The sequence below is a fragment of the Avrilella dinanensis genome (assembly GCF_002807015.1).
Classification (GTDB): Bacteria; Bacteroidota; Bacteroidia; order Flavobacteriales; family Flavobacteriaceae; genus Flavobacterium; species Flavobacterium dinanensis.
Genome location: NZ_NIPO01000001.1, coordinates 1,208,437 through 1,264,198, shown reverse-complemented (window position 1 = coordinate 1,264,198; position 55,762 = coordinate 1,208,437). Strand labels below are relative to the sequence as shown.

Sequence of the window (55,762 nt, the reverse complement as noted above, 5' to 3'; positions counted from 1 at the left end):
GCAGGCAGGAACATCTCATTTTTTAGGGCAAAATTTTGCTAAAGCTTTTGATGTAAAATATACCAATAAAGAAGGGAAACAAGAATATGTTTGGGCTACTTCGTGGGGGGTATCTACCCGTTTGATGGGGGCGTTGATTATGACGCATTCTGACGACAGTGGATTGGTACTTCCGCCAAAATTGGCACCAATACAAGTTGTGATTGTGCCTATTTTCAAAACCGAAGAAGAAAAAGCGAACATCGACCGATTTGTGAATCAACTGTCTGATGAATTGCAGGATATGAATATTTCTGTGAGATATGATGATAGGGATACACATCGTCCCGGATTCAAGTTTGCTGAATGGGAATTGAAAGGTGTGCCTGTGCGAATTACAGCTGGAGCGAGAGATATGCAGAATAATACCGTAGAGTTGGCTCGCCGCGATACGCAGACCAAAGAAACGGTTGAACAAAATGGATTAGCAAAGCGTATTCAGGATTTGTTGCATGAAATTCAGCAAAGTATTTACCAAAAAGCGTTTGCTTACCGAGAAAACCACATCACAGAAGTAAACAGCTTTGATGAATTCAAGGAAGTGTTGGAAACCAAAGGCGGATTTGTCTCTGCTCATTGGGACGGAACAGCCGAAACCGAAGAAAAAATCCAGGAACTAACCAAAGCTACCATTCGTTGTATCCCGTTGGATAACAAAGAAGAACAAGGCGTTTGTGTCTTTACTGGTAAGCCATCGGCCCAGAGAGTGTTGTTTGCTAAGGCTTATTGATAATTATAAAACCGGCGAAAGCCGGTTTATTTGGATATTATTATTGCACCAATTACTACCTCGTCGTCAGACATTAATTTTAAGTTTCTATAAGGGGAAATACGTTTTAGAGATAATTTTTCTTCTTTATAATTGGCTATACTAAAAGTAACTAAAGTTTCTTTGTCCAAATCTTTATCAAAAGTCAAACTATATTTACCATTTTTATCGGTATAAGTTTTTATATCCGTGTTTTCAATAGTGATTAATACATCAGAAATAGGGTCGCCAAAATCTATATCCGTTACCCTGCCTGTGATTGTTACTGTTTGTTCAAGGCTGGACAATGTTTTTTCATCATTATTGCTTTTGGTCTGTTCAATATTGTTTTCATTCGTTTGTGCTTGAACAGGTTCGGTAATTCCTAATAATGCACCAAGTCCGATAGTCCAAATCCACCGATTTCGAGAATGAATTTTAGGAAGAAAAAGTTCTTGTGAATTGATACTGTCAATTTGTGATTGTTTGATTCTTCCGCAAACATTTTGATTCTGTTGCAGATAATCTGAAATTTGCCGATTATTTAATTGGGTAAAATCAATAATCTGCTTTTCGCAAGTCTGGCAAAATCTGCAATTGCCGGTCTTGGGCATATTATTCCAATTTTCGCTACAAGCAAAAGTGACTTTTATCTTAGAACCCATGTTTATTCTAGTTTCGGAACCACTAATATAGAAAAAAGATTATAATTTTACGAAGATTGGTTGTTTTAATATTTAGTTTTACAATTCTGTTGAGTTGAAGTTGAGAGTGAAGTGATTCATTGTATGTCTGCTATCGTAAGTAAAGGGAAAAATTGATAAAAAAAGTTGCAGATTCAAATATTATATTTATTTTTGCAACCGAAAATGCAAATAAGCATTTCAAGGTCCGTTCGTCTAGGGGTTAGGACGCCAGGTTTTCATCCTGGTAACAGGGGTTCGATTCCCCTACGGACTACAAAAGGTTGTGTTTTACCTTAAAAAACAATGGTCCGTTCGTCTAGGGGTTAGGACGCCAGGTTTTCATCCTGGTAACAGGGGTTCGATTCCCCTACGGACTACAAGAGGTTGTATTTTACCTAAAAAAAAACAATGGTCCGTTCGTCTAGGGGTTAGGACGCCAGGTTTTCATCCTGGTAACAGGGGTTCGATTCCCCTACGGACTACAAAAAAGCACTCATTATTTGAGTGCTTTTTTGTTTTAAGTTATTGTTGGTTAGGTGCTTATGTCTGTAATTTCTTGATAGCTACACCAAGGCAGTCCCGATTATTTCCCGAAAAACAAGGTTTAGTTTAAATTCAGATAAAACAAAACAGATTCTGAGGGTATGAGAAAANCAGGGAAGTATTTTATGGTCCGTTCGTCTAGGGGTTAGGACGCCAGGTTTTCATCCTGGTAACAGGGGTTCGATTCCCCTACGGACTACAAGAGGTTGTATTTTACCTAAAAAAAAACAATGGTCCGTTCGTCTAGGGGTTAGGACGCCAGGTTTTCATCCTGGTAACAGGGGTTCGATTCCCCTACGGACTACAATTAGTTGTAAATAAGTTTTATAAAATAATGTGCCTGTGTCTCGGTCGTTATTTTATTAGTTAAAACCAAAGTGATTGTTTTTCAATTGTGGGAGGTTTTTCTTTTTTAACTAATAGTTTTATAATAATTATTACAATTAAAAAAAAGTATTTAAAATGGCAAATCATCAGTCAGCAAAAAAAAGAATCAGAAGTAGCGAGAAAAAAAGAGTTCTGAACAAATACCAACACAAAACAACACGTAACGCTATCAAAGCTTTGCGTGGTACTGAAGACCAGAAAGAGGCTCAGGAAAGATTGGTTTCTGTAACATCTATGATTGACAAATTGGCAAAGAAAAACATTATTCACAAGAATAAAGCAGCCAATTTGAAATCTAAATTAGCTAAACACGTTGCGTCTTTATCGTAAGACCTTCGAAAATTATAATCAGAATGAAAGCTCTCATACCTTTTATGAGGGCTTTTTGTGTTAAAAAATTACCAAACAATATATGAGTTCTATCAGAAACATCGCAATCATTGCACACGTTGACCACGGTAAAACAACTATGGTGGACAAAATCATGTATCATTGTCAGCTTTTTCGCGATAACGAAAACAAAGGCGACCTTATCTTAGATAATAATGATATAGAAAGAGAACGAGGAATAACCATTGTGTCTAAAAACGTATCCGTAGAATACAAAGGCACAAAAATTAATATCATAGATACCCCGGGTCACGCCGACTTCGGAGGCGAAGTAGAGCGGGTATTAAATATGGCAGATGGTGTTTTGCTTATTGTCGATGCTTTTGAAGGACCGATGCCACAAACACGTTTTGTGTTGCAAAAAGCCATTGAATTAGGGCTAAAACCTTGTGTTGTCATCAACAAAGTGGATAAAGAAAACTGCACGCCGGAGGAGGTGCATGATAAAGTTTTCGATCTGATGTTTGAATTAGGAGCAGAAGAATGGCAGTTGGACTTCCCGGCGGTTTACGGTTCAGCGAAAAACAACTGGATGTCCACCGATTGGAAACAACCGACAGACTCTATGGAGCCGTTACTGGAAATGGTTTTAGAACATATCCCAGCAGCAAAACAACTGGAAGGAACACCGCAAATGTTGATTACTTCATTGGATTTCTCTACCTACACCGGTCGTATTGCTATCGGAAGGTTACACAGAGGAATATTAAAAGAAGGTATGAATATTTCCTTGATAAAAAGAGAAGGGAATACGGTAAAATCCAGAATCAAAGATTTATATGTTTTTGAAGGTTTGGGCAAAAAGAAAGTAACCGAAGTGCACGCAGGAGATATTTGTGCTGTTACCGGAATCGAAGGTTTTGAAATCGGAGATTGTATTGCAGATTTCGAAAATCCTGAAGGCTTGGAAACCATCAAAATTGATGAGCCGACGATGAGTATGTTATTTACGATTAACGATTCGCCGTTTTTCGGTAAAGAAGGTAAATTCGTGACTTCTCGACACATCAAAGAAAGATTGGAAAAAGAATTGGAGAAAAACCTTGCATTGCGTGTGCAGGAAACCGGTTCGGCAGATAAATTTATGGTTTTCGGACGCGGTGTATTGCATTTATCAGTACTAATCGAAACCATGAGACGAGAAGGTTATGAATTACAAATCGGTCAGCCACAGGTTATTATCAAAGAAATTGACGGAGTGAAATGTGAGCCGGTAGAAGAATTGACCATTGATATTCCGGAAAATCTTTCGGGTAAAGCTGTAGAATATGTTACCTTGAGAAAAGGCGAAATGTTGTCTATGGAACCGAGAGGCGAACGCATGATTATCGTTTTCAATATTCCGTCGAGAGGAATTATCGGTCTGAGAAACCAATTATTGACAGCAACTGCCGGAGAAGCAATAATGACACACCGGTTTATTGAATATCAACCATATAAAGGCGAAATTGCAGGACGTAACAACGGTTCATTGATTTCAATGGAAAACGGAAAAGCGATTCCTTATTCGATTGATAAATTACAGGAAAGAGGACGTTTCTTTGTTGATCCGAATGAGGAAGTGTATGAAGGTCAGGTTATTGGAGAAAATTCTCGTTCAGATGATATGACCGTGAATGTAACCAAAACCAAAAAACTGACCAACGTTCGTTCGTCTGGTGCCGACGACAAGGCAAAAATTACGCCGGCAATTAAATTTTCACTCGAAGAAGCGTTGGAATATATTCAGAAAGATGAGTATGTGGAAGTAACGCCAAAATCTATTCGTCTGAGAAAGATTTTCCTGAAAGAACACGAGCGTAAAAGAAATAAATAAGATTTGATAATCGCCTATATTATTGTAATTTTGTGGTTTAACAAAGCGAATGAAGTATGTTTGATAATTTAAGTGATAAGTTAGATAAAGCTTTCCATATCCTGAAAGGGCATGGTAAGATAACAGAAGTAAATGTAGCGGAAACACTCAAAGAAATCCGCAGAGCTTTGCTCGATGCCGATGTTAACTATAAAATCGCCAAAGATTTTACCAATCAGGTAAAAGAAAAAGCCTTAGGACAAGAGGTGCTAACCTCATTGCAACCCGGTCAGCTGATGACCAAAATCATGAAAGATGAGCTGACAGAGCTGATGGGAGGAGATGCCGTAGGCATCAACCTTTCCGGTAATCCGGCAGTTATTCTGATGTCGGGTTTGCAAGGTTCGGGTAAAACGACTTTTTCCGGAAAATTGGCTAACTTCTTAAAAACTAAAAAGAACAAAAAAGTGTTACTCGTTGCTGCCGATATTTATCGTCCTGCGGCGATTGACCAGTTGCACGTTGTCGGAGAACAGATAGATGTGGAGGTATATGCCGAGCGTGAAAATAAAAACGCGGTTGAAATTGCCCAAAATGCCGTTCAGCATGCCAAAAGTAATGGTTTTCATGTAGTCATCATCGATACCGCCGGACGTTTAGCGATTGACGAACAGATGATGAACGAAATCGCAAATGTTCATGCTGCTGTTCAGCCACAGGAAACATTGTTTGTGGTTGATGCCATGACCGGACAAGATGCGGTAAACACAGCTAAAGCCTTTAACGACCGTCTGGATTTTGATGGTGTGGTATTGACCAAATTAGACGGAGATACCAGAGGTGGAGCTGCCATTTCGATTAAATCGGTAGTAAACAAACCGATTAAATTTATCGGTACTGGTGAGAAAATGGACGCGATTGATGTTTTCCACCCCGACCGTATGGCGGATCGTATTTTGGGAATGGGAGATGTTATTTCCTTGGTAGAGAGAGCTCAGGAACAATACGACGAAGAGGAAGCCAGAAAAATCCAGAAGAAAATTGCCAAAAATCAATTTGGCTTCGACGATTTCCTTAACCAAATTCAGCAAATCAAAAAAATGGGGTCAATGAAAGACCTTGTCGGTATGATTCCGGGTGTAGGAAAAGCACTCAAAGATGTTGAAATAGAAGACGATGCTTTCAAACATATCGAAGCGATGATTCATTCCATGACACCAGACGAACGGGCAAGACCATCAGTGTTGAACGCTCAGCGTAAACAGCGTATTGCCAAAGGTTCGGGGACAACTATTCAGCAAGTAAACCAACTGTTGAAACAATTTGACCAAATGAGCAAAATGATGAAAATGATGCAAGGTGCCAAAGGAAAAAATATGATGAGAATGATGAGTCAGATGAAAGGAATGGGTATAAAATAAATCCGGATTCTCTAATTATAATTGTTTAAAGAGTTGGTCTGAGTACGAAAACTGAAAAAATATTGAATAATTTGAAATTTTGAACGTGAAATTCCAACTTTGGTTGTAGAGGTAACAACTTTAAACAAAAAAACTTGAAACAAATTCATTATTAAGACAACAACGATGCAATTATTAGACGGAAAAAAAGTTTCGGAAGAAATTAAAAATGAAATTGCTGCCGAAGTAGCAAAAATAAAAGACCGTGGAGAAAAAGTTCCTCATCTGGCGGCAGTATTGGTCGGCAGTAACGGAGCGAGTTTGACGTATGTGGGCAGTAAAGTAAAAACCTGTGAGAAAATTGGGTTTGATTCTACTCTGGTTGCTTTGCCGGAAGAAACTACCGAAGAAGAATTGCTGGCAAAAATCAATGAGTTGAACAACAATGATGATATTGATGGGTTTATCGTTCAGTTGCCTTTACCGAAACATATTGATGAACAAAAAATCCTTAATGCGGTTGACCCGGACAAAGATGTAGATGGTTTCCACCCCGAGAATTTCGGACGTATGGCGTTGGAGTTGGAATCATTTATTCCGGCGACTCCTTTCGGAATTTTACAATTGTTGGAACGTAATCAGATAGAAACCAAAGGTAAAGAGGTTGTTGTAATCGGAAGGTCGAATATCGTTGGTAAACCAATGAGTTTACTGATGAGTCGTAAGGCTTATCCCGGTAATGCAACCGTAACACTAACTCATTCTGCCACACAAAATATTGAGGAAATCACTCGGAGGGCAGATATTATCATTACAGCTCTTGGTGTTCCTGAATTTCTGAAAGCTGATATGATTAAAGACGGAGCAGTGATTGTCGATGTAGGAATTACAAGGGTTGCTGATGCCAATCACCCAAAAGGTTACGTGATTAAAGGCGATGTGAAGTTTGATGAAGTAGCCCCGAAATCATCATGGATAACACCGGTTCCGGGTGGAGTTGGACCAATGACCATCGCTATGTTGATGAAAAACACTTTGTTGGCTCGGGAAAGAAAAGCAAATAAATAGAAATTTTTTAAAAAGATAAAAAGTCATTCCTTGGAATGGCTTTTTTAATGATATGCGTTAATATGAAAGCAGATAAAAATAAGCCTAATCCTATTATTGAAGTGCCGAAATATGTCAGAACATCGGCAAAGGCAATGTCTTTTGTGTCAGACAGATGGGCAGTTCGTTTTGCCTATAAATTATTTGTTACCCCAGCTCGTTTCCCTATGCCGGCACGAGAAAAAGGCATGGATACATTCTCAGTGAAATACCCGATGGTTTTGCCGGAATCGCACAAAAATATTTTGGTGTATGAATATGGCGAAGGACAGAAAACTGCTTTGCTGGTACATGGGTGGAGCGGGAGAGGAACCCAGCTTTTTTCTATAGCCAATTTGCTGAAAAAATCAGGTTACAAAGTGATTAGTTTTGATGCTCCCGGGCATGGAAAATCAAGCAAAAACAAAACACATTTGCTGGAATTTATGGAAGCGGTAACCTTGCTTGATGATAAATACCACGGATTTGATGTCATTGTCGGACATTCGCTGGGGGCAGTAGCCACGTTGAATTGCCTTGCCAGAGGAGTACGTGCGAAGAAAGCAGTAGCCGTCAGCGGTGGGAACAATATGGTGGACGTTCTCGAAGATTTTGTGAAAAAGTTGGGGTTGAAAGAGAAAATATCCCCAAAGCTACAACGTTATTTTGAAAAGAAACTCCATAACAAAATGGAAGATTATCATGTAGCCGAACAAGCCAGAAAAATAGATATTCCGGTATTGCTTATTCATGATAAAAACGACCCGGACGTGCCGTATCAGTCAAGTGTGGACATTCATAAGGCTATGTCAGAATCAACACTTTTCCTTACGGAAAAATTAGGTCATCGTAAAATACTGGGGGATAAAAATGTGTTGGAAGAAATAGAACGATTTTTAACTCACGATAATTTTTAAAATAAAATTTCAGTAAAAATACATCAAAGATTAATAGCAGGCAAAACGATTGTAAATAAAGGCATTACAATCGTTTTTTGATTTCTTGGTAACGAGGTAAAAAGCAGGAAAAAGCAACGATGGACAAAAGTAAGGTTACTAAAACGTTACTTTTAAATATCAGAAGTAATTTTTTTAAAATACTGTACTTCAGCTTTCTGCATAGTTTTTCATATTGTTCCGTGGCTCACATAAGTTTAATTTTATCATTAAGAATTGTGAGTATGGAAACGACAAAAAAATCAACATTTAAGGTTCTTTTCTACCTTAAAAAGAATGCCCCAAAGAAAAACGGAAAAGTTGCGGTTATGTGTAGAATTACCGTAAACGGAAAACAATCTGCATTCAGTACCAAGCTGGATATTTCCGCAACAAACTGGGATTTGAAGTATGGCAGGGTTTTAGGAAAAAGCCGAGAAGCCCAAGAAACAAACAGCAACCTTGACAAAATCCGTTCAGGTATTGAGGAATGCTATTCCAAAGTCCTAAAGAATGAGGGGACGGTAAACAGTACTAAACTTAAAAATGCCTTTCTCGGTATGGAAAGCGGAGAACTTACCTTTTTCAAATTCTATGAACAGTTCCTATTGGACTATGAGAAAAAGGTTAATAGTGGACTTCGGGTAAATGGTACACGCAGTAAATACAAAACACTTTTAAAGCACCTGCGTAATTTTGCACTGACAAAGTACGGATATTCTGAGTTATCATTCAACGATCTTACATCTGATTTTGTACAGGACTTTGATTATTACCTGCGTGACGACCAAAGCTTGACACACAACACCATTTGGTTGTATATGATTGGATTTACCACGCTTTGCCGCTTAGCAATGAGCAGAAAGCATCTTACTTTCAATCCATTCAGCGAGTATAAGAACACTAAAAAGGACAAAGACAGAGGTTATCTGCTACGGAATGAATTAGAACAACTTGTAACGTTCAACTGCGATAAAAAGAAAGACGAATTGGTTAAAGACCTGTTTGTTTTCAGTTGCTTTACAGGTCTTTCCTATTCAGATATGAAAGGACTTAGAAACAGCAATATTCAGGATTTCTTTGATGGCAACCAATGGATTATCATACGTAGGAAAAAGACAGCCACATCGTCAAACGTGATGCTGTTGGATATTCCTAAAATGATTATTGAGAAATATGCGGGATTTTCAAAGGATGGAAAGGTATTCCCTGTACCATCAAACACAGTCTGCAATGACAGCCTAAAGAGAATATCCCAACAGATTGACTGTCTAAAAGAAAAGAGAGTAACCTTCCATTTGGCACGTCATACATTTGCTACCTTGTTTTTGAGTGAGGGTGTTCCGCTGGAAAGTTTAAGCAAGATGTTAGGGCATAAGAACATGGCTACCACACAGATTTATGCCAAGATACTCAACGAGAAAGTCGGAAAGGATATGCAGAAGGTTTCCCATAAATTCAAGGGTATGGAACGGTCTTTCATTACTCAACTTTAATATAATATTCTTCAGATGATAGATTTGGAAGTTCCATCATCTTAATAAATAATTATATTTCATTATATTCGTATTTCATCCATATTGTAATACTTAAATCATAAATTCAGAATAATGCTATAATGATTACGAAGTTCAAATCAATCAATAACCTTGCTGTTTTCCAAAATTTCAATTGGGACACAGCTATTCGCGACGATGGAAATAATATAGTTTTATTTAAACCAATCAACATTTTATACGGACGTAACTATTCTGGTAAAACAACTCTTTCAAGAATAGTAAGAGCATTAGAAATAGGCAACATTTCTGATAAATACGAAAATCCACAATTTGAAGTAAGCATTCAAGACATTGCAGATACAACGCAAAATAATCTAACGGCACACGGAAAGAAAATCAGAGTGTTTAACGAAGATTTTGTAAAAGACAACCTTCGTTTCATTGTGAATTCGGATGAAAGTATTACCCCATTTGCAATAATTGGAGGTAATGCCACCATTGAAGAAGAAATACAAACATTAAAACATGATTTAGGTAGCAACGAAGAAGCAAACGAAACTGGATTTTATCTTGAACTTAAAAACGCTACAACAATTGCAAACACAGCATTACAAGCGTATCAAACAGAGAACAGTAGTTTGAGCCAACAACTAAACCATAAAGCAACTAACAACCCTAACGGAATAAAATACAAATCTGAAAAGTTTGGTGACCAAAATTATAACATCAATAAACTTCAAAATGATATTTCCACTGTTTTAGAAACTTCGTTTCTACCATTAACAGATACCGAAATAACAGAAAAACAAAATTTACTGAATGAGAGAACAAATGCAGATATTCCCACAATTGTAAAACCAAATTTAGATTTAAACACGCTTAATACAAAAGCGAAAGAACTTGTTACGAAATCAATCAGCAGTTCTAACAAAATCGAGCAACTTTTGAAAGATGCTATTCTTAATCGTTGGGTTAAAGATGGACGACAAATACACAAAGATAAACTTGAACAATGTGCTTTTTGTGGCAATGATATTTCAGAGAATCGTTGGAACGAACTGGACAGCCATTTTGACGAAGAATCTGAGAAATTAGAAATAGAAATCAATGTGTTAATTTCTCAAGTTGAAAATTCAATTCGCGATATTGATTCACAACTTCAAATCGACAAAAGTGCTTTTTATTCAAAATTTCATTCGGATTTAGATAGATTAATTTCACTAAAACAAAACATCGTTGATAAAATCAAAATAGAATTAAATCGCATTATTACAAGCCTTAAAGAACGAAAAGATGACCTTTTAAATACTAAAGAATATATTGATATTATTGATAATAGTAAGAGAATTCAATGGTGTTGGGAAATTTTTGAAAAATATAAAAATGAAGCAAACGGGTATAGTAATTCCTTGGGCAGCGAACAAACAGAAGCAAAAAAACTTTTGAGATTACGTGAAGTCTCCGATTTTGTAACAACAATTCAATATTCGAATGCAACCGCAAGAATACAGACATTGAAAGAAACTTCTGAAAACGAAACACAGGGCAAGCAAGCTGTAGAAGAGAAAATTAGACAACAGATTACCCAGATTGAAGATAAAGAACGCCTGATGAAAGATGAAGAAAAAGGAGCGTTGAAAGTAAATGAATATCTAAACAATTTCTTCGGGCATGATTTTCTAACATTACAAGCCTTAGGAGATGCAGATGTTTCAGGCGGTAAAAAAATACGATTTGAAATAGTAAGAAACGGAAAGAAATCACACCACCTAAGCGAAGGTGAATGTAGTTTGATTGCATTTTGTTACTTTATGGCAAAACTTGAAGATGTTGATACCAAAGGAAGCAAACCAATCATTTGGATTGATGATCCAATTTCAAGTTTAGATAGCAATCACATTTTTTTCGTTTATTCTCTTATTAATGCTGAAATTATTGCCAAACAAGAGTTTGAACAAATATTCATTTCTACACACAACCTTGATTTTCTAAAATACTTGAAACGTTTGCCGAGTGCTTTAAATAAAAACCAGAGTGCATACTTCTTGATTACACGAGAAAAAGAAAGCAGTAAAATCAAAATAATGCCACGTTATTTAAAGGATTATGTAACTGAATTTAATTTTTTGTTTCATCAAATTTATTTGTGTTCAACAGCCAATGCTGACGATGAAATCCAACATAACTTATTTTACAACTTCGGAAACAATACACGAAAGTTTTTAGAAGCATTTCTTTATTACAAGTATCCAAATGCAGTCGAAAAAGACGATAAACTAATAAGATTTTTTGGAGGGAATAGACAAGCTTCAAGCTTAACAGACAGAATAAATAATGAATTTTCACATTTAGAAGCATTGTTTGAAAAAGGTATGACCCCCATTGATATACCTGAAATGAAAAAAACTGCAACATTCATTTTAGATAAAATCAAAGAAAAAGACAGTGAACAATATGAAGCTTTACTTTTAAGCATTGGAGTCGAAGTTCTTGCTGAATCAGAAACGCCTCAATCATAAATATTACAGCCCATTGTTTTTAAGCAGTGGGCTGTTTCTTTAATTGACCGATACGGATTATAGTTTCAAAGCATTTATTTAAAATCGGCTAACGCTGATAGTTATTTTCCAATACTTTCACAATATCACTTTCACGAAAAAGGATTTTCCTTTCGAGTTTGATAAAAGGTATCAGTCCGTCATCTCTGTACTGTTGCAACGTCCGTTTGCTGATGTGTAACATCTCGCAGACCTGTTCGCCTGAAAGATAAATTTCCCCTTGCAATAATGGGTGGAAATATTCCCTGATATACAGCAGTTCATTTTTGATGCCTACCACAGCTTCGAGCAGAGCAAGCATATCCTCGTTTGAATTTCCAATCTGTTTCATTTCTTTTGCTTTTTTAATGGTCGCTCTCCCTGCATCAGTAACTCCACTTCGGATAATCTGAAATACGTCTTCCGATTGATTTGCGTTGCCCCAAGAATGCCTTTTGCCCTGTACGTCTGCAATGTTCTTTTGCTGATATTGAGCAGTTGGCAGGCTTCCTGTTGGTCGAGCCATTTTGTTGCCTGTTGCAAGGCTTTGTAAGGTGCAGTTATTTCCGAAATCAAATTGGAAACTTCCTTTACTTCTCTGTGCAGTGCCTTTAAAATCTGAATGTCTAAAACTGTTATTTCCATATCAACATCATTTAAACCTCGAAAATAAAAGCTATTGATATAGGTCATTCTAATGTTGTATCCATTGGCGTTGAGTGGCGGTGTTTTGCCAAATACTATGATGAAATATTTAAAAATGTATCCAAAAAAGAATAAAAAGGTAGCAAAGATAAAGCGGACAGCCACCGCACTGCCCAACCAAAAGCTTACGGCATAATGGCAGGGCAAAAAAAAGGTCGCTTTGGCGAGTTGCTCAGTTGCCCTGCCACCCTTCGGGACTTATTCCGTTTCCTTTTGGTTTTTCCCTGTCCGCCTTGATTATACGGCTTTCTTTTTTTTCTGTTTTTTTCTTTTGGAAACAATTTAAAAGGGAGTTAGGCATCCTGACCAAAGGACGGTCATCAAAACAATGGCTTGTGCTTATCGTTATAGATTTCCTTAATCAGTTCTCCGAACTCCTGAAAGTGGTATTCGATAATGTTGTCCAGATACGCATAAATCGTGAGCTTGTCGATACCCATAATGTTGGTAAGCCTGTTAAATGTTTCGTGGTGTACCTGACGTACATAGACCGATTTGCCTTTGCTTGCAATCCTGTTCGGGATTTTAAAGAACTGTCCGCAGTAATCCTCTTTCGTCAGCTTCTTTGGCTTTGAAGCGGTTCTTTTTGCATTACTTGATGTCGGTTTTGTATATTCCATTTCCGTAGGTTCTTCTCCAGCCATTACAAGCATCATCGCTTCTTCATCTACATTGGGTTTAGTAAAATCGACCTGATGTGTTATTGTCTGTTGTTCCTGTTGGGAATTTTTCTTGTCGTTACCGATAATCATTTCCATAAAATCCTGTTCTTCGGATTGCTGTTTTTTGTTTTCTTCGTGTATCATATCCATCGTTTTTAATATTATCTCAAATTAGCTGTCTGGTTAGCTAAGCAGTCAGTTGTAAATATCATTGCACAATAGCTATTTCATTAACTAAAAATACCCCCAACTTGCCTGCAATCAATCACGCTGATTTGCTGTCGGGGTTTTTGCTGTTCATTTACTTGATTAAGGACATAGCCAATCAGCTAACTAACCACACAAAGAAAATAAAAGCAATCCCAATCAGCATATAAATGGCACTATTTGGCGTTCATTGGCTTTATTTGGCTTAATCGTAAATAATTGTTATTCAGATAGTCTTATCGAAATTTGTAATGGAAGCGACTGCTTTTTTCGGCTAACTCCAATCCGTTTGCAAAACGGATTCTTCTGAACTCCTGTTCAGAGCAAGTTATCCTTTGAGGTCCTCGAAATGAATTTCGGCACTCAAAGGCACTTGCCCTTGCAGGGGGCTGGAAACGGCTCCGAAGTCGCCCGTTTGTGTAAAATTAAAAATGGATTTATTATGGAAGAGAAGAACAGAAAACAGATTAGGAAATCAGGAAGAAAACCAAAGATTGACCCTGCGGTCAATCGGTATTCCATCAACCTGAATGCAGAGGACAATGCCAAATTTCTTGCACTCTTTGACCAGTCAGAAATGAAAGCTATTGCTCATTTTATCACAGCCTGCATCTTTCAGAAGACGGTAAAGACCGTAAAAATTGATATGAATGCGGTGGAATATCACGAAAAGTTGACCCGATTTTTTAGCCAGTTCCGAGCAATCGGAACAAATTACAACCAAATTGTGAAGATATTATACCGCAATTTTTCAGAGAAAAAAGCAGGAACATATCTTTTTAGATTGGAAAAGGAAACCATAGAATTGGTACAAGTTACTAAAGAGGTTATCCGTTTGACACAGGAATTTGAAGAGAAGTATCTGAAAAAAGAGTAGAAAAATGATTGCGAAAATTGGAAAGGGAAGCAATATGTATGGTGCAATTCTGTACAATCAGCAGAAAGTGGACAATGAAAACGGAGCAGTTCTGCTCTTGAACAAGATACCCGACACTGTGGACGGCACGTATTCCGTAGCCTATTTTAATAAGTGCTTTGAGCCATATTTGTCGGCAAATATCAAAACGGAAAAAACGGTACGCCATATTTCGCTGAACCCAGATCCTTTGGATAAGGTCAGCGATGAGCAGTTTACCGAAATGGCTCAGGAGTATATGGAGCGTATGGGCTACGGGAACCAGCCTTATATTGTTTTCAAGCATACGGATATTGATCGCACACATATACACATTGTTTCGACCTGCGTAGGCATTGATGGAAAGAAAATCCCCGATGATTACGACCATCCACGCTCAATGGCTATTTGTCGGGATTTGGAAACAAAATACAATCTGCAAAAGGCTACCGAGCAGGAGCAGAAACAATCCAACAAAGTTTTCAAACCTGTGGATTACCACAAAGGCGACATCAAAAGTCAGATTGCTTCGGTAGTAAGGCATCTGCCAAAGAATTACAGCTTTTCGACTATGGGTAATTACAATGCTTTGCTTTCTCTGTTCAACATCACAGCAGAAGAAGTCAAAGGCGAACGGAACGGACAACCTGTAAACGGATTGGTCTATTTAGCTTTGGACGAGAACGGAAACAAGGCAAGCAATCCTTTTAAAGCATCACTTTTCGGAAAAGATGCAGGACTAACACAGCTTCAAAAACATTTTGAGCAGTCCAAAGAGAAATTGAAAACCAGCCCTGTGAGGTCTGTTCTGAAAAACACGGTTGAACTTGCCATTCATACGACAAGTAACGAAACAGATTTTAAAAAGCAATTGACTGAACAAGGAATTAATACGGTTGTGAGACGTAATCATGAAGGACGAATTTACGGAATGACATTTATTGACCACGAAAGCCGTAGTGTTTGGAACGGTTCGGCTTTAGACAGAAACCTGACGGCTAATGTCTTTAACGAATGGTGGAACAACGGTAGCAAGCCCGAACTGAAAATACAAGATAACCCTGTTCCCAAAACGAATACAATGGATAACCAACCAACGAAAGACCTTTTTGAGTTTATCCATCAGGAGCATTCCCAAAATTTCGATATGGGATTGTTCAGTTTGCTACCTAATGCACAGGGAGTGGACTACGAGGAAGAACAGTTTGCTAACCAAATAAAGAAAAAGAAGAAAGGCAGGAGATTGTAAAACTCTTACTTAATATCTCTTTTATTCTAATTAGAAAAATTACACCAATTGATAAGGGATTTTGTGTGAATAATTTTCTGCTATTTATTAAATATATCTAGTTTCTTTTTGGTTAGGATAATTTTTATACTTTTTGAATTATCAAGAGTAATGAAATATTAAGGGATAACATGTATTAGATAATTTAACAATTGTAGAAAAGAGAATTTGTGAGGAAAGGTTTCGTTATATTGAAATGTAATAAACACAACTTCATGTGATAGTCAGGGTTAAACGTAAATATCAGTTGTTTAAAGTTCTTACTTCCAAAATTAAGCTTTTTTATGCAAGGTTTCTAATAATTTTTCTTGTGTCATTAGCCTACTTACTAAAAATGTTTCATATACGTTTTTCTATAACAATGCTTTCCTGTAATGAATTCTCTTCTAGTACAGTAATAGACAAACTAGTTGTTGGAGTAAATAAATTTATAGTTACAATTTTAAAAGAAATCCCCGAAACAATTACGATCGGGGATTTCTTTTTAGAAACATAATTTGTATCAAATAACAAATGACTTTACGTGGGTTATCATTCCATTTTCAAATATCACAGTAAGAACTTTCTTTTGTATCACCATTTTTTTCAAAAGTTATCTGACCAAACTCTACAACAATATCCTTTTCTGTGATATGATTTTCTGTTGTGAAAGTTTCATCATCATAAGCAGAGCTTATATATTTGAGGGTTTCAGCTTTGCCATTAAAGGCACTTCCACCTACATTAATCCATTTGATGTCTTCAGCACAGTAAGTGATGAATTTCTCATACTCTCCTTCCGCTAAAGCTTTGTTAGCCTCTACAAAAATATCCTGATTGTTCATAACTAATAACTATTTAATTCCCTATTTGTACGCCAATCTTTCCATAAAAATCTGGATCACTATCTCTGAACTCAAGAAGGCTATGCGCTTTACCTATTTCTGCCAATGGGAAAACTTTGCTCAAGACAGGTTTTAATTTTCCTGATTCAATCAGTTTCGTAAGTTCGTCCAATTTATTTCTGTTTTGTCTGGTAAATACAAAATGATAAGTCGAATTTTTACCCCACGCATGGATCAGGTTTTGCGGAATTTCAATATCAACCAAGGTAACGACTTGTCCCATTTGGTTTAGAACCTTTCCACTGTCCGAAAGAGTAGTGCCACCAATTGTATCAATCACAACGTCTACGCCTTTACCGTTTGTTAGCTCTAAGATAGCGTCGATATAATTCTCTTTTTCATAGTCAATGGTATAATCTGCTCCCAATTCTTTAAGAAACTGATGATGAACAGATCTTGCCGTTGTATAAACAGTTGCACCCATTGCTTTTGCCAATTGAATAGTCGGTATTCCTACGCCTCCTGCACCTCCGTGAATTAAGATTGTTTGGTTGATCTTAAGCTGTGATCTTGTGTATAGCATTTCCCATGCAGTGCCTGCTGCTAAAGGAAATGTTGCAGCTTCCAAATGACTTACATTTTTAGGTTTTATACCAATTATCGATTCCTTTGCAACGTGATACTCGGCGTAACTTCCGTTTCCGTTAAAGATTTCCGGAGTATAATATACTTCGTCACCTACTTTAAAGTTTTTGACACCCGTTCCAATTTCTACAATCACGCCCGATACGTCGTGCCCTGTGACTACCGGAAGTTGCAACTCATTTTTATAGTCTCCTCTGCGAACCTGGAAATCCAGAGGATTTACCGATGTTGCCATAACTTTTACTAATACTTCATCAACTCCCGGTTTTGGGGTTGGAATATCTAGTATTTCGAATTTTTCTACCGAGCCGAACTCGTTTAACACTGCTGCTTTCATAATGATTTTATTTATTTAGTTGTTTGTGTATTTATCTATTTAGGTAAAATTCTAATTAAGTTGTTGAAATTTTTTTTAATATTTTTTTTTCAGGATTTATTTTCTTTTTTACTTGTATAATATCCTTCTGGTTTTAATTATGATATTTTGGATAAAACAGTTGGATTACGTTTTCTAAAATCAAGATATAATCACTTTATCTAAGTCTTAAAGAGTTGTTGATGAAGTTTCTACTTATCTTGTTTGTTATACAAATTTATATTAACTCTTAAGAAATGAACGTAGACAAATGTCTATAAGTAATCACATAATTGATTGATGATTATTTCATTACAGAATTAAAACTATTTATATTATTTAAAATTAGGTAATTAGGAGATTTTCTAAATGTAAGATTAAATTTTTTTATAATTCTTCTTTTATGTGTCTTGCTAATTCCTGAATTGCTATTTCATTTCTCTTGTAATACGTCCACTGTCCTTTTCTTGTTCCGATAAGAATTTCGGCTGATGACATTGTTTTTAAATAATCAGAAACTGTAGGAACCGACATTCCCGCTTTTTGTGCAATGTCAGATACACAGACTCCTAATTCAGGTGTATAATTACTCAATTCATCAGGAGGAAAATGATCAAAAGGATCTTTTAACCACGTTAGAATATTCAGTCGTGTCTCATTTGATAATGATTTAATTACTTCTAATAATTTCATACTTCATTAATTTTATTTTTCAAATTTAGGTAATTTTCTAAATACCTACAATTATTTTTTTGAAAACTTTTCATATAAGAGTAATTGACAAATACTATTAAGTTAGATTTTACTCAACCAGCTGTATACTTTTATTATTTTTTGCGGTTTCTGTTCCCCATTCAGAAATGGATTTAAGGATTGGTATTAAAGTCTTACCAAAATCGGTTAGTTCATAATCTACTTTTAGAGGAGGTTTAGTCGTATGAACGGTACGTTTGATTAAGCCGTCTGCTTCCATTTCTTTTAATTGAAGGCTCAAAGTACGTTCTGTTATAGAAGGACATTCTTTTCTCAGTTCACTGTATCGCTTTTTTTCAATTAAGTGAATCAGGATTACTGCTTTCCATTTACCCCCTATGTATTTCATTGTCAAGCTAGTGCTACAAGGAAATTTTTTGTTGTCTATACAATACATTTGTTACTATCATTTTTATCCGTTATTGCAAAGGTATTAAACTATACTTAATTTTGTAGCTATAAAAAATATAGTTTAAATTTAAAAATTAAAAAGTATGAGTTTTTTAGAGCTGACAAAAAAAAGGTACACTACCAAGAAGTATAATCCGGACAGAAAAATTCCTGCAGATAAGATTACTGAACTAAAAGAAATTTTACGATTAAGTGCATCATCTATCAACAGTCAGCCTTGGAAGTTTTCCTTTGTCGAAAACGAAGCCGTGAAACGTGAATTGGCTACTGTATCCTATTTTAATGAACAAAAAATCAATGAAGCAAGCCATCTTGTTGTGTTTAGTGCGATAGATAGCATACGGCTATTTGAAGATGAATTACTAACACATCTTCCCGCTGGATCCCAAGGATATTACAACCAGTTTTTGAAACCCTTATCCGAAACTGAGATAAAATCGTGGTTACAACATCAGGTGTATCTTTCGCTTGGTTTTTTTCTGTCTGCCTCTGTCAGTTTAGATATAGACAGTACTCCAATGGAAGGTATTCAAAGCGATAGATATCGGGAAATATTAGGGTTAAAAGATTACAAACCTTTGTTTGCTGTTGCTATCGGTTACAGAAATTCTGATGATGCTAATCAACCATCCATTAATTCCAAGTCTCGTTTGCCTTTGGAGAAAATTATCCAATCCATTTAAAAAAAGTAATGCAATATATTTTATTTTTAGCTTGGTAAGTACGTCACGTGAAGAATGGCATGTACTTACATCAATTGGTTATGAATTAAACCCCATCATTCACCAAATGGAACAATGGGGTTAAAAGCATAAAGAAATAGAATAGTGTCATGGTAATTAATATAGTAAATACAAAAACATCACATAAGATTTTAAAATCTTATGTGATGTTTTTGTATTTGGTGGTTGTTATTTTACAACCGTAGCTTCTAGTTCAACTTTTAATGTTTCAAACAATACCTTCACTTCCATAGCGGTCAAAGCTGTTTTAATATTGTATTGAGCTATCCATTCCTGAAGGATTGGGAAGTGTGGCCAAAGCTCTTCCATAGAGGTGGTGTAAAGATTTAACCTAACTATGCCTTCACATTCATAGCCTGCTGAAGTGATTACTTCTTCTAAATTAGAAATTGCCAGTTGCAGTTGTGATTTCATATCCTCATTGCTTGATGCGCCATTTGGGTCAATAGCTGCCTGACCAGAACAGTATAATGTACCAGTAATATTTTTTACTTCAACTGCTTGAACATAACTACGTTCATCTTGCCATTTCCACGGATTAATAATTCGTTTTTCCATTGTAATAATCTTTTAAAATGTTAATAATAAATTCATTACTACAAAAGTACGCTCCATTTTTTGCTTTACCTCTTGATGTATATCACAATTACAAAGTGACGTATATCACTTAGGAATGTTATTGTCTGATATAAAATATTTTTAAAGATATATCATCATGAATAATCAAAAGGTTTTAGTATGAGAATCTGCTCAATGTTTCTCTTGAAACACCTAAATAGGCTGCTAATTGGGATTTTGGAACCCTTTGTGCTAGTGCAGGGTATCTCTCAATCAACTGAAGATAACGTTCTTTAGTGTCGGAGGTGAGGGTAGAAAGAATCCGCTTTTGTGCGGCAATAAATCCAAAATAAGCTTTTTCCAGAAAAAAATGTTCAATTTTAGGTAAGCTACTGCATAAACGCTTATAGTTTTCATAAGTAATATACAGTACGTCTGTATCTTCCAAACAGATCAAAGACATAGATGTTTTTTGTTGTAGATAAAACGCTTCAAAATCACTTTCCCACCAATCTTCCATAGCAAAACCAACGATATGTTCACGCGTATCCGAATCTGTATATACTAATTTTAATAATCCTTTGCAGATAAAGTAATGCCTGGACAAATACTCTCTTTCCTGAAAAAGAAACTGTCCTTTTTTATGGGATTTTGCCGTGAACAAAGAGGCTATAAACTCAAATTCCGAATCTGTAAGAGAAATAATTTTTTCGATATGATTTTTTAGTATTTCAAACATTTTAATGTAACGGTTTAATTATGAAAATAAGCTGAGAAATGCTTTAAGCACTGGCGATGATACATTATCTTTTCGATAAATCAGAACAGTCTTTACCATGCCTATCTCTTTGGGCAGAGGGAATGTTTTAATTTTCTTTCCGCTGTAAAATGATGACACTATTTCTTCAGGTAGAAAACTAAAACCTATTCCTGATTCGATGAAGTTAACAACTCCTTCAATTGAATTTATTACCGTTTTGTGATAGTTCATAATGTTGTTACTAATCAGCCAGGCTTCCAGTCGTGCTCTGAAAAAGCAGCCCTGATCAAAAACAATTGCCTTAATTTGATGCTGTTCTATTAAATTATTTAAGCTTTTGATGCCGATAGGTGTTACAGCTACAATACGTTCATCCATGATATGGATCTGCTCCAGTTCTTCATTATAAATCGGTGCTGGAATAAATGCTGCGTCTAGTTTGTAATTCATAATATCGTTAATCAGTGTGTCACGCATGGCAGAAATTAAATCGATATCTACCAACGGAAATTTATTGGCCATTTCATTGACAATTCCGGGACCTTTAAGAGCCATGGTAGTTTCCAGAAACCCTATTTTGATATGACCTTTTATTATGTCGCTTTTTCCAACGGATAATTTGGCCTCTTCAATCAAATTACCGATCTGTTTGGAATAATGCAGCAACGTTTTTCCGGCTGATGTCAGTTCTACTTTTCTGGAAGTTCTCAAAAATAACGCTGCTCCGAATTCCTCTTCAAGACTTTTTATTCTTGCTGTTACATTCGATTGTACCGTAAACATAGCTTCTGCCGCTTTGGTAAAATTACCATGTAAAGCCACTGCCTCAAATAATTTTAGGTCATTAATATTCATAAATCATAAATTATGATTGTTTCAATAAAAATAAATCGTTTTTGATAATCAAATATAACACATAAATTTGTCACATGAAAAATAATATCAACAAAATTCTATTAGTCGTTGCAATCATTGTATCGGCTTTGCTACCAAATTCTTATATTATGGCACAATCTAACAACAACTCAGTAAATCAAGCGGAAAACACCGCCAGTAAAGTTTATTATCGCAAAATAAATGTAGGCGGACACAATATTTTTTATCGTGAATCAGGACCTCAGGATGCTCCTGTAATTTTACTTCTCCATGGGTATCCAACCTCATCCCATATGTTTCGGAATCTTATTCCGATATTGAACGAAAAGTATCATGTGATTGCTCCCGATCTTCCCGGATTTGGCTATTCAGATACACCTGACAGAAATGAATTCGATTATACATTTGATAATCTTGCTGATGTAATGCAGTCTTTTATTGATGAGCTGGAGCTGAAAAGGTTCGCCGTTTACGTTTTTGATTATGGCGCTCCTACAGGATACCGCCTTATGCTAGCAAATCCTGAAAAAATTACAGGATTTATCTCGCAGAATGGTAATGCTTATACAGAAGGGCTAGGCCCTGCATGGGATGCCGTTAAAAAATATTGGGCTAGTAATTCTGTAGAGGATAGAAATGCATTAAGAGGATTTGTTAAGGAGGAAGAGCTCAGATTTCAATATTTTACAGGTGTTACTGACCCCGAACTTATTGCTCCGGAAACGTATACGCTTGACCAATATTTTCTTGATCGACCAGAATCGGATGAAAAGCAACTTGATCTGATTTACGACTATCAAAACAATATAGATTTGTATCCGAAGTTTCAAGAATATTTTAGAAAGTACCAACCTAAAGCCCTTATTGTTTGGGGGAATAAAGATCCGTATTTCTTGCCTGCAGGCGCCGAAGCCTATAAGAGAGATATTCCAAGTGCAACGGTCAAGTTTTACGATACGGGACATTTTGCACTGGAAACACATGTAAATGAAATTGGGAATGATATTCTAGATTTTATGGAAACATTGCCTGATTAATAAAATCAGAATATACACAGTTTAAATATAATCAAGTACAAAATTTGAAGCTAATATATAAATTATGTTTGGTTTGAATTTTGTATTTTTGTGTAATGATATCACAAACAATTTTTCCGGATATTTACATTCAAACAGCTATGAAGCAGAGAGGGTTTAAAGTTGGTAGAAGTAATGTGCCTAAAAGTCCCGCAAGTGCATTTGGCAAAAGGCATTTCTACAAAATCGTACTCAGCATAGGGCGTGTGAATGTTCTTTATGGAGATCAATTGTTGAAGCTTGATGGCACTTACCTTTTTATTTCTAATCCGTACACCCCTTATTCTGTTGAGGTTGTTTCTGAGGTTCAGACCGGATACTCCTGTCTTTTTACCCGAGAGTTTATACAGCCGACAAAACTTACTGAAAGTATGCAGCAATCTATTCTTTTTGATAGAAGTGCAAGTCCTGCCTACAAAATTAATGATGTCCAGTTGGAAAGGATTAGTCAGTTATTCGAGAAGATGATTGTAGAGGAAGCTGCTGAATATGAGTATAAAGATGATGTAATGAGGTTGTATATTTCTATGTTGCTTCATGAAACAATCAAAATGAAATCCGCTAAGAATCGAATATTATCCGTAGATGCTTCTTACAGAATAACAAAACAGTTTTTGGAATTATTAGAACGTCAGTTTCCTATAGAGAGCCTAAAAATACCTTTAAGTTTACATACGGCACAAGATTTCGCGAATCATTTGGGAATCCACGTCAATTCCCTTAATCGAGCCGTGAAAAAAGTAACGGGGAAAACCACCACTTTGTTAATATCTGACCGAATTGCTACAGAAGCAAAAGCACTTCTGGAGTTGACGGATTGGAATGTAGCAGAAATTGCATATGCTCTAGGATTCGAATATCCGAATTATTTCAGCACATTTATGAAGAAAAATACTGGTAAAGCTCCAAAAAATTATCGAAAAAGTTAGATTGAAATTTATACTTTTTGGTTTGAAAAGTATACAACCGAAACTTAGTTAGTACCTACCTTTGCTTATCTGTTGGGATGAATTGTACTCAACACATGATAACAATATAAATTAAACTGAGTATATTATGGAAAAAAGAAAGTTAGGACTTAGCGGTCCTGAGGTATCGGTTATTGGTTTGGGATGTATGAATATGAGCCACGGATATGGTAACAATGTAGAACAAAAAGACATGATTAAGCTTATACATTATGCTTTAGATCATGGGGTAACTATGTTTGATACAGCAGAAATGTATGGACCGTTTACAAATGAAGAGCTCTTAGGAGATGCTTTTAAGGACAAACAAGGACAGGCCATTATTGCTACCAAATTTGGATTTGACTATGACCCAAAAACAAATGATATCTTGGGGTTAAGCAGCCATCCGGATCATATCAGAAAAAGTGTCGAAGGTTCTTTGAGACGACTTAAAACAGATCGTATCGATTTACTTTATCAGCATAGGGTTGATCCTAATGTGCCAATGGAAGATGTTGCCGGTACGGTCAAAGAACTTATTAACGAGGGAAAGGTAGGTTATTTTGGACTTTCTGCAGCCGATGAAGATAGTATCAGAAAGGCTCACGCAGTTCATCCTGTTACGGTATTACAAAGTGAATATTCTTTGTGGAGTCGTGATATAGAGAAAGCCATTTTCCCGACATTGAAAGAATTGGGTATCGGATTCGTAGCTTATGGACCTCTTGGTCATGGACTCCTGACAGGTAAAATCGATGCTACCACCAAGTTTGCAGTCAATGATATTAGGAATCGTTTCCCTCAGTTTTCAGAAGAAAGCCGAAAAAAGAATCAATCTGTTTTTTCATTATTTTCCGAGTTTGCAGCAACGAAAGAAATCACTCCTGCTCAATTGGCCTTAGCTTGGATCATCAACAAACATTCTGAATTTGTGCCAATTCCCGGGACGACTAAACTTGCCCGACTGGAGGAGAATATCGATGCTGCTCAGGTGATATTATCACAAGAGGAGATTAGCCAAATTGAGCAAATAGTGCAAGTGAACAATTAAGCAAGTAATAAATCGGGATAATGATCAAATAGTCATCGTGTAAATATCAACTTGTCGACTTATGTCATCGTTTTAAACCGAACAGCAATAGTAATATTGCTGTTCGGTTTAAAAATATAGAAAGAGGTATCATGAAAAACTTATTAAAATTGGAAGAAATTGCAATATTTCTATTCTGCATTTTCTTATTTAGCAAATTAAATTTTGCGTGGTGGTGGTTTCCTGCACTATTGCTATTGCCTGACATCGGTATGATTGGGTATGTTGTAAATCCTAAAATTGGGGCATTCACATATAACTTTACACATCATCGTTTGATAGCGATAATAATTGCTTTTTATGCTATTAGTTATGGAAATGAGTATTGGAAACTTTTTGCTATTATACTTTTTGCACACATTTCTTTTGACAGAATTTTGGGATATGGCTTGAAATATAATGACAGTTTCCAGAATACTCATTTAGGAATTATTGGAAGAAAAAAAAGAGATAGTCTTTAGTAAAATAATAAAATTTTGTTAAACATTTGTAGGTATTTAGGAAATTACCTAAATTTGCAGTATGAATTTATTAGAGATCATAAAGGCGTTATCAAACGAAACACGTTTAAATATTCTGGAATGGTTAAAAGACCCATTTAATCATTTTCCCAAAGAGGAATTAACTGAATATATACCCGATTTAGGTGTCTGTGTGTCTGATATTGCTAAAAAAGCTGGTATGTCTATTCCTACTGTTTCAGATTATTTAAAAACAATGTCATCAGCCAATATTTTGATTGCTACACGCAAGGGACAGTGGACGTATTATAAAAGAAACGAAAAATCTATTCAGGATTTATCTGAGTATATAAAAGACAGGTTATAAAAAAATTTAGGCTATAATTTAGGTGTTTACCTAATTATACAATTCTATAAAAACTGAAGCAATAATAGCGTCATTCTACAAAAGCAAAAAAATATAAAAAATGTATATGTGTGAGAGCAATAATGATATAAGAATTTGGTTAGGGAGGTGAATATGAATTATTATAATTTTTCAATCTTTAAATTGACGTACAAATAGATAGTTAAACAGTTATTAATAAAGATCAGATATGAATCAGGAAATTTTTATAAAGGCGAACAAAGCTTTAGCAGAAGGAAATTATGATGAATTTATTGCCTACTGTACCGAAGATATGAAATGGGAAAATGTTGGTAAAGATACGTTCAGTGGAAAGGATGAAGTTCTTAGATATATAAGTTCGGTTTATAATGGAATAACTTTCACAACCGAAAATCAGATTATTGAAAATGACTTCATCGTTGAGCTTGGTAAGATCGTATTTGAAATTGACGGGGAATCAAAAAAGAGTTCCTATTGTGACATTTGGAATTTTAGAAACGGATTAATTAGTCAAGTAACTTCGTTTGTGATTTGAGAAAACTGGATGAAAAAATGAATCAGTCTTGAGCCATATAAGCTTATAAGTAGTCTTTTGATGATTCTTTTAATTTTTTCAGTGCTTGAGTAATTAATTGTAGATGTTTATCTACGTTTTATCCTCGCAAGTTCATCTAAATTTATAAAAACGTAAAAAGAAACCTTTAATAAAAAAGAAATGTAAAAGATCTGGGTAGTAATTATAAAAATCACTTAATAATTAACACCCATACAAAAAAATAATTTAAAATGTTATAATTATGAAAGCAGCAGTATTAAATGAATTTGGCTCGGTAGAGAAATTCGAACTATTAGAAGTACCAACCCCAAAACCGGGAGTTGACGAAGTACTAGTAAAAGTAATGGCAACTTCAGTGAACCCATTGGATTTCCAGGTAAGACGAGGGGATTATAAAAATGAGTTACAGCTTCCGGTCATTACCGGTCATGATGTGTCTGGAGTGATTGTAGAAGTCGGTACAGGTGTCAAAAATTTTAAAGTTGGCGACGAGGTATACTATACTCCTGAAATCTTTAACGGGAATGGAAGCTATGCAGAATATCATGTTGCCAAAGAGTCCATCATCGGTATCAAACCTAAAAATGTAAGCCACTTGGAAGCCGCAACATTTCCTTTGGCAGCTGGTACAGCTTGGGAAATGCTTTATACCAGAGCACAACTTAAGATTAATCAAACGATTTTGATACACGGTGGTGCAGGTGGTGTGGGAATACCAACTATTCAAATAGCAAAGGCAATGGGAGCAACCGTTTATACAACAGCAAAGTCCGTTCATCATGATTTTCTAAAAAGTTTGGGTGCGGATTATACCATTGATTATGAAAAAGAAAATTATATCGATGCAATTTTAGAGCTAACCAATAATAAAGGTGTAGACGTTGTAATTGATACAATAGGCGGTAGCACACTTTCGGACAGTGGTAAGGTTTTAAGTCAAATGGGACAGGTTGTAACCTTAGTTGATATTGAACAGCCGCAAAACCTGATCCATGCGTGGGGGAAAAATGCCACTTACCATTTTGTATTTACCAGACAGAACAGAAACAAATTGGATGAGCTTACTAAGCTGGTAGAATCAGGAAAGCTGAAAGCTGTGGTGAACAAAGTATTTCCATTGTCGGAAATAAGCAAAGCTCATAGTTTGTTGGAATACAGAACAGGGGGTGAAAATTTCTATGGTAAAATAGGAATAGAGGTTGAAAAAGAACTATAAGAATTTTCAAAAAAATAAAAGGTCAATCGGTAGGCAGAATTGTTTTCTGTTTACCGTTAATTTAAAAACATAAAAATGAAAGCAATTGTCTTAAAAACACCAGGCGGTGTAGAAAACTTAGTTATTCAAGATTTAGATAAACCGATTATCAAATCTGGAGAAGTACTCATTCAGGTTAAAGCAATAAGTATTAATCCTGTCGATATAAAAACCCGTAATGGAAAAGGAATATATGGACGGATAAAAGATGAAAAACCTCTCATTTTAGGATGGGATATCTCGGGCATGGTTGTAGAAAGCCAAGATGCTAAATTTCAAATTGGGGATGAGGTATTCGGAATGGTAAATTTCCCGGGACATGGAAAGGCGTATGCAGAATATGTAGCAGCTCCGGCTTTGCACCTTGCGCGTAAACCTCAAAATATTTCCCATGAAGAAGCAGCTGCGACAACTTTGGTTGCCTTGACTGCCTGGCAAGCTCTTGTAACAAATGCCAATGTGCAGAAAGGTCAAAAAGTACTTATCCATGCAGCTTCGGGAGGAGTAGGACATATTGCAGTTCAGATTGCGAAACATTTGGGTGCTATTGTAGTTGGTACGTCATCTGCTAAAAACAAGGATTTTGTATTGAGTCTTGGAGCTGATGCACATATTGATTACCACGATTACGATTGGGCTAATCACCCAAGGGAATTTGATTTTGTTCTTGATACCATTGGAGGGGACAACATAGACAACTCTCTTGAAGTGACCAAGGAAGGCGGAAGCATCATTAGTATTCCTACCGGGCTGAATGAGGAAGTAACCGCGAAAGCAGCCTCTAAAGGAGTGACAGGTTATTTCATTCTGGTACAATCTAATGGAGATGATACGGAAAAAATTGCTAAGCTTTTGGAGAAAGGAATTATAAAACCTTATATTTTCAAAGCCTATGGTTTTGACCAAATACAAGAAGCTCATTTACAACAAGAAACCGGTAGAACTGTCGGTAAATTGATCATTACCGTATAAAATTGAAGAAATATGGTTTCTTAGGGTTTTGATGGTGGAAAAAGAATAAACAAAAATTATTAATTAAGAATAACCAAAGGGGTATGGAGCAATTCCCCTCCAGCCCCAATAAGAACTATGTGATTCGTTAGGCTCAAGTAATATCGGTTATTACAAATGGATTTTAATTATCCAATAATCTGCTTCCGATGGTTTACACCCCAATCGGCTATGCTAAGGGTGAGGGGTTTTAAAGTTTCGCCGTATTCGGTAAGTTGATATTGAACGGTAATGGGGTGCGTATTTAAAACTTCTCGAACAATAAGTTGATTCATTTCAAGTTCTTTAAGTTCCCGGCTGAGCATTTTTCCGGAAATACCTTCTACTTCCCTTAGTAACTCTGAATAGCGCATAGGGTAAAATGATAAACAGGAAATAATAGATATTTTCCATTTGCCACCAATAACATCCAGGGTATCATGTATCGCTCTGATATTATGTTTACACATCTTATTGATTTCTTTTGTTGTTGTCTTTTTCGTTTCCATGTACTGAATTTATTAATGGTTACCCAAATGTCACTATTACTTTTTGTCACAAAGATACAAATTGTCACTTATATGATATAGCTTTGCAATATAAAATTAAAAAAAATGGATTTAATACAAGATTTAAACTGGCGATATGCTACAAAAAGCTATAGCAACAAAAAAATAAGCAACGAAAAATTAGACTTTATCTTAGAAGCTACTAATCTATCAGCTTCTTCTGTAGGATTGCAGCCATATCGTATATTATCTATTGATAATGCGGAACTGAAGACAAAACTAGGAGCTAATTCTTTTAACAAACAAATAGCTCAATCCTCTCATCTATTAGTATTTGCCGCATACAATAAGGTTACTACCCAACATGTGCGAGATTTAGTAAAATTAACGGCAGATAAACAAGGGGTTACGATAGAATCTCTAGATGGATTATTCACGGCTGCTGATACACATTTTAAAAGTAGAAGCGACGAAGAAAACAAACTTTGGGCAGAAAGACAGACCTATATCGCATTGGGTACAGCATTGATCGCAGCAGCAAACGCCAAAGTCGATGCTACACCAATGGAAGGTTTTGATGCAGAATTATTTGATGAATTATTAGGGTTAAAAGAAAGAGATTTACACAGTGTTGTAATACTTTCTTTAGGGTATCGCGATGAAGCTACTGATTACTTGGCTAATCGCCCAAAAGTGAGAATACCTGTAGAAGAGATGGTAACAAAGATCAGTTAAATATAGTAGCAGCCTAAGTTTTCCAAGAAGCTTAGGCTCTCTATATGTTGTTATTTAATACACAAATATGACTCAGTTAGACATTCTGAATGGATAAATATTTAGATATATTAAGCAGATAAGGCCTTATAAACTAGGAGAAAATAAAAAAAAGCACTAACTTTGAAAGCATCTCAAATAGTTATATATGCATCCGCTTTTCAACTATATTAACGAATATGCATCAACTTTAATTTCAGAAGAAGATTTTAAAGTGTTAAGGAGTCATTTTGTTGAAAAAGAGATATGTAAAAAACAATATTTGCTTGAAGAGGGAGAGGTATGTGAAAACTTCGCATTTATTATAAAGGGCTCTATGCGTAAATACTATACAGATGAAAAAGGTATTGAACATGTTGTTAGTTTGTACGTAGAAAATTGGTGGGCTGGTGATCGCGAGAGTTTTGTAATGCTTACCCCCAGCAAATACAACATACAAGCCTTAGAAGATTGTGAAGTGCTTCTCATTACTCTAGAAAACAAGTTGAGATTAACAGAATTGTTTTCTTCTTTCAAGGAGATGTTATTGAAACTGGATGAAAAGAACAATATTGCAACACAAAAAAGAATCACCTCTTCGATTAGTTCCACAGCAGAGAAGCGGTATATAGATTTGGTTAAACGATATCCTCATTTTATTCAACGCTTTCCTCAACACCTTATTGCTTCTTATTTAGGTATTACTAAAGATACATTAAGTCGGGTACGTAGAAAAATGCTGAAAAAGTAGGTTTCAGCTCAAGCTTGTTTTTGTATTTCCTAGACATTTGTCTACGTTATCTTCTCTGTGTTTGATGTAGTTTTGTTTTTCTTAGACTAAAAAATCAAAACAAAAAATAGACATTGAATATTCAATTCATTCATATGCATCAACTATTTCATTATATTAACAAATATGCTATAATTTCTCAAGAAGATTTTAAAGTATTCTTAAGTCACTTTGTTCAAAAGAAAATACCCAAAAAGCAATATTTCCTTGAAGAAGGAGAAATTTGCAGGCACATGGCATTTATCGTGAAAGGGGCTATGCGTCAATATTATATAGATGAAAAAGGCGTTGAGCGTATAGTTAATTTATATGTTGAAAATTGGTGGGCTGCTGATTTTGAGAGTTTTGTTATGCATACGCCCAGTATTTACTCCATAGACGCTTGGGAAGATTGTGAAGTGTTACTCATTTCTAGAGAGAATACGTTAAAATTACGTAATCAATGCCCTGCGTTTAATGAACTACTATTAAGGCTCGATGAGCTAAATAGAATTACAACCCAAAAAAGAATCACTTATTCTATAAGTTATACTGCTGAGGTTCGTTATAAATATTTTATTGATAGTTTTCCATATTTTGTTAAACGCTTTCCTCAACACATCATTGCTTCTTATCTGGGAATTACTAAAGACACGCTAAGCCGTGTACGTAAAAAAATGCTTGAAAAGTAAGTGTTTTTGATTAAAATATTTGTTTATTGTTTTTTTGTAATGGATGAATTCAAAGGAATGAGTGGAAACAATTATATATCCAGCCAAAAAAAGTTTTCATTGTTCCAGACACTAAAACAAAATATTTTAACTAAATTGGATTCATTAACAACTAAAAAAATGTCAATCTATACCAGGACATGACAAAAACATCACCCTATGATAACAAGAAAAGCGACAAAATCTGATATAAAAACCCTATCAAAACTTTTTGACGATTACCGAATATTTTACAAAAAACAATCTGACGTACAATCTGCAGAAAACTTTCTATTTGAAAGAATTCAAAATCAAGACTCTGAAATTTTTGTGACTGAAAATGACAGCAATGAAATAATTGGATTTGTTCAACTCTACCCCATTTTTTCTTCAACAAGAATGCAAAGACTTTGGCTTTTGAACGACTTATTTGTAAGTCAAAATTACAGAGGTAAAGGTGTTTCCGTTCAACTTATTGACGAAGCAAAAAAGGTATGTATGGGAACAAACGGTTGTGGACTTGTTTTAGAAACTTCAAAAACAAATCATATTGGTAATAATCTATATCCAAAAACAGGATTTACATTAGACACCGAGAACAATTATTATTCGTGGGACAATAAATAGAATTGAATATGTTAGAATTATACAATGCTGTGAAAATTGTGGTAAAGACTCATCAAAAGAAAGTGCATAAGCGATGATATGTAATTATGAATGTAAATTTTGCAAAGATTATGTTGAAAATATTTTAGAGAATGTTTGTCCGAATTGTGGATGAGGATTAAAAAAACGACCGACAAGGTCTAAAAATGGATTAAAGAAATATCCAATGAGAGCCGATAAAATAATAAATCTCGTTTTTGACAATAAATATTTAGAAGCTAATAAAAATATCGACTCCAAGAAAACGATAAACTTAATAAATCCAAAACAAAAACGTCATCTAACATAGCTGGCAAAATGGCGGGTTAAATGCAAAATTTAAATTTATCCGCTGTTAAGTAAAGCGGCAAAACGTTGGTGTCAATTTTAAGACATGTATCGTCCATAAAATGGAAAGACTAAGAAAACATATAGAACAAATAAGTCCTTTATCCAATGAAGAATTTGATAATATCAAAATACTATTCACTAAGAAGCGGGTTCTGAAAAATCAATACTTATTACATGAAGGAGATGATGCGAAGTATGAATTTTTTGTATTGTCAGGATTGTATAAAGTTTTTTTTATTGATGAAAATGGAAAAGAATTCATTCTTCAATTTGCAAAAGAAAACTGGTGGATGAGTGATTATCAGGCATTTTTCAAGGAAAAAAAAGCTACGGTTTTTATAGAATGTATAGAGGCAGGAGAAGTATTGGTTTCCACTCTAGAAACAAGAGAAAAACTTTCTGCCGAATTGCATAAAATGGAATATTTTTACAGGATAAAACTCACCAACGGATATGTAGCATTGCAACAACGAATTAAACAATTGCTTTCCAGTACACCACAAGAACGCTATGAAGCTTTCGTAAAACTTTACCCAGACTTACTCCACCGTTTACCCAAAAAGCTCATTGCCGAATATCTGGGGCTAAGTCGAGAAACCCTGAGCAGAATGTATTCCAAATAAAACCATTACTATGCGAACTCTAATCTTATTATTACTTGTCGTCTCAGCAAATAGTTGTGCTTTATTTAACAAAGAAAAGGCAGTTGCGTACATGCAACGAAAGATGGATAAAAAAGGACCTCAAAATCTCGGATCTGTACCTGATTATGCTGATTTGAAATATTGGGCTTCTTCTCCTTTTAAAATCGACTCTAGCGATATCGTTCCAAACGGTGTTGAAAGGCCGAATGCCGAATTGGAAGCGGACGTGTTTTTTGTACATCCAACTACTTATATCAGCGGCGATGGTAACACTTACGATTTAAGTGAATTGGGTAAGAAGCCTTTTAAGGGGATTAAAATCCTGAAAGAAGCTCCCTGGAATGCCAACATTGATGATAAGGCCGTAAATCTATCAACCGACACCTTAAGCATAGGCAATCAAGCTACTGCATTTAACGCAAGTTGCCGTGTTTTTGCTCCACGATACCGGCAGGCAAACATCAAAGCTTTTTTCGTAAGTAATGAATCCGCTAATGCAGTCCAAGCTTTTGATATCGCCTATCAAGACATCAAAGAAGCGTTTCAATATTATTTAGACCATCACAATGAGGGGCGGCCCATCTTTATTGCCGCACACAGCCAAGGGTCGAGGCATACAGCAAGACTATTACAGGAGTTTTTTGACGGGAGGCCTTTACAAAATAAATTAGTATGTGCTTATCTTGCAGGTTATAAAACACCGGTAGATCTATTTAAAAATATTCCAATTGGCACTTCACCCAATCAGACCGGTTGTGTTGTTGCTTGGCAAAGCTTTAACGCAGGTGCCACTTTTACTGAAGCCGAACTGAACATGTACGGCAATACAATTGGCGTTAATCCAATTACCTGGACAATAGACAAAGGAAAGACAGCTACCGCTAAAAAAGCAGGAATTTTGGTGCCTAGTTCAGGACAAAGAGCATCCATTGTTGAGGCCGAAATTTCGGCAACGATTGACGATTATGGTTTATTGATGGTAAAAACACCCAGCTCTCTTAATCATTGGCTGAAAAATGCGAACAACTTCCACGTTTGGGATTATAATTTATTTTGGATGAGCATCAGAACAAATGTAGCTGATCGCTTAGCTGCTTTTTATAAAGAGTAAGGGATACTATTAGTAACAATAAAATAATTCCATAATATTTATGGCTTTCTATGTAAAAGTGTGACTTCGATCACACTTTTTTTGTGCGTTGCCTCCTTCTTAAAGGGTAGTATCTCATCGTACCTTTGATATATCAAAAGTAACAAAGTAAGTAACAATTTAAAATGTAGAAATCATGAGCAAAAAAGTTTTAATCATTGCGTCCAACGCCAATGCCATCGGACCCAACAACAGAAGAACAGGTGTTTTTCTACCAGAAGTAGCGCACCCTTATACCGAGTTTGACAAAGCAGGTTTTAAAATCGACTTCGCTTCTTTAACAGGTGATACACCTTATTTAGACGCACTAGGATTAGCAGGTGATCCCGACAACCTTAAATTTTTGACGGGTGATGGTTGGGATCTAATGCAAAAAGCAACCAAGTTGGAAGATTTGGATACCAGTGTGTATGATGCTGTTTTTGTTCCGGGAGGATTAGCACCTATGGTAGACATGCCTGAAAACGAATTATTGAAAAAGGTGATAGTCCAGACTTATGAGCGTGGTGCCGTAATTAGTGCCGTATGTCACGGCCCTGTAGCATTCCTTAATACCAAATTGAGTGATGGCTCCTATCTTGTTGAGGGCAAAAACATTTCATCATTTACCACAAAAGAGGAAGACAACTATGCCAGAGCCGATGTTCCTTTCGATTTACAAACAGCATTGGTAGAACAGGGTGCTATATTTCATGAGGCAGAACCTTGGCAGGATCAAAGCATTCAAGACGGACGAATAGTGACCGGACAAAATCCCGCTTCGGCAAAAAGTGTAGGCGAAAAAGTAGTCGCGTTATTAACTGAAAAATAACACATTAGAGACAGTTCCTTTCGGGAAATCAAGAGAAATTGTTTCAATTAAAATTTAAAATCATGAACAATAAAACAATCATAACCTTTGCCAAATGGCAGGTAAAACAAGGTAATTTAGACGCCGTTGTATCACTTTTGAAAGAAGCTGTTGCAAAAAGCTCTGCTGAAGAAGGGAACCTGAAATATGAAGTATATCAAGGGAATGACAACGAAAATATCTTGATGCTTTTTGAAGAGTACAAGAATCAGGAAGCATTGGAATTTCATAGAAATTCCGCACATTTTCAGGATGTAGTGGTTGGAAAAATAGTTCCGTTATTGGAAAACAGAGAAGTAATAATTAGTTCATTATTGGACATTTAAAAATAATTAAAATGGAAAATAATATTCAAAATAAAGTCGTCGTCATTACTGGAGCCAGTAGCGGTCTGGGAGAGGAAACAGCCAAATATCTTGCTGAAAAAGGAGCGCGTGTTGTGCTTGGAGCAAGACGAGGAGATAGATTGGAACAAATTGTAGCAGAGATTACCTCGAAAGGAGGCTCTGCAATATACCAAGTTACAGATGTAACCGATAAAGAACAAGTCCTGACCTTGGTTAACACTGCTGTAACTACTTACGGTAAAATTGACGTTTTGATTAATAACGCTGGTATCATGCCTATTGCCCCAATGTCTGAGCTTAGGATCGATGAATGGGACAGTATGATCGATATTAATATCAAAGGGGTCTTGTATGGAATAGCAGCTGCTTTACCCATTTTTCAAAAACAGGAATCTGGGCATTTCATCAATTTGGGTTCTGTTGCTGGCATCAAGGTTTTCAGTCCGGGTGGTACTGTTTATAGCGGAACCAAATATGCGGTTCGTGCTATAACCGATGGTCTTCGACATGAAGTTGGCGGAAATATACGAACAACTACGATAGAACCTGGGGCTGTTGATTCGGAATTAAAGTTCAGTACAAAGCACGAAACCAGTGCCAACGGCGTCAACAAGTTCTATGAACTGGCTATACCCGCTGCTTCTGTGGCAAGAGCAATCGCCTTTGCCATTGAACAACCTGCCGATGTAGATATCAACGAAATTGTATTACGCCCCACTGTGCAGGAGTTTTGATGCATATTAAGATGTAATAGAATGCAAAATCTAGTAATTATCTAAATAAAATAAAAAGTAAGAATCATTTTTATGTTAAGTCAAAAGTGATTTGCATCACACTCTTTTTGTGAGTATGCTCCTTCTCTTAAGGTACTTGTTTAAACTACCTTTGACTTATCAAAAGCAATAAAAATAGTATTAACAATTTAAAATTTATCATCATGAAAAAGTTCATTATCGCAACACTGGCAATTGCCTTTTTCTCTTCGTTTGCAGAAGGCAAAGAAGAAAATAGTTCCGTAGAAAAAGAAACTATTAAAAGTGAAGTAAAAGCAGACAAAAAAGTTTTAATCATTGTATCAAATGCTAACGCAATTGGTCCAAACAATCGTAGAACGGGCATCTTTTTACCAGAAGTGGCTCATCCGTATGCCGAATTTGACAAGGCCAATTATCAAATTGACTTTGCCAGTTTAACAGGAGATACTCCATATTTAGATGCGTTAGAATTGGCAAATGATCCACAAAACCTAGCTTTTTTAACAGGAGAAGGATGGAAAGCCATGCAAAAGGCTGTAAAACTATCGGATGTTGATGTTAGTAAGTACGACGCTATCTTTGTACCCGGCGGTTTAGCCCCAATGGTCGATATGCCGGAAAATAAACTCCTTAAAAAAGTAATTAAAGAGACCTATGAAAGAAATGCCGTTGTGGGTGCTGTATGTCACGGTCCGGTATCTTTGTTGAATGTAAAACTTAGCGATGGATCCTATTTGGTAAACGGTAAAAATATTACCTCATTCACAGATGAAGAAGAAGAAGCTTATGCATTGGCAGATGTGCCTTTCCTTCTTGAAACTGCCTTGACAAAGCAAGGTGCAAAATTCCATGCTGCTGAACCTTGGTCTGATCATAGCATTGCAGATGGTAATCTGGTAACCGGTCAAAATCCTGCTTCGGCAAAAGGAGTGGCTGAAAAAATGATTGCGATCTTAAATTTATCCAAATAATAATAGGCTGCAAATTATCCCCTTATCCTCTTCGTTGGATAGGGGGATAATTTTCGATTAAAAATGAGGTAGTATGAAAAACAATAAGGTTATATTCACGATAGTGCTATTCATAATGTTTACCTTGGATGGTTTAGCACAGACACAGAAAATGATGACACAAAATCTAGACGCTCCTACTAATAACAGTCAGATGATCATAAAAGATAGCAGTGTCATCCATGTTTTTGCAAGGTGGGAAGTCAAAGAAGGTCAGCTTGAACATGTTTTGAATTTTTTGAAGATAGTACACGATGAAAGTATCAAAGAAAATGGAAACCTTTTTTATCAAGTGCATCAAAGCAAGTCAGACCCTAACACGATCATACTATTCGAAGGCTATTCCAATGAACATGCATTCGAAGAACATAAGAAATCATTACATTATCATGAATATGTTTTGAGAAAAATAATCCCGCTTTTAGAAGATAGAGAAGTAATTGTAACCACTCCGGTAAACTTATAGTTAAAAAGTCTAGTTATGAATATCACATCTCAACAAGCAGATAAAGTCCTTGAATTTGCCAAGGCCAAAGCCAAAGAAATTAAAACCCCTATGAATATTGCCATTGTAGATGAAGGAGCTAATTTAAAATCTTTCATCAGAATGGATGATGCGCTTTTGGGAAGCGTAGATATAGCCATTAAAAAAGCTAAAACCTCTCGCCTTTTTGAGAAAAACACAGAAGATTTGGGGAAATTATCACAGCCGGGGGAGCCTTTGTATCTTATCGAAAACTCGAATAATGGTTTAATAACTTTTGCTGGCGGTGTTTTACTGCGAAACGATAGCGGTCAGATCATTGGAGCCATTGGTGTATCCGGAGGTTCTTTACAGCAAGACAAAGAAGTCGCCATGGCGGGGGCTAATATACTTTTATCGGATATTTCTTAAATTAGCAAATTCTAAAAATAAACTACAAAATGAAAATACTAGTAATAGGTACAACAGGAAGAGTAGGCCAACTTTTGGTAAAGGCTTTACTTCATGAGAATCATACAGTAGTTGGCACGTCCAGGAAAGCTGAACTTTTAATGGATTTTCCCAATTTTTCACAGATCAAATTAGATTTATTAAGCAGTGTAGAAGAAATAGAAGAAATGATCCCTAATGAAATTGAAGCTATTTATTTTGTATCGGGGTCAAGAGGAAAAAATTTGTTACAGGTTGATTTACACGGAGCCATCAAAACGATGCAGGTTGCAGAGAAACTTAACATTAAGAGATACGTCCTGTTAAGTTCAGTTTTTGCGTTGCAACCCAACAGATGGAACGAAAGCTTTTTGCAACCCTTAACCGATTACTACATCGCCAAACATTATGCAGATCAGTGGTTGCTTAGCACAGTCTTAAACTATACGATTTTGCAGCCAGGCACCCTAGAAGAAAAAAATGGTTCGGGAATGATAAAAGTCAACGTAGAAAATCCGGCAGGAAACGCCATTGAAAACGTAGTAACGACATTGGTTGAAGTATTACAAAATCAAGCTGCATTCAAAAAAGTCATCACGATGCACGATGGAGATACACCTATCAAAGAAGCTATTTCTAAGTTATAACTTTATCAACACAAATTAAAACAGCTATTATGATGAAGACCGTAAAAATAGAGTCACCTTACGACTTGAGCACAATCAAAGAATTGAATTTGATTGACAAGAACGAACTTGAAAAAGTTATTCAAACGGCTAAAAATCTTTTTGAAAACCAATCGCTCTGGATTCCTGCGTATAAAAGGATAGAAATATTGGAAAAAGCAGCCTCTTTAATGAGTGAGAGAATTGAAGAACTAACGCATTTGGCGCTCAGTGAAGGAGGAAAACCTTACAAAGATTCAAAAGCCGAAGTGCTAAGAGCCATCAAAGGTGTCAAATTAGCCGCCGAGCATATCTCACAAATTAAGGGTGAGCAAATTCCAATGGCTTTGACGGAATCAGCGCAAAACCGATTGGCTTTTACCACCAAAGAACCGATTGGTGTTGTAGCTGCTATTAGTGCCTTTAATCATCCATTGAATTTAGCGGTGCATCAGGTTGCGACAGCATTTGCAGCCGGTTGTCCGGTCATATTCAAACCAGCTATGACAACCCCCATGTCCGGGATGGCCTTGGCAGAAATTTTTAAAGAAGCTGGCGCACCCGAAGGTTGGTTACAGGTGATACTTTGTGAAAGAGATCTAGCCGAAGCATTGGTTACCGATTCACGAATTCATTTTTTCTCCTTTATCGGCTCAGCTAAAGTGGGCTGGTATTTGAACAGTAAATTGTCGCCAGGTACAAGAAGCGCTTTGGAACACGGTGGAGCAGCACCTGTCATTGTGGAAAAAGATGCTGATTTCGAAACGATGATTCCTGATTTGGTAAAAGGCGGGTTTTATCATGCTGGGCAAGTTTGTGTTTCGGTACAACGGGTTTTTGTACACGTTGAAATACTAGAAAATTTTATTGAGAAATTTGTTGTTGCAACGAATCAATTGTTGGTTGGGAATCCGGCAAATACAACTACCGATGTTGGCCCTTTGATCTCACCAAAAGAAGTAGATCGTGTAGAAGAATGGGTAAATGAGGCAATTGATGAAGGAGCACAGGTGCTTTCTGGAGGAAAACGAATTTCCACAACTCTTTATCAACCAACCGTTTTACTTAATCCTTCAGAAAAATCAAAAGTGTCAACCAGTGAAATTTTCGGACCGGTGGTCTGTATCTATTCTTATACCGACAGAGAAGAAGCCATCAGTAGAGCTAATGCCCTAGATGTCCATTTCCAGGCTGCGGTATTTACAAAAAATATAGACATCGCTATGGACACCGTTAAAAAACTTAATGCTACTGCGGTAATGGTCAATGACCATACGGCGTTCAGGGTCGATTGGATGCCTTTTGGCGGCAGAGATGCATCCGGAATTGGTATGGGTGGAATTCCCTTTACAATCAACGAAATGATGAGAGAAAAAATGACCGTGATTAAAAGTAAATATTTGTGATTACTATTTTAGTACGTCCTTAGAAAGAATATTTTTGGAAATCCCAACATTCATGAATAATAGTTTTTTTTTAAATTTGGCACACAAGTTAAGATATAAATTTGATCACTAATAATTTGAAAAAACTAAAAAAGTAGTAGTAAAGAATGATTTACACCATCTACATTTTTTTTAAATAAATTTATAGAACTGTAAATAAAATACCTACTCTTTAATGCATCAACAAAATATAGAGAAATATTTAGATGAATATAGCTACAGATTAAACAGGTCTATACATAAGCAAAATATTTTACCAATTTAATAATAGGAATAATAAGTAAAAAGCATATTGGATTACAATTGATTAAAAAAAGAAAGTAACTTTAAAGCTCTATTAATTAATTTAAACATAATGAGCCCAATATCTTTTCGGGCTCATTAACAACTATTGTTATCTATATTACATTACACTCTTTACACTAAAAAACCTTCCATTCCAAATGCCTTTATAGTTTTATTGAATTCAACTTGTACGGCATTATTTGCGGCATTAATATATTGTCCTGTAAAAGGATCAACATTAGTCCTTAGTGGACGTTCTCCTTTGGGTAAATTAATTAAATTCACAACGGCATCAGCAACATCTTGTGGATTGGGCTTTAAAGTTTCGAATGCTTTTCCAACAGCCGCCGCCATCTTATTAGGGAAATCTGCAATAGGTTCGTATGCGTCAACAACTGAAGTATCCGAACCAAAACTGAGTTTCTGCGACATCTCAGTCGGGAAAGCGCCTGGTTGTAGAATAGCAACGTCGACACCCAAGGGGCGTACTTCGTAATGCAAACCCTCGCTAATGCCTTCTAATCCAAATTTTGAAGCACTGTACATGACTGAGAAAGGAAAGGAAACTCTTCCAAATCCGCTAGTGATATTGATAATTAAGCCTTCTGATTGCTTACGCATATGCGGTAGTACCAATTTCATTAATCTCCAAGGTGCAATAACATTGATATCAAATATTTCTTGCACATCGGCTGTGGTAAAACTTTCTGCTATACCGTTTCTGCTGAAGCCAGCATTATTTACTAAAATATCTATTGTTCCTTCCTTGGAAATGATTGATTCAATGGCGTTTTGTACACTATCTTCATCTGTTAAGGCAACATCTAGTACGGTGATATTGTCTATCGTTGAAAGGGCTTGTGCTTTATCTAAATTTTTGCCCTTTGTATCTCTCATTGTAGCGTAAACAGTGTGCCCCAATGCAGCAATACTCTTTGCTGTAAGCCATCCAAATCCGCTATTTGTTCCTGTTATTAAAACTATTTTTCTGCTCATTATTTGTTGTTTTAAATTAATGACACAAAGTTCTTGATTTTAAAAAGGAAACTATTTACCATTTGGTAAAAAGCAATTTTAGCGGATGTTTTTTCTAATTCTACTCAACGATTGTTGGGTAATTCCCAAGTAAGAAGCAATATAAGAAAGGGGAATACGGTTGATAAGCATTGGGTATTTTTCAAGGAACGATAAATAACGGGTAGTAGCATCTTCTGAAACTAAAGGACTTCTTCTATCCATAGCGTCCATAAAACATTTTTGTACTATTTTTGCCGATATCTTGTCCCAATCAATGATTGTGTTTAAAATATCATCCCAATCTTTTCTAGAAAATACCAACATCTTACAGTCGGTAACGGCCTGTATATAATCAGTTGCAGCTGTTTGTGTATCAAATTTTTGCTGATCTGTTATGAAACTATCTTCGTTAATAAAATAATAGGTTATTTCTTCCCCTTTATTGTCGTAATAGCAAAAACGAAAAACGCCTTCCAAAACGAAACCAATGTAATTAGGCGATTTCCCTGCTTCGGAAAAATAGTCATCCTTTTTCAGTTCCAAGTATGTTGTTTTACTTTTGATAAAGTCGATTTGCTGTTGGTTTAAATTCCCAAACTGTAAAATATATTCAATTAATTTTTCCATTGTTGTAAAATTAGGAAACGGTTTTAACTACGTAATTACCATTTGGTAAAAAGTAATTTGGTGTCTTTTTTTTACGCAAAATCATGGTGACGGATTGTCTACTCAGTGGATTGTCTAGATGATAAATATATACAAAAATAATGAATTGTGATTCCCTAAAACCTTCTTTGTATTTGGATAGTTTGGTGGTTGAAAGCTTTTCCTCTTAGCCAAATACCACCGCTTCTGATGCTGCCAGATAAAAAGCGAGCTGAGAATAGAAAGATCAAAAGGTTACTCTATAACCTAGAGTTTTGCACCATATTTCCTTAATATGTTTGTCATTTATAAGCATCAACAACATTCCGACTAAAGCGATCCCATTTTGTGAACAATGCGAGATTCGTAGTGTTTTTTCTTTTCTTTAGGTTTTGAATTAATTCTTTTCATCGTGGACGATTAAAAGGATCTCGCTGAGTGATCTTCATAAATTACAGTTCGAACTTCAATTTTATGACTGACATAGTATTTTCTTAGCATCTGCTCTTGGTTTCGCTGAGAATAACCTTTATCAGTTTGTTCGTCAATACTTGCACCCACATAAAAATCCACAATATTTGTTCTACTAGTTATCATTCTTTTCCAACCTAGTATGGTTTCTAAATTCTAACATCAATTTAGAAAAAAATATGGTAAAATCAAAAGTACTAATGCTTTTAATTTTACCATATTTAAAAAGACTTTTTTAGTGCCCTCGATATTTACCAACGGTTTTTGAATAGTCCCATTAATCAAAAGTTATTTTTATTATTTGTAGTTAATTGTTTATAGAACGTAACTCTTTTATTTTTTGAATACCGATTTCATCCATCCACTGTTCAAAGCCTGTTAGTTTTGGCATCCAAGAAGATATAAATTCATAATCGATAGGATCATAACCTTCTTTCTCAATCATTTCAACCAATCTTGCAAATGTTTCACTTTGTTTATAAAGTATTTCTAGCGGTACTTGTATGAAATCAATCGGCTGGTTCAACTTCTCTTCCAAGAGTTGTAAGACTTGTTTAGGGGTATAAACTGTACCTCCAAAATCAATTGTTTTGCCATTGAATTGTTCATAGTTCTGAAATATTATTCGTGCAAAAGTTCCAATATCATTGGTTGATACCCAGGAAATTGCCGTTTCTTCTGGCAAAGGATTAATAAATTTACCATCTCCTAATCCGAAACTTGGTAAAAATAGGTTTTCCATAAACGAAGCAGGTCTTATTACAGCTCCTTGTAGATCACTTTCTAACAAATATTTTTCGATGGTGAACTTAAATTTCGGTCTGAATAAATCTTGTTTATCCGCACCAAGAACTGATGAGTAAAGAACAAATTTAACGCCTTGCATTTCTGCTAATTTAATTACTTCTATTCCGAGTTCTGCTTCTTGCTCATCTGTTTCTCTGCTAGAAACCCATACTGGAGGAAGAACGAGATAAAGTCCATCGATTTTTTTAAATAGATCACTTAAAGCTTGAATATTTTCTATATCACCTTTCACTAAAACCGCTCCAGCCTTTTCTAAATTATTAGCTTCAGACGATTTCGGATTTCTGGTAAGAGCAAATACCTCAAAATTATTTTCTAGTAATTCGTGTACTGTGGCGCTACCTTGTTTTCCGGTTGCACCTGTAACTAATATTCGTTTCATTTTAAAATTATTTTAAGCAAAATTACATTCATTATTTTGTAAATTTGTGTTTACTAACCTTTAGGAAAGTATTATGGAAAAAATAATAAAACCTTGTACGGAAAACGAAGAAATTTTAAAAAAAAGATTTTTAGCATTGAGGGATACTTTAGATTTATTAAGTGGTAAATGGCGTTTCTGTATTCTTCTAAATTTACATTATTATGAAAAACTAAGGTTTAAAGATTTTTTTGAAGTATCTGAAGGCATCTCCCCGAAAGTACTAAGTTCTGAACTTACTATGTTGGAAGCTCATCAACTGATCCAAAAAAATATTGAATATACCCCCACACAAGATATAACTTACTATGCCTTAACGAAGCATGCTCAAGAAGTATGGACTGTCTTGAATACATTAATTGAATTTGGGCTGTCCAATCGTAAAGAAGTAATCAAATCACTGTCGGATAAAGATAAAAATTTAGTTTAAATCAAAGAAAATCCATTTTCTAAACGCTACACGCCACTAAATAAATTTCTGAACAAGTTAACTCCTTATCAATTGCAATTCTGAGTCGCAGAAACCGCTGTAAAAATTCTCTTCATTATTATTCTCCTATCTTATTACTGATAGCTATTGTATAGAAATCCTACTTTCAATATTCACTATTTACTTCATTTTTCATTTCATAGACATTTGTCTACTTTTTTTTATTTCCATTAACATAATTTTGAATTATTAACTTTTAAATCAAAAAGAAATGGAAAAATCACCAAAAATTGGTCTTCAAGGGCTACTTCGTCCAGAAGACAGTATCGTAGTATTAATTGATCATCAGCCTTTTCAGGTTGCCAATTTACATAGCCACGAACCTACAATGATTATCAATAATACTGTAGGGCTTGCTAAAGCTACAAAAGTATTTAATGTACCTACTATTCTTACTACCGTTACCGAAGAACGAGGAGGCCTTATCATCAAAGGTATTCAAGATGTATTCCCAGAACAAAAGCCTATTAACAGAACATTTATCAATACTTGGGAGGACCTGCAGTTACTGATATCGTAAAAGAAAGTGGTCGTAAGCAATTGATTTTAGCCGGGCTGTGGACAGAGGTTTGTGTTGCAATGCCTGCAATTCAAGCTTTGGGAGAAGGTTATGATGTATTTGTAGTTACAGATGCGTGTGGCAGTGTAAGCCCTGAAGCACATGATATGGCTGTACGTAGAATGGTTCAGGTAGGTATTGTTCCAATCAATTGGTTGGCTGTAGTTTCAGAGTGGCAACGCGATTGGGCTCGTTTAGATACTGCATCTCAATTAGGTCCTATTTTGTTTGATCACGGTGGAGGAAGCGGAGTTGCCTTAGCCTGGGAATTGCAGTTACTTGCTACCACACCTCCGCAACAATAATAAATAGTATTAAAACAAAGACTGTCATATTTTGACAGTCTCTGGTTGATCTATCAAGTAATTTGTAACATAAAAGTATACTTATGAGTAACGATTTAGCTCTTCTAATGGAAGAAAATTTAGCTTGGGTATGGAGCGAAAGAGAGGCTTCTGACAGAATGAAATCAATTCAGACCATCTATACCGCTGAGAGTACTTTATATCATGTGGGCCATCAAACAACAGGATATGAAGCTATTAATGAAAGTATAAATAATATTCTGGCTAAGATGCCTGCAGAATTTAATTTTTTTAAACTAAAACCGGTGGTCATTAATAATAATGTAGGCAGGCTAATTTGGGGAATGGGACCGAATATAGAATCAATTGTAGCAACAGGAATGGACATCGCTGTATTTGAAGAAGGAAAAATACAATAATTATATGTATTTCTTGATTAAAAATAATTAGAATATGAAAAAACAAACTAGCTTTTCAACAAAAGGACAAAGAGCTGACATAGGCGATTTGACTATTTATCGGATGTTGGCGAATAGATATACCGATGCTGTCGGGCCATTTGTGTTCTTAGATCATATCATTCCGAAAGTTCATTCATCATCTATGGATAGCGGAACGGGCGGACATCCTCACCGGGGAATAGCGACATTAAGCTATATAATAGAAGGCGAAGATGAGCATTTTGATAGTATGGGAAATCATGCAAAAGTTTATTCTGGAGGGATTCAGTGGATGAAAGCCGGAAACGGGATTATTCATGATGAAACGTTAAATGTAGATTCCCGTACAGGAACCAATAGTACACATGCCTTTCAATTCTGGATCAACCTTCCGGCAAAAAACAAAGTCGAAAAACCGGAGTATTTAGCAATTCAAAGCGAAGAAGTCCCCCAAAAATCATTACCAAATGATAGTGGTTGGATAAAAGTAATTGTTGGCAATTATGAAGATTTAAAATCCATAATACCAAATTATTCCCAGCAGTTCTTATACCATATCCATATTGAAGCAGGGAAAAGCTTTTCCACTTTTATTGACGAAAAAATTGAAATAGCAGCATTTTTACCCACTAAGAATACAATCCTTAACGATGCTGAATTTGAAGCAGGTGAATTTATAGAATTTGACAGAAATGCAGGTGAAATCTTCATTGAAAACAAACTGAATGAAGCTACAGATATTTTACTATTTGGTGGTGAACATTATACAGAACCAATTGTAGCCGAAGGTCCGTTTGTAATGAACAGCCGGTCTGAGATAGCAGATGCCTACCGCGATTTTTATGCCGGAAAATACGGCAACATAATAAAACATTAAATAAACTTAAATCTAAAACAAACATGAAGAAAATCTTTACTATAGTAGTGGCAATTATCTTTGCTATAAATGCAAATGCCCAATCTGATAAGCAACTAATCGGTGCCGATTTGATTGTGTTCAATGCAAAAATTACCACTGGAAGCCTGACCAAGCCCGAAGCTTCTGCACTAGCAGTAAAAAGAGGTAGAATTTATGCTGTAGGTACAGATTCTGAGATACTGGAACTGAAGGACAATAATACCAAGCTTATTGATGCACATAGCCGTCGCCTGATACCAGGTATTAATGATGCCCACACACATTTACTGAACGAAAGAAGCTATAATTATAACGTAAGATGGGAAGGTGTACCTACATTAAAACGTGCCTTGGAAATGTTGAGTGAACAGGCAAAACGAACTCCTGAAGGTCAATGGGTTAAAGTGATTGGAGGTTGGTCTCCTTACCAGTTTGAAGAAAATCGACTACCGACCATCGAAGAAATTAAGAAAGCAGTTCCAAACAGACCTGTGATTGTACAGTATGCCTACAACCGTGCTTATTTAAATGAATTGGCTATGGAAGCTTTTGGAGTGGGTACGGATAAATTTCCGGACTCTCCGGATACAATATTCGAGAAAGATAAAAATGGAAAGTACACAGGTGTTATGCATTCGTACACATTTACATTTGCTGCACTAGAATTAATGGTACCACAACCGTCAGAAGAAGAGCAACTTAGTTCAATTGCTAATGCCATACATGATATGAATCGTTTTGGAGTTACCACAGCCGTCGATGCTGCTAGTATCTATGGTTACCCTCATGGACATGTTCCAATACAGGAACTAGCAAAAGAAAACCGCCTAAATATAAGAATGCCGTTTATAGATCTTCAGTTTGGTGACACCAGTAGTCCTAGTTTGGTAGATGCACAGATTAATGCCGTAACAAGAAAATCTCCAATTAGTGCAGGAGAAAACTTACATCCTCACATGGCACATGGTCACGTATACGAAGGTACAGGTGAAATACTTAGATTAGAAATACATGACCACGAAAATTTTGACAGACCTGCGGTCATCATAGATAAAGAACTAATGCATCGCTATATAAAAGAAGATATTACCAAACTTATAGAGAAAGGAATACCTTTTCGTTTGCATATTAGTTACAATGAAAACATCACATCATTTTTAGACGCTTTGGAGGAAATAAACAATAAGACACCATTGGACGGTTTACGTTGGAGCATTGAACACGCTGAAACCATTACTCCCGAAAATATTGCCAGAGTAAAAAAACTAGGTGGGGGTATTGCCTTAGATATGAAAATGGCAATGCATGGAGATGGATTTATAAAAACACACGGAATTGAAAAAGCATTACAAACCCCAAGATTAAGACAGTTGGTAGATAGCGGTATTCCACTAGCAATTACCACAGACGCGTTTAGAGCTTCATCATATAACCCATGGATTGGTATTAGTTGGATGATTACCGGAAAGTCTGTTTCAGGCTCTGAAATACTTGCAAAAAATAATCGGTTAACAAGAGAAGAAGCATTGAGATTAGTTACGGTTGGACCTACTTGGTTTGAAAATCAAGAAAGCGAAATGGGTAAAATAATTCCAGGTAATTTAGCAGATTTTGCGTTGCTTAATAAGGACTTTTTTACCATACCAGAAGATGAAATAAAAACCATTTCATCAGTTTTAACTGTACTTGATGGAAGAATTGTTTTTGGTGAAGAAGAATACAGCAAATTGTCACCTAAACTCCCGGAAACACTTCCCACATGGTCACCGGTGAAATACTTTGGAGGTTATTATAATACAAAGAACTAAATCACATTTTGCGACAATAATTTTTTCACTCATCCATTATATCAACCTTATTTAGAATAATCAAGTTTAATTTAAAAATCAAGTAATTATGAATTTAAAGAAACAAGCAACAGCCGTATGGAACGGTACGATTAAAGAAGGTAAAGGGCACCTGACTTCACAAAGCGGAGTTTTAAAACAAACCCCTTATACTTTTGTATCCCGTTTTGAAAACGGAACAGGCACTAATCCAGAAGAGCTTATGGCAGCAGCACATGCGGGCTGTTTTACCATGAAGCTGAGTGCAGACCTCACAGCTGCAGGCTACAATCCCGAGGAACTGACCACTACATCAACCATCACATTAGATAATGGTGTTATCACAAAATCCGATTTGGTATTGACTGCCAAAATTGACGGAATTACGGAAGAAGAGTTTCAAAAAATAGCCAAATCTGCCGAAGAAACCTGTCCTGTAAGTAATGCTTACAAATTAGAAATTACCTTAAAAGCAACTTTAATTTAATTCTCTAAAATGAAAAATATATTTACAATTTTAACAATGCTTTTTGTTTCGGCTACTATTGTTGCTCAAAGTAATGTGGCCTCTCTTGGAAGAGAAGAATACATTACGGTAGAAAAAAATGTCAAACTGCACGTCACAGATTTGGGTGAGGGAAAACCAGTGGTTTTAATTCACGGTTGGCCGTTAAGCGATGCAATGTATGAATATCAGTATCATTTTTTGGTTGATAAAGGCTACAGGGTGATAGGAATTACATTACGTGGATTTGGGAAATCAGACAAGCCTTTTGGTGCATATAATTATGATGTATATGCTCAGGATATAAAAGCCGTGTTGGATCAATTGGATATTAAAGATGCTACATTAGGCGGATTCTCTATGGGAGGCGCTATATCTATTCATTATGTGGCAAAATACAATAGTAGCAGAGTAAATAAGCTTGCATTATTTGGTGCAGCAGCACCGGTTTGGACCAAACGAAATGATTATAATTTTGGCTTTACCAAAGAAGCTGTAAATGATCTGATCGCATTGAGCAAGATTAACAGACCTCAGCTTCTAGAAAATTTTGGCAAAATATTCGGTGCGAGTGAAACGGCTTTACCTACAGGCATTGCCAACTGGCTGGGAGGTATTAATATAGAAGCTTCCCCTTATGCCACCACACAGAGTTTGATTGCTTTGCGAGATACAGATTTAAGAAGTGAACTTTCAAAAATAAATATCCCAACTGCCATCTTCCACGGAACAAAAGATATTATTTGTGAATTTGCATTGGCAGAACAAATGCATAAAGGAATTAAAAATTCTTATATCGTAAAATTTGAGAACAGTGGTCATGGTTTGTTTTTCGAAGAATTGGAAAAATTCAATACAGAGCTGCTCACTTTCCTGCAAAAGTAGATTAATAGTGAATAGCCTTGTCTTTAAAAACACAAGCGAACACAAAGGTTCTTTATATCTCGAAAAACAAGCATACGACAAATAACAATAAATCTATATATATGGAACGGAAAAAAACTAAAACAGTAGCCATTACTGGCGCAGGCAGTGGGCTTGGACTTGAGCTGGCGATCGGATTCGCAAAGCAAGGTTACAAAGTTTTTGGTACAGCATTCTCTCCACTCGAAATCGAGGCGCAAAAGCATGAGCTTTCTGATTTTGACATCACATTTACTGTGACTGATATCACCAATGAAACAGATGTCAGGAATTGGAGTAAAATCGTTGCTTCAACATTAGGGAATTACGGTTTAGATATTTTAATCAACAATGCTGGAGTACTTACTCCGGGACCTATGGAAGTATTGGAATTAGATGCTATTAGAAAAGAATTCGAAGTAAATGTATTCGGTAGCATTTCTACAATCAATGCCTTTCTACCATTACTAAGGAAGGCAAAGGGTCGCATTCTACAGATAGGTTCTTTGACTGGGCCTTTTTCTCTGCCATTCAGTGGTCCTTCAAGTGCATCAAAAGCCACTATGGAATCTTTTGCTGATGTATATAGAATAGAATTAAAACCACAAGGAATTGATTTTATAATGGTTCAACCAGGAAATATGCGTACTGGTGGTCCAGCTAAGACAGCCACACAGTTGAAAGAGGTATCGGATGCAATGACGGAAGAGCAAAAACAACTCTATGGTAAGTATTTTGAAAAATTTAGTTCTTCACTTAATGCAATGCAAGCCACTGGCTTAAATGGAGATCTGGCAGCGGCCAAGATAATAGAAATTTCGAAGCAAATCCCCGCCCCTATACGTGTAACAGTCGGAAAGGATGCAGAAGAACTTCTTCAAATGGTTAAAGAAAAAACAGATTCGGAATTAGATCAATTCAAGACGAAGCTTTTGGAACTCGACAATATACAAGAATAAAGTCTCAATTGAACATCTTCGACAAATACATGCATATGTATTGCTTTCAAATTTATCAGAAGTAATCAGAAAGTGAAAATCATTTAAGAGTAGCACTCATGTCAAAATGACGAACAATAAAACTGACAAGAATAGAAGTTTCAGACTTTGAAAATAGCTTGATGGCTTAGATTAAACTCATTAAAATATAAAAAATGAAAAACAAAGAAATCGTACTAAAAGCAATGAATGAATTGTTTCACGAAAAAGACAGTACTGCAATAGAACGTTATTGGCATGAATCTTACCAACAACACAATCCATCCATGATAAATGGTCACGAAGGGCTGAGACAGTTATTGCCGGTTTTAGATGCCAGCTTTAGGTGGAAACCAGGTATCATCGTGGAGGAAAATGATATTGTGATTACACACAGCCTTGTACATGGGTGGGGTCCAGTGCCAGTTATAGTAGTAGATATCTTCCGGTTGGAAGATGGGAAAATAGCAGAACACTGGGATGTTGTGCAGGAAGAAACCCCTGCTTCAAAATCTGGTAATGGGAACTCAATGACTTCTTTTTAAATTATTAAAACATGAAAAACAAATTAACAGGTAACAGATATATCATGGATGTAGGGATTTTGAAAACAGAGCTTTTCTTTGAAACGGATGAATCCATGGTTTTTACCGTCATAGACGGCGGTTCGCTAACGGAAAGTGGTTACTCGGAAAGGGTAGAAACTACTATTGCTGAAGTGCGTTCACAAGTATATATGATAGCATGGAAAGAAAAATCTGGAGCAACGGTAACCCATGTCGAAGACCATAAGAACGGAATTATTTACAGCAATGCAACGTTGCCTGATGGTAGTTTTTACACGATGAAAGGCAGCATACGCCTTTCAGGAGATTAAGAGAAATCTAATAATAAAATTCTGGCATTATGACACATTCAAATGAAAAAATAAATAACCCGATCCGTATTGGTTATAGCCTTTCACTTTCAGGTCCAGTGGCTGAGAATACTAAAGCAGTCAGGCTTGCACATCGCATTTGGGAGGAAGATATTAACAGCAAAGGCGGGCTTCTTGGTCGTAGAGTAGAGCTTGTTTGTTATGACGATAATGGAGATCCGTCACAAGTATCTGATATTTACACAAGTCTTTTAGACAAGGAGAAAGTAGACTTGGTTATTGGTGGATATGGAACAAATACCATTGCAGCCTCGATGTCTGTAATCATGGAACGTAAAAGATTCTTAGTAGGACTGATGGGGTTAGGCGTTAACTTGAATCTGAAGTATCCAGATTATTTTGCAATGATTCCTACAGGTCCTAAGCCCAATTCAACACTTACCGAAGGTTTTTTTGCACTTGCAACTTCCCAAACTCCTAAACCATTAACCGTTGCTATACTATCTGCCGATGCTGAATTTTCAAAAAATCCGGTTATTGGAGCCAGAGAAAATGCAGAGAAATATGGCTTTCAGGTTGTTTATGAAAGAACCTATCCACTTTCAACAGAAGATTTTACACCACTAATCGATCAGGTAAAAGTAATAAATGCCGATTTGTTTTTCATTTGTTCCTATTTGAACGATTCGATCGGACTGGTTCGTGCGATTCATAAGAGTGATTACCGTCCAAAGATGGTTGGTGGTGCTATGATTGGACCACAGAGTGCTTCTGTAAAGAAAGAGTTGGGGCCACTTCTAAATGGCTTTGTCAATTACGAATATTGGGTACCGGTGCCAAAGATGAATTTTTTGGGTGTTGCTGATATGTTAGCCAAATATCAGGCAAGGGCAGTTGAAGAAAATGTAGATCAGCTTGGTTACTATATGGTCCCTTTGGCATATGCACAAATGCAAGTGCTTGAACAGGCTATTATAGCAACTGAAAGTCTGGAAGATGTGGTTCTTTCTGCATATTGTCGGGATCATGCTTTTGAAACAGTCATTGGTAACATACGTTTTGGAGAAGGTGGAGAATGGGTTGAACCACGTGTGGTGCAGGTGCAATTTCAAAATATCAACAATCATGACATCGAAACCTTTAAGGACAGCCGTGTCCAAGTGGTTGTCGATCCTCCTATATATGCATCAGGTTCATTGATATACCCATATTCGCCATGATTTATCATTTGACTAAGCAATCATTAACATCATTAACTGTATAAACAAAATAACTAATCAATCTTAAAAACTAACAACTATGGAAAAACATGAATACCCAAAAGGAGAAATTGCCATTCTTTGGCAACCTAAATTATGTATTCACGCAGGAGTTTGTGTAAAAACTTTATCAAAAGTATATAATCCGAAAGAACGTCCGTGGATAAAAGCTGAGAACGCTACTACACAAGAGCTTATTGATCAGGTAGCGAAATGCCCGTCCGGAGCACTAAGTATTAAAAATAGAACTTAATAATTTTAGATATTATGGAAAATACAAAAGTAGTTTTTAAAGAAGACAGTATTTATGGCGAAGTTCAGCTGTTTTCAGATGACAAAAAAGCAGGTAAAATGGATATTTCCGTTGCAGATGAAAAGCTTAGGGTATATCATACGGAAGTAGATGATGAGTATGAAGGAAGAGGTTTTGCAAAACTATTACTTAATCAATTGGTAAGTTATGCACGAGAGAATAACCTGAGAATTATACCTCTTTGTCCGTACGTTCTTGCACAGTTCAAACGTAATCCGGAAGTATATGCAGATGTGTGGTTAAAGAAAACGATATAAATACTGGGTAATGTATGAAGTATATATTAGAAAAACCGGTAAAAGGAATTATAGGATCTCAAAAATACAAAACAGCTATTCATTGGAGAAATGGAGTTTTGATTACTGATGAACCCGAAAAATTAGGAGGTAAAGATATAGGCCCCGATCCTTATACACTATTACTGTCTTCTTTGGTAGGATGTACACTGGCAACACTCCGCATGTATATTGACCATAAAGGATTATCGATTTCAGAAATAAAAGTTGAGGCGAATATGTTCTTAAGAATAGAAAATCAAGAAACAACTACCCACATAGAACGAAAGATTGTATTTCAAGATCAACCAGATCAGGGAATACAGCAAAGGTTATTAAGGGTTGCCGAAAACTGTCCTATATCGAAAATGCTCAAAGGAGAAATTAAAATCTCAACCGAATTATAAAGATGAAGGAATTACGTTTCTTGGTTATTGGTAAAAATGAAGACATTCTGCAAACGCTAAAAAGAGTTATCGAAAATGATGAAGGATGGATAGCAGAAACATTAAAAAATGAAGCATTCGTTTACGAATATATAAACAAACACGATCTGGATATTCTTTTGTTAAGTGCAGGTTTAGATCAAACATTTGAAAGTAGCATAAAAGAATACATCAGAAACACAGGAAAACCAATAAAAATCATCGAACATTACGGTGGTGGTAGCGGATTATTGAAAAACGAAGTATATCAGCTTTTCCCTGAATTGAATGTGTAAAACACATACTTTTCTTAAAAGTAAGCGATAAAACTTCCATTGTAGAACATAAAAAATTATATATGGCTCATTTGCCCGAATTGATACAAGACATGGCACTGATACTCCTGGTAGGAGCATTGGTTACTATTCTTTTTAAACGAATTAAGCAACCCTTGGTGCTGGGGTATATTATTGCCGGTTTTTTGGTCGGTCCACATTTTCATTACCTGCCTACAATCGTTGATCACGAAAACATAGAGACTTTTGCCGAGATTGGTGTTATTATGCTTTTGTTCAGCTTGGGATTAGAATTTAGTTTCAAAAAGCTGGTAAAAGTAGGTGGTTCAGCATCTATTACAGCAGTTGTAGAAATTATATTTGTAGGTTTAGGAGGCTATCTGACAGGGTATTTATTAGGCTGGAATCAAATGGACAGCCTATTTCTTGCAGGAATGCTGGCAAGCTCCTCCACAACCATTATTCTAAAAGCATTTGATGAACTGGGATTAAAATCCAAACAGTTTGCCAAAGTGGTTTTTGGTGTGTTAGTAGTCGAAGATATTATTGTTATCCTCTTAATGGTATTACTTTCTACGGTTGCCATAACACAACACTTTCAAGGCTTAGAAATTTTGTTTACCGTATTGAAGCTTGGCTTTTTTATGGTGCTATGGTTTTTGGTAGGAATTTATCTGCTTCCCGTATTTATTAAAAAGACTAAACAATGGATGGATGAAGAAACGGTTCTTATCCTGTCAATAGGTCTTTGTTTTGGTATGGTGTTGCTGGCTACACAGGTTGGTTTTTCTGCCGAGTTAGGTGCTTTTGTTATGGGGTCTTTAATAGCAGAAACGGTATTGGCAGAGAAAATAGAACATCTTACGCTTCCTATCAAGCAACTTTTTGGTACTATATTCTTTGTTTCTGTGGGTATGATGATTGATCCACAGGCAATGTATACCTATGCAGGTCCTATATTAGCCATCACGTTGCTCACCATCGTTGGGAAATTTTCTTTTAGCGGATTAGGAGCTTTGATTTCCGGACAACCCTTAAAACAAGCGGTACAAATCGGTTCCAGTATGGCTCAGATTGGCGAATTTGCATTTATAGTTGCGGCTCTGGGTTTATCACTTGGTGTTATTTCGGAGTTTCTGTTTCCTATTGCCGTAGGCGTTTCGGCTATTACCACCTTCACTACACCATACTTCATAAAGCTTTCCGAACCACTATATAATATTATTGTAAAAACTCTTCCTGACAAATGGATAGCACGTTTGGATGCCTATACTTCCGAAACGCAGAAAAACAAAGACAATCCTCTATGGAAGAAAATGTTGCAAGAATACAACAGAATTCTTGTCATTAATAGCATTATTATCGTAGCTATTACCTTGTTGTTTAAATATTTAATCATTCCGCTTTTGAATACAGAGATAGAAAGCCCACTTTGGAGAAATCTTATCCTCGTGAGTTCTGCAACCTTGTTGGCATCTCCTTTTTTATGGGCAATCCTTAATAAAAAAATTAAGATAAAAGAAGGTAACGAAAACCTGAATTCGTACTATCTGAATTATTCCCTAACGGGTATTTTTTTAAATGCTATCCGATTTCTTGTAGGTATTTTCCTTATCGGTTTTTTTATTGACCAGATTACAACAACCAGATATGCATTGATAATTGCAGTTCCTTTAATTGTGGCATTGTTGTGGTTTTTCTCGGGTAAAATTCAGAGAATTCATCAGAGAATTGAACAGCAGTTTATATCGAATCTCAA

General features: G+C 36.0%; 66 protein-coding genes, 5 tRNA genes and 2 pseudogenes (2 of these 73 running past the window's edge). 58 read left to right on the top strand and 15 right to left on the bottom strand.

The features are described 5' to 3' along the window. Positions 1–769, top strand: the 3' portion of a protein-coding gene (gene proS, locus CDL10_RS06020) for a proline--tRNA ligase (protein ID WP_100677690.1). 710 nt of this gene lie to the left of the window's left edge; the window shows 769 of its 1,479 coding nt (coding positions 711–1,479); its start codon lies beyond the left edge, outside the window; it ends in the stop codon at positions 767–769. Positions 770–795: 26 nt separating this feature from the next. On the opposite strand, the gene CDL10_RS06015 is transcribed toward proS, so the two are convergent. Further along, positions 796–1,452 carry a carboxypeptidase-like regulatory domain-containing protein gene (locus tag CDL10_RS06015; protein ID WP_117615785.1) on the bottom strand — a complete coding sequence of 219 codons (657 nt, stop codon included), beginning with the start codon at positions 1,450–1,452 and terminating at the stop codon, positions 796–798. A gap of 223 nt (positions 1,453–1,675) precedes the next feature. Between CDL10_RS06015 and CDL10_RS06010 the strand changes: the two genes are divergently transcribed. From CDL10_RS06010 to CDL10_RS05955, 12 genes are all read left to right on the top strand, one after another. After that, positions 1,676–1,747, top strand: a tRNA-Glu gene (locus CDL10_RS06010). A 31-nt stretch (positions 1,748–1,778) separates the two neighbouring features. Continuing rightward, positions 1,779–1,850 (top strand) — tRNA-Glu (locus CDL10_RS06005). A gap of 33 nt (positions 1,851–1,883) precedes the next feature. Then, positions 1,884–1,955: transfer RNA gene (locus tag CDL10_RS06000), tRNA-Glu, on the top strand. Positions 1,956–2,143: 188 nt separating this feature from the next. Next, a tRNA-Glu gene (locus tag CDL10_RS05995) sits at positions 2,144–2,215 on the top strand. Positions 2,216–2,248: 33 nt separating this feature from the next. After that, positions 2,249–2,320, top strand: a tRNA-Glu gene (locus tag CDL10_RS05990). Positions 2,321–2,478: 158 nt separating this feature from the next. Beyond that, complete coding sequence (gene rpsT / locus CDL10_RS05985) at positions 2,479–2,733, top strand: 30S ribosomal protein S20 (protein WP_100677688.1); 255 nt, start codon at positions 2,479–2,481, stop codon at positions 2,731–2,733. An 82-nt stretch (positions 2,734–2,815) separates the two neighbouring features. Beyond that, positions 2,816–4,609 (top strand): translational GTPase TypA, encoded by a 1,794-nt coding sequence (typA, locus tag CDL10_RS05980; RefSeq protein ID WP_100677687.1) that lies wholly within the window; start codon positions 2,816–2,818, stop codon positions 4,607–4,609. Positions 4,610–4,665: 56 nt separating this feature from the next. Then, a complete protein-coding gene (gene ffh, locus CDL10_RS05975) occupies positions 4,666–6,009 on the top strand; it encodes a signal recognition particle protein (RefSeq protein WP_100677686.1) in 1,344 nt (447 codons plus the stop codon). A gap of 165 nt (positions 6,010–6,174) precedes the next feature. Beyond that, a complete protein-coding gene (locus CDL10_RS05970) occupies positions 6,175–7,056 on the top strand; it encodes a bifunctional 5,10-methylenetetrahydrofolate dehydrogenase/5,10-methenyltetrahydrofolate cyclohydrolase (protein ID WP_100677685.1) in 882 nt (293 codons plus the stop codon). A gap of 62 nt (positions 7,057–7,118) precedes the next feature. Next, on the top strand, positions 7,119–7,991 hold the full coding sequence (locus CDL10_RS05965) for an alpha/beta fold hydrolase (protein ID WP_165772988.1): 873 nt from the start codon (positions 7,119–7,121) through the stop codon (positions 7,989–7,991). Positions 7,992–8,254: 263 nt separating this feature from the next. Further along, positions 8,255–9,505, top strand: coding sequence for a site-specific integrase (locus CDL10_RS05960; protein ID WP_100677683.1), 1,251 nt, complete (start codon positions 8,255–8,257; stop codon positions 9,503–9,505). Between the two features lie 122 nt (positions 9,506–9,627). Beyond that, positions 9,628–12,027 (top strand): AAA family ATPase, encoded by a 2,400-nt coding sequence (locus CDL10_RS05955; protein ID WP_100677682.1) that lies wholly within the window; start codon positions 9,628–9,630, stop codon positions 12,025–12,027. Positions 12,028–12,115: 88 nt separating this feature from the next. Here the strand turns inward: CDL10_RS05955 and CDL10_RS05950 are convergent, their stop codons facing one another. From CDL10_RS05950 to CDL10_RS05940, 3 genes are all read right to left on the bottom strand, one after another. After that, on the bottom strand, positions 12,116–12,397 hold the full coding sequence (locus tag CDL10_RS05950) for a helix-turn-helix domain-containing protein (RefSeq protein WP_093363803.1): 282 nt from the start codon (positions 12,395–12,397) through the stop codon (positions 12,116–12,118). Then, positions 12,394–12,690, bottom strand: coding sequence for a helix-turn-helix domain-containing protein (locus CDL10_RS05945; RefSeq protein WP_100678664.1), 297 nt, complete (start codon positions 12,688–12,690; stop codon positions 12,394–12,396). Before CDL10_RS05945 ends, CDL10_RS05950 begins: the two co-directional genes overlap by 4 nt. A gap of 380 nt (positions 12,691–13,070) precedes the next feature. Continuing rightward, positions 13,071–13,562 (bottom strand): DUF3408 domain-containing protein, encoded by a 492-nt coding sequence (locus CDL10_RS05940; RefSeq protein ID WP_243389299.1) that lies wholly within the window; start codon positions 13,560–13,562, stop codon positions 13,071–13,073. Between the two features lie 499 nt (positions 13,563–14,061). On the opposite strand from CDL10_RS05940, the gene mobA reads away from it, so the two are divergent. Beyond that, positions 14,062–14,496: a conjugal transfer protein MobA gene (gene mobA, locus CDL10_RS05935; RefSeq protein WP_100678662.1), complete on the top strand. Its 435-nt coding sequence runs from the start codon at positions 14,062–14,064 to the stop codon at positions 14,494–14,496. 4 nt (positions 14,497–14,500) lie between these two features. After that, positions 14,501–15,763 carry a conjugal transfer protein MobB gene (mobB, locus tag CDL10_RS05930; RefSeq protein WP_100677681.1) on the top strand — a complete coding sequence of 421 codons (1,263 nt, stop codon included), beginning with the start codon at positions 14,501–14,503 and terminating at the stop codon, positions 15,761–15,763. Positions 15,764–16,344: 581 nt separating this feature from the next. On the opposite strand, the gene CDL10_RS05925 is transcribed toward mobB, so the two are convergent. The 4 genes from CDL10_RS05925 to CDL10_RS05910 form a co-directional block, all read right to left on the bottom strand. Beyond that, a complete protein-coding gene (locus tag CDL10_RS05925; RefSeq protein WP_100677680.1) occupies positions 16,345–16,626 on the bottom strand; it encodes a nuclear transport factor 2 family protein in 282 nt (93 codons plus the stop codon). A gap of 13 nt (positions 16,627–16,639) precedes the next feature. After that, a complete protein-coding gene (locus CDL10_RS05920) occupies positions 16,640–17,608 on the bottom strand; it encodes a zinc-dependent alcohol dehydrogenase family protein (protein ID WP_100677679.1) in 969 nt (322 codons plus the stop codon). Positions 17,609–18,013: 405 nt separating this feature from the next. After that, a complete protein-coding gene (locus CDL10_RS05915; protein ID WP_100677678.1) occupies positions 18,014–18,319 on the bottom strand; it encodes an ArsR/SmtB family transcription factor in 306 nt (101 codons plus the stop codon). Between the two features lie 109 nt (positions 18,320–18,428). Further along, a complete protein-coding gene (locus CDL10_RS05910) occupies positions 18,429–18,776 on the bottom strand; it encodes a winged helix-turn-helix transcriptional regulator (protein WP_100677677.1) in 348 nt (115 codons plus the stop codon). 97 nt (positions 18,777–18,873) lie between these two features. On the opposite strand from CDL10_RS05910, the gene CDL10_RS05905 reads away from it, so the two are divergent. Continuing rightward, the gene (locus CDL10_RS05905) at positions 18,874–19,473 is read left to right on the top strand and encodes a nitroreductase family protein (RefSeq protein WP_100677676.1); all 600 of its coding nucleotides are present in this window, start codon (positions 18,874–18,876) and stop codon (positions 19,471–19,473) included. Between the two features lie 196 nt (positions 19,474–19,669). Next, positions 19,670–19,726, top strand: a pseudogene (locus CDL10_RS11595) (hypothetical protein); the annotation flags it as partial. Here the strand turns inward: CDL10_RS11595 and CDL10_RS05900 are convergent. From CDL10_RS05900 to CDL10_RS05890, 3 genes are all read right to left on the bottom strand, one after another. Beyond that, positions 19,702–20,091, bottom strand: coding sequence for a RidA family protein (locus CDL10_RS05900; RefSeq protein ID WP_100677675.1), 390 nt, complete (start codon positions 20,089–20,091; stop codon positions 19,702–19,704). The pseudogene CDL10_RS11595 and the gene CDL10_RS05900 sit on opposite strands and share 25 nt — an antisense overlap. A 175-nt stretch (positions 20,092–20,266) precedes the next feature. Continuing rightward, positions 20,267–20,830: a Crp/Fnr family transcriptional regulator gene (locus tag CDL10_RS05895; protein WP_100677674.1), complete on the bottom strand. Its 564-nt coding sequence runs from the start codon at positions 20,828–20,830 to the stop codon at positions 20,267–20,269. An 18-nt stretch (positions 20,831–20,848) separates the two neighbouring features. Beyond that, entirely contained in the window at positions 20,849–21,706 is an 858-nt protein-coding gene (locus tag CDL10_RS05890; RefSeq protein ID WP_100677673.1) for a LysR family transcriptional regulator, read from the bottom strand. A gap of 74 nt (positions 21,707–21,780) precedes the next feature. On the opposite strand from CDL10_RS05890, the gene CDL10_RS05885 reads away from it, so the two are divergent. The 8 genes from CDL10_RS05885 to CDL10_RS05850 all read left to right on the top strand — a co-directional run bounded on the left by CDL10_RS05885 (position 21,781) and on the right by CDL10_RS05850 (position 28,475). Next, a complete protein-coding gene (locus CDL10_RS05885) occupies positions 21,781–22,764 on the top strand; it encodes an alpha/beta fold hydrolase (protein ID WP_100677672.1) in 984 nt (327 codons plus the stop codon). 95 nt (positions 22,765–22,859) lie between these two features. Further along, entirely contained in the window at positions 22,860–23,732 is an 873-nt protein-coding gene (locus CDL10_RS05880) for a helix-turn-helix domain-containing protein (RefSeq protein WP_100677671.1), read from the top strand. Between the two features lie 127 nt (positions 23,733–23,859). Next, positions 23,860–24,804 carry an aldo/keto reductase gene (locus CDL10_RS05875; RefSeq protein WP_100677670.1) on the top strand — a complete coding sequence of 315 codons (945 nt, stop codon included), beginning with the start codon at positions 23,860–23,862 and terminating at the stop codon, positions 24,802–24,804. Between the two features lie 131 nt (positions 24,805–24,935). Then, positions 24,936–25,304, top strand: coding sequence for a DUF4260 domain-containing protein (locus CDL10_RS05870; protein ID WP_100677669.1), 369 nt, complete (start codon positions 24,936–24,938; stop codon positions 25,302–25,304). Positions 25,305–25,365: 61 nt separating this feature from the next. After that, a complete protein-coding gene (locus tag CDL10_RS05865; RefSeq protein ID WP_100677668.1) occupies positions 25,366–25,671 on the top strand; it encodes an ArsR/SmtB family transcription factor in 306 nt (101 codons plus the stop codon). A 229-nt stretch (positions 25,672–25,900) separates the two neighbouring features. After that, the gene (locus tag CDL10_RS05860; RefSeq protein WP_100677667.1) at positions 25,901–26,227 is read left to right on the top strand and encodes a nuclear transport factor 2 family protein; all 327 of its coding nucleotides are present in this window, start codon (positions 25,901–25,903) and stop codon (positions 26,225–26,227) included. A 262-nt stretch (positions 26,228–26,489) separates the two neighbouring features. Then, the gene (locus CDL10_RS05855; RefSeq protein ID WP_100677666.1) at positions 26,490–27,464 is read left to right on the top strand and encodes a zinc-dependent alcohol dehydrogenase family protein; all 975 of its coding nucleotides are present in this window, start codon (positions 26,490–26,492) and stop codon (positions 27,462–27,464) included. 75 nt (positions 27,465–27,539) lie between these two features. Beyond that, positions 27,540–28,475 carry an NADP-dependent oxidoreductase gene (locus tag CDL10_RS05850; RefSeq protein WP_100677665.1) on the top strand — a complete coding sequence of 312 codons (936 nt, stop codon included), beginning with the start codon at positions 27,540–27,542 and terminating at the stop codon, positions 28,473–28,475. Positions 28,476–28,642: 167 nt separating this feature from the next. Here CDL10_RS05850 and CDL10_RS05845 read toward each other — a convergent pair whose 3' ends face one another. Continuing rightward, a complete protein-coding gene (locus CDL10_RS05845; RefSeq protein WP_100677664.1) occupies positions 28,643–29,002 on the bottom strand; it encodes a winged helix-turn-helix transcriptional regulator in 360 nt (119 codons plus the stop codon). Between the two features lie 105 nt (positions 29,003–29,107). Between CDL10_RS05845 and CDL10_RS05840 the strand changes: the two genes are divergently transcribed. From CDL10_RS05840 to CDL10_RS11590, 16 genes and pseudogenes are all read left to right on the top strand, one after another. Next, the gene (locus tag CDL10_RS05840) at positions 29,108–29,737 is read left to right on the top strand and encodes an NAD(P)H-dependent oxidoreductase (protein WP_100677663.1); all 630 of its coding nucleotides are present in this window, start codon (positions 29,108–29,110) and stop codon (positions 29,735–29,737) included. A gap of 187 nt (positions 29,738–29,924) precedes the next feature. Then, complete coding sequence (locus CDL10_RS05835; RefSeq protein WP_100677662.1) at positions 29,925–30,506, top strand: Crp/Fnr family transcriptional regulator; 582 nt, start codon at positions 29,925–29,927, stop codon at positions 30,504–30,506. 113 nt (positions 30,507–30,619) lie between these two features. Continuing rightward, positions 30,620–31,216 (top strand): Crp/Fnr family transcriptional regulator, encoded by a 597-nt coding sequence (locus CDL10_RS05830; RefSeq protein ID WP_243389298.1) that lies wholly within the window; start codon positions 30,620–30,622, stop codon positions 31,214–31,216. Positions 31,217–31,414: 198 nt separating this feature from the next. After that, positions 31,415–31,861: a GNAT family N-acetyltransferase gene (locus tag CDL10_RS05825; protein ID WP_100677661.1), complete on the top strand. Its 447-nt coding sequence runs from the start codon at positions 31,415–31,417 to the stop codon at positions 31,859–31,861. Between the two features lie 73 nt (positions 31,862–31,934). Then, positions 31,935–32,015, top strand: a complete 81-nt coding sequence (locus CDL10_RS11525) for a DUF1272 domain-containing protein (protein ID WP_243389346.1) — start codon at positions 31,935–31,937, stop codon at positions 32,013–32,015. A gap of 274 nt (positions 32,016–32,289) precedes the next feature. Then, complete coding sequence (locus CDL10_RS05815) at positions 32,290–32,853, top strand: Crp/Fnr family transcriptional regulator (protein WP_100677660.1); 564 nt, start codon at positions 32,290–32,292, stop codon at positions 32,851–32,853. A 10-nt stretch (positions 32,854–32,863) separates the two neighbouring features. Further along, positions 32,864–33,985 carry a DUF3089 domain-containing protein gene (locus tag CDL10_RS05810; RefSeq protein ID WP_100677659.1) on the top strand — a complete coding sequence of 374 codons (1,122 nt, stop codon included), beginning with the start codon at positions 32,864–32,866 and terminating at the stop codon, positions 33,983–33,985. Between the two features lie 175 nt (positions 33,986–34,160). Beyond that, positions 34,161–34,835: a type 1 glutamine amidotransferase domain-containing protein gene (locus tag CDL10_RS05805; RefSeq protein WP_100677658.1), complete on the top strand. Its 675-nt coding sequence runs from the start codon at positions 34,161–34,163 to the stop codon at positions 34,833–34,835. 62 nt (positions 34,836–34,897) lie between these two features. After that, positions 34,898–35,200, top strand: a complete 303-nt coding sequence (locus CDL10_RS05800; RefSeq protein WP_100677657.1) for a putative quinol monooxygenase — start codon at positions 34,898–34,900, stop codon at positions 35,198–35,200. 11 nt (positions 35,201–35,211) lie between these two features. Then, positions 35,212–35,955 carry an SDR family oxidoreductase gene (locus CDL10_RS05795; RefSeq protein WP_100677656.1) on the top strand — a complete coding sequence of 248 codons (744 nt, stop codon included), beginning with the start codon at positions 35,212–35,214 and terminating at the stop codon, positions 35,953–35,955. 203 nt (positions 35,956–36,158) lie between these two features. Further along, positions 36,159–36,947 carry a type 1 glutamine amidotransferase domain-containing protein gene (locus CDL10_RS05790; protein ID WP_100677655.1) on the top strand — a complete coding sequence of 263 codons (789 nt, stop codon included), beginning with the start codon at positions 36,159–36,161 and terminating at the stop codon, positions 36,945–36,947. A 73-nt stretch (positions 36,948–37,020) separates the two neighbouring features. Then, a complete protein-coding gene (locus CDL10_RS05785; RefSeq protein ID WP_100677654.1) occupies positions 37,021–37,452 on the top strand; it encodes a putative quinol monooxygenase in 432 nt (143 codons plus the stop codon). A gap of 15 nt (positions 37,453–37,467) precedes the next feature. Continuing rightward, positions 37,468–37,881, top strand: a complete 414-nt coding sequence (locus CDL10_RS05780; RefSeq protein WP_100677653.1) for a GlcG/HbpS family heme-binding protein — start codon at positions 37,468–37,470, stop codon at positions 37,879–37,881. 29 nt (positions 37,882–37,910) lie between these two features. Continuing rightward, on the top strand, positions 37,911–38,546 hold the full coding sequence (locus tag CDL10_RS05775; RefSeq protein ID WP_100677652.1) for an NAD(P)H-binding protein: 636 nt from the start codon (positions 37,911–37,913) through the stop codon (positions 38,544–38,546). A gap of 29 nt (positions 38,547–38,575) precedes the next feature. Beyond that, positions 38,576–39,970, top strand: coding sequence for an aldehyde dehydrogenase family protein (locus CDL10_RS05770; RefSeq protein WP_207760143.1), 1,395 nt, complete (start codon positions 38,576–38,578; stop codon positions 39,968–39,970). Between the two features lie 205 nt (positions 39,971–40,175). Next, positions 40,176–40,333, top strand: a pseudogene (locus CDL10_RS11590) (IS1595 family transposase); the annotation flags it as partial. A gap of 93 nt (positions 40,334–40,426) precedes the next feature. Here the strand turns inward: CDL10_RS11590 and CDL10_RS05760 are convergent. From CDL10_RS05760 to CDL10_RS05745, 3 genes are all read right to left on the bottom strand, one after another. Then, positions 40,427–41,290, bottom strand: a complete 864-nt coding sequence (locus tag CDL10_RS05760; protein ID WP_100677651.1) for an SDR family oxidoreductase — start codon at positions 41,288–41,290, stop codon at positions 40,427–40,429. Positions 41,291–41,368: 78 nt separating this feature from the next. Next, positions 41,369–41,938: a Crp/Fnr family transcriptional regulator gene (locus CDL10_RS05755; RefSeq protein WP_100677650.1), complete on the bottom strand. Its 570-nt coding sequence runs from the start codon at positions 41,936–41,938 to the stop codon at positions 41,369–41,371. Positions 41,939–42,734: 796 nt separating this feature from the next. Beyond that, complete coding sequence (locus tag CDL10_RS05745) at positions 42,735–43,616, bottom strand: NmrA family NAD(P)-binding protein (protein WP_100677649.1); 882 nt, start codon at positions 43,614–43,616, stop codon at positions 42,735–42,737. Positions 43,617–43,689: 73 nt separating this feature from the next. Between CDL10_RS05745 and CDL10_RS05740 the strand changes: the two genes are divergently transcribed. The 17 genes from CDL10_RS05740 to CDL10_RS05665 all read left to right on the top strand — a co-directional run. Next, entirely contained in the window at positions 43,690–44,085 is a 396-nt protein-coding gene (locus CDL10_RS05740) for a winged helix-turn-helix transcriptional regulator (RefSeq protein WP_100677648.1), read from the top strand. Between the two features lie 271 nt (positions 44,086–44,356). Next, entirely contained in the window at positions 44,357–44,665 is a 309-nt protein-coding gene (locus CDL10_RS11520) for a cysteine hydrolase family protein (RefSeq protein WP_243389297.1), read from the top strand. Beyond that, on the top strand, positions 44,635–45,009 hold the full coding sequence (locus CDL10_RS11515; protein WP_243389296.1) for an isochorismatase family protein: 375 nt from the start codon (positions 44,635–44,637) through the stop codon (positions 45,007–45,009). The genes CDL10_RS11520 and CDL10_RS11515 overlap by 31 nt, the downstream gene beginning before the upstream one ends. Before the next feature lie 83 nt (positions 45,010–45,092). Further along, complete coding sequence (locus tag CDL10_RS05730; RefSeq protein ID WP_100677647.1) at positions 45,093–45,428, top strand: nuclear transport factor 2 family protein; 336 nt, start codon at positions 45,093–45,095, stop codon at positions 45,426–45,428. Between the two features lie 34 nt (positions 45,429–45,462). After that, a complete protein-coding gene (locus CDL10_RS05725) occupies positions 45,463–46,326 on the top strand; it encodes a pirin family protein (protein WP_100677646.1) in 864 nt (287 codons plus the stop codon). A 23-nt stretch (positions 46,327–46,349) separates the two neighbouring features. After that, on the top strand, positions 46,350–48,155 hold the full coding sequence (locus CDL10_RS05720; RefSeq protein WP_100677645.1) for an amidohydrolase: 1,806 nt from the start codon (positions 46,350–46,352) through the stop codon (positions 48,153–48,155). A gap of 88 nt (positions 48,156–48,243) precedes the next feature. Beyond that, entirely contained in the window at positions 48,244–48,660 is a 417-nt protein-coding gene (locus CDL10_RS05715; RefSeq protein WP_100677644.1) for an OsmC family protein, read from the top strand. Between the two features lie 9 nt (positions 48,661–48,669). Continuing rightward, a complete protein-coding gene (locus CDL10_RS05710) occupies positions 48,670–49,563 on the top strand; it encodes an alpha/beta fold hydrolase (RefSeq protein WP_100677643.1) in 894 nt (297 codons plus the stop codon). Positions 49,564–49,664: 101 nt separating this feature from the next. Then, complete coding sequence (locus CDL10_RS05705; RefSeq protein ID WP_100677642.1) at positions 49,665–50,540, top strand: SDR family NAD(P)-dependent oxidoreductase; 876 nt, start codon at positions 49,665–49,667, stop codon at positions 50,538–50,540. Between the two features lie 194 nt (positions 50,541–50,734). Continuing rightward, positions 50,735–51,103, top strand: coding sequence for a nuclear transport factor 2 family protein (locus CDL10_RS05700; RefSeq protein ID WP_100677641.1), 369 nt, complete (start codon positions 50,735–50,737; stop codon positions 51,101–51,103). An 11-nt stretch (positions 51,104–51,114) separates the two neighbouring features. Next, entirely contained in the window at positions 51,115–51,435 is a 321-nt protein-coding gene (locus tag CDL10_RS05695; RefSeq protein ID WP_100677640.1) for a MoaF-related domain-containing protein, read from the top strand. A gap of 29 nt (positions 51,436–51,464) precedes the next feature. Continuing rightward, positions 51,465–52,655 carry an amino acid ABC transporter substrate-binding protein gene (locus CDL10_RS05690; protein ID WP_100677639.1) on the top strand — a complete coding sequence of 397 codons (1,191 nt, stop codon included), beginning with the start codon at positions 51,465–51,467 and terminating at the stop codon, positions 52,653–52,655. A 79-nt stretch (positions 52,656–52,734) separates the two neighbouring features. After that, the gene (locus tag CDL10_RS05685) at positions 52,735–52,947 is read left to right on the top strand and encodes a (4Fe-4S)-binding protein (RefSeq protein ID WP_100677638.1); all 213 of its coding nucleotides are present in this window, start codon (positions 52,735–52,737) and stop codon (positions 52,945–52,947) included. Between the two features lie 14 nt (positions 52,948–52,961). Further along, on the top strand, positions 52,962–53,264 hold the full coding sequence (locus tag CDL10_RS05680) for a GNAT family N-acetyltransferase (protein WP_100677637.1): 303 nt from the start codon (positions 52,962–52,964) through the stop codon (positions 53,262–53,264). Positions 53,265–53,278: 14 nt separating this feature from the next. Further along, entirely contained in the window at positions 53,279–53,689 is a 411-nt protein-coding gene (locus CDL10_RS05675) for an OsmC family protein (RefSeq protein WP_100677636.1), read from the top strand. 2 nt (positions 53,690–53,691) lie between these two features. Then, positions 53,692–54,003, top strand: coding sequence for a hypothetical protein (locus tag CDL10_RS05670; protein WP_100677635.1), 312 nt, complete (start codon positions 53,692–53,694; stop codon positions 54,001–54,003). Between the two features lie 62 nt (positions 54,004–54,065). After that, positions 54,066–55,762 carry the 5' portion of a cation:proton antiporter domain-containing protein gene (locus CDL10_RS05665; protein ID WP_100677634.1) on the top strand. 607 nt of this gene lie beyond the right edge of the window, so only the first 1,697 of its 2,304 coding nucleotides appear in the window; it begins with the start codon at positions 54,066–54,068; the stop codon falls past the right edge of the window.

Bases quoted from the DNA above. Each gene is read 5' to 3' on its own strand.
- CDL10_RS06015 (WP_117615785.1), bottom strand. From the start codon at position 1,452: ATGGGTTCTAAGATAAAAGTCACTTTTGCTTGTAGCGAAAATTGGAAT.
- rpsT (WP_100677688.1), top strand. From the start codon at position 2,479: ATGGCAAATCATCAGTCAGCAAAAAAAAGAATCAGAAGTAGCGAGAAA.
- typA (WP_100677687.1), top strand. From the start codon at position 2,816: ATGAGTTCTATCAGAAACATCGCAATCATTGCACACGTTGACCACGGT.
- ffh (WP_100677686.1), top strand. From the start codon at position 4,666: ATGTTTGATAATTTAAGTGATAAGTTAGATAAAGCTTTCCATATCCTG.
- CDL10_RS05970 (WP_100677685.1), top strand. From the start codon at position 6,175: ATGCAATTATTAGACGGAAAAAAAGTTTCGGAAGAAATTAAAAATGAA.
- CDL10_RS05965 (WP_165772988.1), top strand. From the start codon at position 7,119: ATGAAAGCAGATAAAAATAAGCCTAATCCTATTATTGAAGTGCCGAAA.
- CDL10_RS05960 (WP_100677683.1), top strand. From the start codon at position 8,255: ATGGAAACGACAAAAAAATCAACATTTAAGGTTCTTTTCTACCTTAAA.
- CDL10_RS05955 (WP_100677682.1), top strand. From the start codon at position 9,628: ATGATTACGAAGTTCAAATCAATCAATAACCTTGCTGTTTTCCAAAAT.
- CDL10_RS05950 (WP_093363803.1), bottom strand. From the start codon at position 12,397: ATGAAACAGATTGGAAATTCAAACGAGGATATGCTTGCTCTGCTCGAA.
- CDL10_RS05945 (WP_100678664.1), bottom strand. From the start codon at position 12,690: ATGGAAATAACAGTTTTAGACATTCAGATTTTAAAGGCACTGCACAGA.
- CDL10_RS05940 (WP_243389299.1), bottom strand. From the start codon at position 13,562: ATGGATATGATACACGAAGAAAACAAAAAACAGCAATCCGAAGAACAG.
- mobA (WP_100678662.1), top strand. From the start codon at position 14,062: ATGGAAGAGAAGAACAGAAAACAGATTAGGAAATCAGGAAGAAAACCA.
- mobB (WP_100677681.1), top strand. From the start codon at position 14,501: ATGATTGCGAAAATTGGAAAGGGAAGCAATATGTATGGTGCAATTCTG.
- CDL10_RS05925 (WP_100677680.1), bottom strand. From the start codon at position 16,626: ATGAACAATCAGGATATTTTTGTAGAGGCTAACAAAGCTTTAGCGGAA.
- CDL10_RS05920 (WP_100677679.1), bottom strand. From the start codon at position 17,608: ATGAAAGCAGCAGTGTTAAACGAGTTCGGCTCGGTAGAAAAATTCGAA.
- CDL10_RS05915 (WP_100677678.1), bottom strand. From the start codon at position 18,319: ATGAAATTATTAGAAGTAATTAAATCATTATCAAATGAGACACGACTG.
- CDL10_RS05910 (WP_100677677.1), bottom strand. From the start codon at position 18,776: ATGTATTGTATAGACAACAAAAAATTTCCTTGTAGCACTAGCTTGACA.
- CDL10_RS05905 (WP_100677676.1), top strand. From the start codon at position 18,874: ATGAGTTTTTTAGAGCTGACAAAAAAAAGGTACACTACCAAGAAGTAT.
- CDL10_RS05900 (WP_100677675.1), bottom strand. From the start codon at position 20,091: ATGGAAAAACGAATTATTAATCCGTGGAAATGGCAAGATGAACGTAGT.
- CDL10_RS05895 (WP_100677674.1), bottom strand. From the start codon at position 20,830: ATGTTTGAAATACTAAAAAATCATATCGAAAAAATTATTTCTCTTACA.
- CDL10_RS05890 (WP_100677673.1), bottom strand. From the start codon at position 21,706: ATGAATATTAATGACCTAAAATTATTTGAGGCAGTGGCTTTACATGGT.
- CDL10_RS05885 (WP_100677672.1), top strand. From the start codon at position 21,781: ATGAAAAATAATATCAACAAAATTCTATTAGTCGTTGCAATCATTGTA.
- CDL10_RS05880 (WP_100677671.1), top strand. From the start codon at position 22,860: ATGATATCACAAACAATTTTTCCGGATATTTACATTCAAACAGCTATG.
- CDL10_RS05875 (WP_100677670.1), top strand. From the start codon at position 23,860: ATGGAAAAAAGAAAGTTAGGACTTAGCGGTCCTGAGGTATCGGTTATT.
- CDL10_RS05870 (WP_100677669.1), top strand. From the start codon at position 24,936: ATGAAAAACTTATTAAAATTGGAAGAAATTGCAATATTTCTATTCTGC.
- CDL10_RS05865 (WP_100677668.1), top strand. From the start codon at position 25,366: ATGAATTTATTAGAGATCATAAAGGCGTTATCAAACGAAACACGTTTA.
- CDL10_RS05860 (WP_100677667.1), top strand. From the start codon at position 25,901: ATGAATCAGGAAATTTTTATAAAGGCGAACAAAGCTTTAGCAGAAGGA.
- CDL10_RS05855 (WP_100677666.1), top strand. From the start codon at position 26,490: ATGAAAGCAGCAGTATTAAATGAATTTGGCTCGGTAGAGAAATTCGAA.
- CDL10_RS05850 (WP_100677665.1), top strand. From the start codon at position 27,540: ATGAAAGCAATTGTCTTAAAAACACCAGGCGGTGTAGAAAACTTAGTT.
- CDL10_RS05845 (WP_100677664.1), bottom strand. From the start codon at position 29,002: ATGGAAACGAAAAAGACAACAACAAAAGAAATCAATAAGATGTGTAAA.
- CDL10_RS05840 (WP_100677663.1), top strand. From the start codon at position 29,108: ATGGATTTAATACAAGATTTAAACTGGCGATATGCTACAAAAAGCTAT.
- CDL10_RS05835 (WP_100677662.1), top strand. From the start codon at position 29,925: ATGCATCCGCTTTTCAACTATATTAACGAATATGCATCAACTTTAATT.
- CDL10_RS05825 (WP_100677661.1), top strand. From the start codon at position 31,415: ATGATAACAAGAAAAGCGACAAAATCTGATATAAAAACCCTATCAAAA.
- CDL10_RS11525 (WP_243389346.1), top strand. From the start codon at position 31,935: ATGATATGTAATTATGAATGTAAATTTTGCAAAGATTATGTTGAAAAT.
- CDL10_RS05815 (WP_100677660.1), top strand. From the start codon at position 32,290: ATGGAAAGACTAAGAAAACATATAGAACAAATAAGTCCTTTATCCAAT.
- CDL10_RS05810 (WP_100677659.1), top strand. From the start codon at position 32,864: ATGCGAACTCTAATCTTATTATTACTTGTCGTCTCAGCAAATAGTTGT.
- CDL10_RS05805 (WP_100677658.1), top strand. From the start codon at position 34,161: ATGAGCAAAAAAGTTTTAATCATTGCGTCCAACGCCAATGCCATCGGA.
- CDL10_RS05800 (WP_100677657.1), top strand. From the start codon at position 34,898: ATGAACAATAAAACAATCATAACCTTTGCCAAATGGCAGGTAAAACAA.
- CDL10_RS05795 (WP_100677656.1), top strand. From the start codon at position 35,212: ATGGAAAATAATATTCAAAATAAAGTCGTCGTCATTACTGGAGCCAGT.
- CDL10_RS05790 (WP_100677655.1), top strand. From the start codon at position 36,159: ATGAAAAAGTTCATTATCGCAACACTGGCAATTGCCTTTTTCTCTTCG.
- CDL10_RS05785 (WP_100677654.1), top strand. From the start codon at position 37,021: ATGAAAAACAATAAGGTTATATTCACGATAGTGCTATTCATAATGTTT.
- CDL10_RS05780 (WP_100677653.1), top strand. From the start codon at position 37,468: ATGAATATCACATCTCAACAAGCAGATAAAGTCCTTGAATTTGCCAAG.
- CDL10_RS05775 (WP_100677652.1), top strand. From the start codon at position 37,911: ATGAAAATACTAGTAATAGGTACAACAGGAAGAGTAGGCCAACTTTTG.
- CDL10_RS05770 (WP_207760143.1), top strand. From the start codon at position 38,576: ATGATGAAGACCGTAAAAATAGAGTCACCTTACGACTTGAGCACAATC.
- CDL10_RS05760 (WP_100677651.1), bottom strand. From the start codon at position 41,290: ATGAGCAGAAAAATAGTTTTAATAACAGGAACAAATAGCGGATTTGGA.
- CDL10_RS05755 (WP_100677650.1), bottom strand. From the start codon at position 41,938: ATGGAAAAATTAATTGAATATATTTTACAGTTTGGGAATTTAAACCAA.
- CDL10_RS05745 (WP_100677649.1), bottom strand. From the start codon at position 43,616: ATGAAACGAATATTAGTTACAGGTGCAACCGGAAAACAAGGTAGCGCC.
- CDL10_RS05740 (WP_100677648.1), top strand. From the start codon at position 43,690: ATGGAAAAAATAATAAAACCTTGTACGGAAAACGAAGAAATTTTAAAA.
- CDL10_RS11520 (WP_243389297.1), top strand. From the start codon at position 44,357: ATGGAAAAATCACCAAAAATTGGTCTTCAAGGGCTACTTCGTCCAGAA.
- CDL10_RS05730 (WP_100677647.1), top strand. From the start codon at position 45,093: ATGAGTAACGATTTAGCTCTTCTAATGGAAGAAAATTTAGCTTGGGTA.
- CDL10_RS05725 (WP_100677646.1), top strand. From the start codon at position 45,463: ATGAAAAAACAAACTAGCTTTTCAACAAAAGGACAAAGAGCTGACATA.
- CDL10_RS05720 (WP_100677645.1), top strand. From the start codon at position 46,350: ATGAAGAAAATCTTTACTATAGTAGTGGCAATTATCTTTGCTATAAAT.
- CDL10_RS05715 (WP_100677644.1), top strand. From the start codon at position 48,244: ATGAATTTAAAGAAACAAGCAACAGCCGTATGGAACGGTACGATTAAA.
- CDL10_RS05710 (WP_100677643.1), top strand. From the start codon at position 48,670: ATGAAAAATATATTTACAATTTTAACAATGCTTTTTGTTTCGGCTACT.
- CDL10_RS05705 (WP_100677642.1), top strand. From the start codon at position 49,665: ATGGAACGGAAAAAAACTAAAACAGTAGCCATTACTGGCGCAGGCAGT.
- CDL10_RS05700 (WP_100677641.1), top strand. From the start codon at position 50,735: ATGAAAAACAAAGAAATCGTACTAAAAGCAATGAATGAATTGTTTCAC.
- CDL10_RS05695 (WP_100677640.1), top strand. From the start codon at position 51,115: ATGAAAAACAAATTAACAGGTAACAGATATATCATGGATGTAGGGATT.
- CDL10_RS05690 (WP_100677639.1), top strand. From the start codon at position 51,465: ATGACACATTCAAATGAAAAAATAAATAACCCGATCCGTATTGGTTAT.
- CDL10_RS05685 (WP_100677638.1), top strand. From the start codon at position 52,735: ATGGAAAAACATGAATACCCAAAAGGAGAAATTGCCATTCTTTGGCAA.
- CDL10_RS05680 (WP_100677637.1), top strand. From the start codon at position 52,962: ATGGAAAATACAAAAGTAGTTTTTAAAGAAGACAGTATTTATGGCGAA.
- CDL10_RS05675 (WP_100677636.1), top strand. From the start codon at position 53,279: ATGAAGTATATATTAGAAAAACCGGTAAAAGGAATTATAGGATCTCAA.
- CDL10_RS05670 (WP_100677635.1), top strand. From the start codon at position 53,692: ATGAAGGAATTACGTTTCTTGGTTATTGGTAAAAATGAAGACATTCTG.